Below are 57,671 nucleotides of genomic sequence, written 5' to 3'. Positions count from 1 at the left end.
AAACCTGGAAGTGTTGGTTATGGGTTCGGTGTAGAAGTCGGGATTATGGATGAAGATGGCAATTTGCTAAAACCAGGGCAATTGGGTGAGATAGTCGTTAAGGGTGCAAATGTGTTTGATGGTTATGAAAATAACCCAGAAGCTAATGCTAAAGCTTTTACTCATGGTTGGTTCCGTACTGGCGATCAAGGGGTAATTGATGCAGAGGGCTATCTTTCTTTGACTGGGAGAATTAAAGAGTTGATTAACCGAGGCGGAGAAAAAATTTTTCCTGTAGAAGTTGATAATGTTTTACTACGTCATGTTGCTGTTGCGGAAGCACTTTCGTTTGCTGTACCGCATAAAACTTTAGGTGAAGATATCCATGCGGCGGTGGTTCTGAAGGATAATACAGTAAGCGAACAAGAATTGCGCAAACATTGTTCAGAACTTCTCGCAGAATTTAAAATTCCCCGTCAGTTGCATATTCTAGAAGAGTTACCACGAGGTGCAACAGGTAAATTGCAACGGTTGAATATGGCAAAGCTGCTGAAACTGAAAGATTGATATCATCTCTAGTTATTCAACTAGAATATCCTTGAGTTATTAACCACTAGTCACATTGTGGATAATTAACCGAATTTGATATAGCGCGATGAAAATTTGTATTGTTGGTGCAGGTGCTATTGGAGGATATATTGGTGCTAAGTTGGCGCTTGCTGGCGAACAAGTCACTTTAATTGCACGCGGGGCGCATCTGCAAGCTATACAGGAAAAAGGTTTAACGCTACGCAATGCAGATGGTACAGAAGAGTTAATAAAAAATGTTGTTGCGACGCAAGATATTTCTGCTGCTGGAACTCAAGATGTCGTGATTGTGGCATTGAAAGCGCAGAGTGTACCAAGTGTTGCAACTAGTTTACCTGCTTTGTATGGTGATGAAACCATTGTTGTTACTGCTCAAAATGGTATTCCCTGGTGGTATTTTCGCAAGTTAAATAGTTCTTATGCTGACTATCAAATTCAGTCTGTCGATCCTCAAGGAATTGTGGAAGCAAACATTCCTGTCGATCGCGTGATTGGGTGTGTGGTGTATCCTGCTGCTGAACTTGCAGCCCCAGGAATCGTACAACATATTGAGGGCGATCGCTTTTCTTTGGGTGAACTTGATGGTAGTAAAAGTACTCGCATTCAACAACTGTCGCAAACTTTTCGTCAAGCTGGAATCAAAGCCCCTGTACGCAACCAAATCCGCAATGAGTTATGGATTAAATTGTGGGGGAATTTAGCTTTTAATCCCATTAGTGCATTAACTAGATGCACACTAGAAGAGATTTGTCAATACTCTTTAACGCGAGAACTGGCACGAAATATGATGCTTGAAGCCCAGGCGATCGCAGAAAAACTGGGAGTTGAGTTTGGTATTTCCCTAGAGCAACGTATCGAAGGGGCAGAAAAAGTAGGCGCACACAAAACCTCGATGTTACAAGATATTGAAGCACATCGTCCGACCGAAGTGGATGCAATCGTTGGTGCAGTTGCAGAACTCGGAAAATTAACGCAAATCCCCACTTCTCATATTGATGCAATTTATGCGAGTGTTAAATTACTTGAAAAATCCGTAATTTGAACAGAAGCAAAGAGGTGCTGTGATGAGTTTAGTTGATTATGCAGCAATGTCTTATCAAGAGTTGAGGCGTTATTTTCTGACCATCAAGATGATACTGCTGCATTTCCAACATGGTTATTACAGAGCGCTACCACAACGCACTTTTTCAAAAACTTGGCGAATTGCATCAACGACTAATTCTGGTTTATCGAGTTGGATTGCGTGTCCACTTTCGCGAGCAATAATGTGAATGCCTTGGGGTGACTCACTAGCCAGATCTGCATGTAATTCTTGCAGTTTCTGAAGCACATCTTGGGTTATATCGAAGTCTGGCTTTCCAGACGACAAGACAATTAGAGGGATGTCAGGAAATGGCTTTATCTTTCGTGCTTGTTCAACCTGGCTCATGCTTACTGATACCGCAGCTGACTCTTGAGCAAAGGTTTTGCCAAACTGTGTTTGAGAATAGAGTGCTTTAGCAAGAGGTCGCATTGAAGGTGGAAATTTTTGAAATAGACCAGCCGCCATAGGCAAAGAATCAAAAGCGACAAGCAAACGAAGCAGCCCGATACGGGCTATAATCGGCACTACATGAGTTAACAATCTTTCAAGTCGTTGGTTCAATTCAACCCATTCGACTGGTGTCTCCTCATACATTCTCTCATGAGCAACATCCACTAAAACCATCCCAGCCACTTCTTCTGGATAGCAATAGGCAAATAAGCGACTAAATAAACCACCTAAAGACATTCCTACTAAGACATATGGCGGCTCAATTTCAACCTCTCTCAAAAGTTGTCGCAACTCACTGACGACTTGCTCAGCCGTGCGTGTTTCTGAACTCATATCACTCCAGCCATAGCCTGCTCTATCGTAGGTTAAAATTCTCGTAAATTTGGCAACTTCAGGCTGCACTAATTGCCAATCTAAGTGAGTGCCTCCGGTTCCACTATCTACAACGACTGTCAAGTGACCTTCACCCATAATTTGATAGTGCCAAGTTTTACCATTGATTTCAATTAATTTTCCAGATGGCGGAAACTTTCGGCGATCGCGACTTGTGGCAAGTGCTTGATAAATTGCTCCAAACCCGACTACTCCAATCAATACCCCAAGGGGTACAATAAGCCATAGCATCCTGTTGATCCTTCAAGCTTAAGTACGTTTGCAATTGTGCCACAGCGATAACTTGACCCACATAATAAGTTATTGGACAGTTGATAATCTGGGTTATATTTTGGTCGTTGTCTGTTTTTTTGCTCTACTTCCCATTCTCTACGTCGAAAAATCTTTAACCTGCTAATGCAATACCATCTGCACGCGGTTCAGAAGCAGCTATTAAGGTTTCTCCTTGCTTTAATATGATTTGACCTTTACCGAAGTTGCGGCGTTCGGCAATCATGTGAATATCGTGTCCGCGATCGCCTAATGTTAGGGCAACAGATGATGGTACTGTGGATTCCAATAACACAGTTTTACCTGTCGTAAACTGCCAGCGCGGTGCATCTAAAGCCGCTTGGGGATTCATGCCATAATCTGCTAAGTTAACTGCAACTTGAAGATGTCCTTGTGGTTGCATGTGTCCGCCCATAACACCAAATGGTCCTAGTGGGCGATTGTTTTGAGTAAGAAAACCTGGGATAATGGTATGAAATGGACGTTTTGCGGGTGCGATTTGATTTGGGTGTCCTGGTTGCAACGTAAAACCTGCGCCGCGATTTTGTAAAGCGATACCTGTCTCAGGAACTAAAATTCCACTACCAAAACCCATGTAGTTTGATTGAATAAAAGATACCATTAAGTCGCGATCGGCAGTGGCAAGATACACAGTTCCACCTTGGGGTAAATCTGATTTGGCAAATATGGCGTGTTCTTTAATTAACTGTCGTCTTTGCGCTGCATAAGTTTTATCAAGAAGGCGATCGCTTGTCACTTTCATGTGTTCAAGATCGCCAACATGGGCGCGAACATCTGCAAAAGCGAGTTTCATTGCTTCAATTTGCAGGTGATAACTTTGTACCGAATCGCGCGGGTAACGCGATAAGTCAAAGCCTTCGAGAATATTTAACGCCATTAAAGCAGCAATTCCTTGCGTGTTTGGCGGAATCTCCCAAACTGTTAAATCGCGATAATTTGTTGAAATTGGTTGTACCCATTCAGGTTGGTGATCAGTAAAATCTTCTTTTGTTAGCGTTCCTCCAGTGTCAGCAGCAAAATCAGCAATTTTTGCGGCTAAATCTCCACGATAAAAGCTCTCCCCTCCTGTTGCAGCAATTTCTCTTAGAGTTTTGGCGTGTGCTAAACTTCCCCAAATTTCACCTGCGCGTGGGGCGCGACGCGAAGGAAAAAATACTTGTTTAAATGCTTGAAATTCAGGAGCATTCAGTGATAAAAAGTGTGATGCAGCTTGCCATGCACGTGCCGTTTCCGGAGACACGGGAAAACCTTGTTCAGCATAACGAATAGCTGGGGCAAACAATTGCTCAAATGGCAGCTTACCCCAACGTTCCCACAGCGATCGCCACGCAGAAACTGCCCCTGGTACTGTCACCGTTAACCAACCTACAAGGGGAATTTGCGTAATATTGTCAAGCTGAAGGTTTTGCGGACTTTTACCTGATGCATTCAATCCATGTAATTGTCCATCCCATACTAAGGCAAAGGCATCAGAACCAATGCCATTAGAAGTTGGTTCGACGACTGTCAGTGCGATCGCCATTGCTAACGCCGCATCGACTGCATTACCCCCAGCCCAAAACATTTCCATTCCAGCCAAAGTTGCTAAGGGTTGACTGGTACTAGCAGCGTAGTTTTTTCCCAGAATCACGCGCCGCGAGGAAGCATAAGGGTATTGAGTTAAGTCGAACGACATTAAGATTGACCTTGATTCACTGTTGCTTGAATTGAGTTTAAGTCAAGATCGAACTTATCAGCGATCGCTTCCATGATTCGGGCTGCTTCGGGCGTAATGATGCCATCTTTTTGAGCAATTCTATAACACTGTGCCAATAAGGGAATCGCAAAATCACGATTAAGTTGGTTCAAGAGTGTTTCTAGAGGTTGGGGTGATTTGATATTGTTACCGATGCTTGCGAGTGAAGATTCACTGAAATTGAGATTTTTTAATTCAGGGAGAATTTCTTCCCACGATTTCTCTGGGTGACTTGCCAGGATCATGTGTACGAGAACTTGATCCATGACAGCTTCTTGGGCGATCGCCGTTTCAGCATAGCGATCGCTTTGTTCTTTGATGTCTGCAAGCGTTTCCTCAGAATCGATTGAGGAATTGCTATCTAACTTAGCTTCATAAAAGCGACAAGCTGCATAGCCTACTGAATACATAATTGCCGCATTAGAACTTGAACCAATCATTGCCCCAGCAAAGGGAATATTACGCAGTAAACCTAAGCCTGCGGTACGCAATAAACGTCCACCACCTAATGCTAAGCCGAAGATTGCTAAGACTTCACCTTTACGCGCTGGTTCTTTTAAATCAAGTCCGTAAGCAGCCGCAATCTGGTACACCATTTCTGCTTGCAAGCGCGTCGTTGCAGCTAAATCAACCGCAAGCAATGCTAAAGCTGCGCCTGGGAGAATACTACTTGCTAAACCAATTCCACCAGCGTATGTGGCTTTTTCCACCATGATGCGGTGGGCAATTTCACTGGGTGACTCATGGGGATACTCTTGTTGTAACTTTCTGACTTCCTCTGTTGCTTTTGTGACATCAACGTTATCAGTTGCGCCGACTATCCATTGCAGATTGAGAACGCGAGAAAAGCGACGTACTAACCAGTTGTCGCCAATGAAGCTAACCGCTTCACCAGCTGTCTGCGTTGCTTGAGAAATGAGATCGTGTGTTTGTTTTGTCGCTGCTTCACCAGCTTCTTGCGCAGTTTGAGCCAGAGATAAGCCTGTTTGGGCAGCAGTCGTTGCCACTGCTACAGTAACATCACCAACTGTTTTGGCAAAGAAATCAAATAGCGATGCAGCATCAGATTTATCCTCTGTTGCTGTGTTTTTTGGAGAAGACGTGGAATTCTCAGTTTTTGGCGGGAGAATTGTTACTTCAATATCTGATGCATCAGATGCAGGTGATTGCTTGGGATCTGTCATAAGTAAACTTGATTTGAACTAACTTTACTTTTCTTGTAGCGGAAATAGTAGAGATAAAGCATCTACCTGCGATCGCATCTTACCTAATGATCAGAATGATTTTTGTCTTACCAAACACGACTAACAGGAGTACTTCTATTTGTTTTTGGTTGCAGAAGACGTCGATCTACTTTAGTTGCGACATCTTGAAGTGATGCTTGTGGAGTGGTGCGATTGAGTGACATGACTGCTGTAAATACGCCCACATTTCCCCGCCGAAAGCTACCAACATCAACTTGCGCCCTTTGATTTAATGCACCTATTGCGAGTGTCGCCCCTGCTGAAGAATTCCCAACATTTAAGCGATTTGGTTGGTGTTGGAGAAGATTAGCTGCAACACCAATTTGAGGTTGCAATTTAGCAAATAACTGTTGCCAATATTGTGGTTGCTCGACTTGCCGCAGATTAGCATCGAAGCGTAGTAGGCTTAATAGTTGACTTGGTATTGTTGTCGTAAAGCCGGAAACAACTTCTAAGGTATTAGGGTTGACATAAACAAAGTAATCGTTGATTTGCAGATTTTGTTTCGTTAAAAGTGGCACGAATTGACTCAAGTAAGCTGCAAGTTGCGGTTTAAAAGCTGAGGGAACTTCTTCAAAACCTGCTGGTAAATCTTCAAGTCTGAGGGTAGCAGTTGATGTGGCTTGTTGTCCTAATTGAGATGGTGGTGTGGCAGCAGGAAGGCTTTTGGAAGTGGGGATAGTAACTACGGTAATTGCAGAGATTAAAGCAAGCGATCGCTGAAAGGTTTTGCCAGTTTTCATTACAAAAAGCGTTCTATCTACAAAAACTACTGACTTCTACCAGTATCTGTCTAGTTCCTGCACTTCCAGTATGAAATTCAGCATGACAAAGTCTCGGAAACCTCCACACGCAATGTCTTTACTGCCCAAGTTAGCTTTTAGCAGTTTACGTAGAGTCCCTTGATCCCTAACCTCTACTATAGACACCTAATAGTTTTCTGTATTACCTTCACTGCTCTAATTCCCACATCAAAGCTTTAGTGCAAAACAGGTCTTCTATGCGTCCCCATTTCGACATAAAATTTGTACAACATCCTGAGGTTCTCTCCATTACTGGTCTGTTCCTTAACCCATATTTTTAGATTGCTATGGCTATTGGCTACGTTGCCCTTGTTCTCCACGCCCATTTACCCTTTGTTCGTCATCCCGAAAGCGATTACGTACTCGAAGAAGAGTGGCTTTACGAAGCGATTACAGAAACATACATTCCCTTGCTGCAAGTCTTTGAAGGACTTAAGCAAGACGGTATAGATTTCAAAATTACGATGAGCATGACACCACCACTGGTGTCGATGTTACAAGATCCGCTGCTGCAAGAGCGGTACAATCATCACTTAGCCATGTTAGAAGAATTGGCTGAGTTGGAAGTGGAGCATAATACGCACAATGGTCATATTCGCTATTTAGCAGAACACTACGCAAGTGAATTCAACAAAGCACGTCAGCTTTGGGAACGCTATGATGGCGATTTGGTAACAGCATTTAAGCAATTTCAAGATAGTAATAACTTAGAAATCATTACCTGTGGCGCAACTCATGGCTATTTGCCATTGATGAAAATGTATCCCCAGGCAGTATGGGCACAAATTCAGGTAGCTTGCGAACATTACGAGCAAACTTTTGGTCGTGCGCCTAGAGGGATTTGGCTTCCTGAATGCGCTTACTATGAAGGCTTAGAGCGAATGTTGGCTGATGCTGGCTTGCGCTACTTCCTCACTGATGGACACGGTATTCTCTACGCCCGTCCGCGTCCGCGTTTCGGCAGTTATGCACCTATTTTTACGGAAACTGGTGTTGCTGCCATTGGACGCGATCACGAATCTTCACAGCAAGTTTGGTCATCAGAAGTTGGTTATCCTGGTGCGGCAGAATATCGCGAGTTTTATAAAGATCTCGGCTGGGAAGCAGATTACGAATATATCAAACCCTACATCATGCCCAATGGACAGCGCAAAAATACGGGCATCAAATATCATAAAATCACTGGTCGCGGTTTAGGTTTATCGGATAAAGCACTTTACGATCCCTATTGGGCGCGAGAAAAAGCCGCAGAACACGCGGGTAATTTCATGTATAACCGCGAACGCCAAGTTGAGCATTTGCATGGGATTATGCATCGACCACCAATCATTGTGTCACCTTATGATGCTGAATTATTCGGTCACTGGTGGTATGAAGGTCCTTGGTTTATCGATTACTTGTTCCGCAAGTCTTGGTACGATCAAGGAACTTATCAAATGACGCACTTGGCAGATTATTTAGTTGCGAATTCAACACAGCAAATTTGTCAACCTTCGCAATCGAGTTGGGGTTACAAAGGTTTTCACGAATATTGGTTAAATGAAACCAATGCTTGGATTTATCCGCATTTGCACAAAGCTGCGGAACGGATGATTGAATTATCACGCCGAGAACCTGCAGATGAATTAGAATGGCGGGCATTAAACCAAGCTGCAAGAGAAGTATTACTAGCACAATCATCAGACTGGGCGTTTATTATGCGCACAGGAACAATGGTTCCTTATGCGGTAAGAAGAACGCGATCGCACTTGATGCGTTTTAACAAACTCTACGAAGACATCAACATCGGTAAAATCGATAGCGGCTGGTTAGAAAAAGTAGAATCAATGGACAATATTTTTCCTAAGGTTAATTACCGCGTGTATCGTCCGCTTTAAAATTCATTAGGGTGGGATATTCCCACCTTTTTTATTTATGGGTATTACAGGATTATTTCACATTGCCATCAAAACAAACGATTTAGACGCAACTGTTGATTTTTATACCCAATTAGGATTATGTAAAGTAGAGCGACCAGATTTTGGTTATCCTGGTGCTTGGTTGGCGTGTGTAACTCCTGGAGGTGAAGCAATTATTCATATTTATGCAGGAGGTGCAGCATTAGGAACAGAAGGAAAATCACCCTTAGGAACCGCAGCAATTGACCACATTTCACTCACAGCGACAGGTTTCCATCAGTTTCGCCAAAAGTTTCAACAAGCCAATATAGAATGGCGTGAATTTATTGTTCCAGGAACAAATTTGTGGCAATTGTTTGTTTATGACCCAAATGGCGTGCAATTAGAGTTAACATTTGATGGTGCATTTGAAGAAGAACCACAACCTGATATGTCACCAGGAAAAGCATACGTTGCAGGTAGTAACTTTTTTAAAGCTAGGAACTAATCATATTAATCACAATTAGGCGTATCGCGATACAAACGCCTCAACTTTTCTAGAAATGAATTTTGAGTTTTTGCTTGCAGTTCCGTTATGGGGTTAGAACCAGCTAACAGCGAATCGCTAGCATCACGGGAGAACTGCTGGACAAATTTGATGCGATCGCGTCGTGTTGCTGTAAAACTCTCGACTAATGCAGGTACAGAGAAGTTTCGCTGATGTGCTAAATAACGACGCACTTGCGCCACAAAAAAACAACCATCTTCAAAAGCTTGCGTTGCGCCTTGTCCTAAAGTTGGAAACATGGCATGAGAGCTATCGCCTAAACATAGTATATGACCCCGTGCATCACCAAACGCTGGAGGAATTTCTTGAATTCTTGCCCAATGAATTTGTTCGATATTTTCGCAAATCGCAGTGACTAAAAACTCACAAACTTGACTATAGCCTTGCTGTGGTTTGTAGCATTGCCATAAAAAATCAGGTGATTTTGCTATTTCTGGAATGACTAAATCAGCTGCAATAGGAAACGAACCTGCAATGTATACTTCATCTCCAGGAATACTAAAAGCAAGCAAGCGCGAACCATTGTGAAACCACTGCTGGTAATCATCAATTAATTGTGGTGTGTTGGGAACGAGTAAACGATAAATGCAAGTTCCTAAATGTGCAGGTTGGGGTGTATCAATAAATGTCTGTCGTACTTGGGAATAGCGTCCATCACAACCAAGAATAAGGTCAATTTCGTGAAATTGATGACGTTCTCCAGTAACTTGATCTTCAACAACTAAATATAAAGGTGCTGATGAGTGCGTATAACCCATCTCTACGACGGTGGTATTGTAATAGACGTTGGTCAGATGCGATCGCAGTTGTCGATACAATTGTGACCAGCGAATCCGAATTCCAGGATTATCTGCTACTTGCAACAACGGTAAATCAAAAATCACTCTACCATCGGTTAGCCCTGCTTTCCAGGAATTCCACGGCAAACTTGTTCCTGCTGTTTGCAATGCTGCTGCTAATTCAGGATCGATCTGTTGTAGGATCTTGAGTGCGTTTGGACCTACATTTAACCCTGTTCCTGCTAAAAGATTTTCTTCTGGTCCTTTTTCAATACAGAAAATTTCTACTTCTAATTGCTGCAATCCTCTCACAATCAAACAGCCAGCCACACCCGCCCCAATTACCGCAATTCGCAGTGGTTTGCTCATACTATTTGAATTAATTTACCTTTGCATAAGCTCTCATTGAAAGCAGATGCGATCGCTGTATATTGCAATACAGAAACTTAGCAGTTGCCTCAACTTTAATGCGATCGCAGTCATTATCCGGTGATGATTCAAGGTGATCAAACGTTTTTCTCGTTTTATTCTCATTACCACATCCTTAATCCTCTTTTCTGGTTGTGGTTCACCTTCAGCAAATTCTCCGACAACCAACCCCGTTAGCCCCGCAGCTAGCCCTGCTGCAAATACTAATAATAACTTGACAAATGTCAATGTTCAGCTATCTTTTCTATTTCAAAGTTTGGATGCACCCTTGGTTCTTGCTATTAATAAAGGGTATTTTGCCGAAGAAGGATTGAATGTTACCTATGAACGAGGATTTGGCAACGTAGACACAATTAGTAAGCTTGGTGCAGGTGCATTTGATATTGCTTTTAGCGATATTTATAATACGCTGGAATTTAATGACAAAAATCCCAATGATAAAATCATAGCAGTTGCCGTTCCTTTTAATAAAGCACCGTTTGCCGTTCTCACTTTGGATCAGGCGATCGCCTCACCACAAAATTTAGCAGGTAAAACCCTCGGTGCACCAGCTGGGGATGGTCCGCGCAAATTATTTCCGCTATTTGCCAAAGAAACAGGAGTCGATCCAAATTCAGTTACTTGGACAACGATGGAACCAAGACTGCGCGAAACATTTCTCCTCCAAGGGAAAGTAGACGCCATTAGTGCTTTTTCGACTTCAGCTTTACCATCTTTACTCAAAGGTGGAAAAAGCATGGAAGATATTCAAGTTTTTTACTACAATGACTTTGGCTTAGACTTTTATGGCAACGCTATTTTAGCTAAAGAAAGTTTTATTCAACAAAATCCTGAAGTAATTCGCGGTTTTGTCAAAGCATATCTCAGAGGAATGCAAGATACCCTGAGAGATCCCAATGCAGCTTTAGATGCAGTTGTTGCAGCAGACCAAAGCAAATTAATTGATCGCGAAGCAGAGAAAGTTCGTTTACAAGTCGCACTTAACGACTTAATTATTACTCCTGAAGCAGAATCACTTGGTTTAGGTGCAGTCGATCCACAGCGGTTACAAACATCAATTACACAAACAGTCGAAGGTTTTGGGTTAAACAGTCAACCAACGGTCACAGATATCTTTAGTGATGAATTTTTACCACCCAAAGAAGAACGTATTTTACCACCACAAAATGAGCGACAACCGTTGTCTTAGAAATTACAAAATCATCAGTATTAGAAGTGAAATTGCTCTTTTGTCAAGCATGATTGATGCTTTTAAAAAGTTCAAGAATTACTAATTTTAAACGCTTTTAATCATAGTATTTGATTTGCTTAATAACAATACACAGCTCATCAAAACTTCTAAACAAGAAAGAAGCCGTGAAAAATCAAAAACTCAATTTCCAACCGCGTTGCTTTTATCTATTAGTTTGGCTTCTTGTTAGTGTCGCCCTACCCTTTAGCCGCACAAACGCCACACCAATTCAAGGAAAATGCGATGCAAGAACTGATCGAAAACCGAGATATGCTTTAATTTCTGCTTTTTCTGGAGAAGCCGATCGATTTATTAGTGAAATGCGCCGCAATAACAGCGAGAACCGCTATGAAGGCTGTGTCGTTATTAATGGTCATCGCTTTAGTAAGGGAAGATTGCGCGGTAAAGACGTTGTTGTTGTGTTGACGAACATCAGCTTAGTGAATGCAACGATGGTTACGCAACTCACTCTTGATAAATTTAGAATAAGCAATATTATTTTTAGTGGTATTGCTGGTGGAGTTGGTGCAAACGATGACGATCCCAACACTCCTAATGAAACACCTATTGGATCTGTCATTATTCCCAAACGTTGGGGTTTCCATCAAGAAATGTATTTTAATAACACTGCTGAAACTGTCCCCTGTGCAGCTATACCAGGACTTCAGCTAAATCACGTATTACAAGATCCTATCCAAGAAGCAGCAACGTGCAATTTTCTCTTTGGAATTGCAACGCAACCAGGACAAGCTAACCAAGAAACACTTTTTCAACCGGATGCAAAAAACGCATTTCTCCGCGATACTAACGTTAGTTCTGATAATACTCCACAGTACTACTTAGACAGCAATAACTTGCAACAACTGCGCGAAGTTCCCTTTCCAGGGATACCTGCAAACTCAGAGAATCAAGAATTGAAGTTTTGGTTTTTAGTCGATCGACAGATGTATAAAACAGCGCGTAAACTTAATGTTGAGTTGCTAGATTGTCCGCAAGTCGATCAATCAGTGTAGATGTACGACAACTCCTCTGGTTCCACCACCACAGTTAATTGTTGGTCAAAATGGATTGTCAGGTTCCACCTTTGTTGATAATGAGCAGTATCGGCGGTTTGTTGCAAATACACTTAACTTTGACGAAAACAGCGATCGCAACGAAGATACAGATATCTTAGTCCTCGATATGGAAACTACTGCTTCGGCAATGGTGGCATATTCTAATAATGTACCGTTTATTGCAGTGCGGAGTGTTTCTGATTTAGCTGGCGGAAGTGAATCAGCAGCAGTGCAAATTAATACTTTCTTTGCTGTTGCAGCCGAAAATCAAGCACGAGTTGTTTTAGCGTTACTAGACGCGCTGTAGAATTAGTTTCGGTAATTAATTATTGGGTCAATACTTGAAGGAATCATGTCTAATACCCATTTTTTTCTTGCTTGACTTATAACAAACGTTCGATATAAAATTTGAGACAAGCAAATTCACAATGCCGATTTAATAAAAGACTGGGGTTCGCTCGTTATTCTATGCCCAAAATTGTTGACCATGACCAATATCGCAAAGAGTTACTCACAAAATGCTTTGATTTATTTGCTAACAAGGGTTACGCCTCGGTAACAATGCGCCAAATTGCCCAAGAAATAGGAGTATCGACAGGAACTCTATATCACTACTTTCCGAGTAAGCAAGCTTTATTTTGGCAGCTATATGACGAATTTAATGAACGAGACACTGCAAGTATGAATGCTGTATTGAATAATATTCATACTTTACAAGAACGAATTACAGCAATTTTTGATTATATTGCCCAGAACGAAGATTATTTCTTCAAACAATTTCTGATTACAAGTGACTTTTATCAACAACAAGATCGTACAGAGATTTTGGCAAATGAAACCCTCAAGCGCAACTATGAATTGAATCGAGATTTTGTTGCCAAAGCTTTGGAAACTGACGATCCGGCTGTAGTTAATTTTGCAATGTGTTTAGCAACAGGAATTATGGTTGTACGTTTATTTGAAGGCAATGTTGTTGAGTATGACGAGCAAGCACAATTGTTTCATAAAATGCTGACGCTTTATTTACAAGATGTATCGTTACACGAGTCTGATGAATTACCAGTGTCTTAAAAAGGAAAAAATCAATGGCGCTTGGGCTATTCTCTAAAGGAGCAAATCGCAAGTTAATCGGGTTAATTGTTTTAGCAATGCTTACCGGAGGTATTGCATATTATGGAATTTCTCAGTTTGGACAAAGAAGGATACCCCAATCTACTACAACGGTTCCCACTGTTAAAAAAGTCACTGCACTAGGAAGAATTGAACCTGAAGGTGAAGTCATTCGCTTATCTGCACCATTAGCGTTAGATGGCGATCGCATTTCCCAAATTCTCGTTCAAGAAGGAGATTCTGTGCAAGCGGGACAAGTTGTAGCAGTATTAGATTCACGCGATCGCTTGCAAGATGCGTTGCAACAAGCTCAACAACAAGTTAAAGTGACTCAAGCGCGACTTGCCCAAGTCAAAGCAGGTGCAAAACAGGGCGAAATTCAAGCACAGCAAGCAACAATTACGCGACTAGAAGCTGAACTCGCAGGTGAAATAGCAGCACAAAATGCCGCGATCGCTCGTTGGCAATCAGAAGTTCGTAACGCCAATGCTGAGTATAATCGTTTTCAACAGTTGTATCGACAAGGTGCCGTTGCAGCATCGAGTTTAGATAACAAACGTTTAACTGCTGAAACTGCCCAAGCCCAACTTGATGAGACGCAACAAACCCAAAGTAAAACGATAGAATCTCTCCAAGCGCAACTCAAAGAAGCACGCGCAAACTTAAATCAAATTGCTGAAGTACGCCCAGTTGACGTGCAAGCCGCCCAAAGTGAAGTTGAAGAAGCGATCGCATCTGTTAACCGCGCCCGCACTGATTTAGCACAAGCATATATTAAAGCACCAACCTCAGGACAAATTCTCAGAATTCACTCGCGAGTTGGAGAGAAAATCAACGATTCAGGGATTGCCGATTTAGCACAAACTAATACTATGTTAGTGGTAGCAGAAGTCTATCAAACCGACATCAATAAAGTCAAGCTAGGGCAAACTGCAACAGTTACCAGCGAAGCAATTAACGGCAAACTTCAAGGAGTTGTATCACACGTAGGTTTACAAGTCGATCGCCAAAATGTTTTCAGCAATCAACCAGGGGAAAACCTCGATCGTCGCGTTGTTGAAGTCAAAATTCGCCTTAACCCTACAGATAGTCAACAAGTTGCTGGGTTAACAAACTTACAAGTACAAACAGCAATTAAACTTTAACCTTATTTATAACGAATGTGCGATATCAGGAAAAATTATGAATGTACAAGTAGTCAAGTTAAAGCGATCGCAAATTGATGCAGCAAGCGAAGTTCTATCACAAGCATTTAACAACGATCCGATGTTTAGATACTTTGCGCTAAAAGACGAACCAGCAAGACTCGATCTGATTAACTGGGTTGCAAAAACAATCCTGCGTTACAGCTATCCCTACAACCACATCTACACAACCCAAGACGACATAAAAGGAATTGCCGTATGGCTACCACCGGGAAAATACCCACTCAACAATTTACGATTACTCCTATCTGGATTATATAGAATTCCTCCCAAACTGCGTTTCGATAGATTCAAACAACTAATCGCCCTCTACTCCAAGATTGAAGAATACCATCAACAAGATCTACCGGAAAAACACTGGTATCTAAATATGCTAGGTGTTTCACCCGCATATCAAAGCCAAGGAGTTGGTAGTTTACTACTACAGCCAATCCTCAAGCAAGCAGATCAAGAACAACTCCCCTGCTACCTAGAAACATCCACTGAAGGAGGCGTACGCTTTTACCAAAGACAAGGTTTTAAAGTACTGCGTTCTGGTACATTCCCTGAAACAAATCTGCAATACTGGACACTCAAACGAGAACCACAATAGCTAACTGGTAATTCATTTAAGAAATACCCATTACTCATTAACCGCTACCTAAATGGTATTACTATGCTTCCTAAATGGCTGCGCCGTACACCCTTAGCATGGCGACAACTCCTCAAAGAAAAAACTCGCCTACTTGTCGCATTAGCCGGAATAGGCTTTGCAGATATGCTGATATTCGTACAGCTAGGATTACTCGATTCACTATTCGATTCAGCAACCAAATCCCATCAAAACCTGCAAGCAGATCTTGTCCTAATCAATCCACAATTTCAAACGTTATTCTACGTTAAAAACTTTCCCAGAGAACGGTTGCTACAGACATTATCTTATGACGGAGTTGTGTCAGTGCGTTCTTTATATGTCGATACTGCCCAGTGGCGTAGCCCAGAAACATTACTCAATCGAGGTATTTTAGTATGGGGTATCGATCCAGCAAATCCAGCCTTTAACTTTCCCGAAGTCAATCCTTATTTAGATCAGTTAAAACAACTAGATCGGGTACTCTTTGATCGCGCTTCACGTCCTGAGTATGGACCAATTGCAGATTTATTACAACAAGGGCCCCTAACCGCACAAGTGAACGATCAAACCGTTCAAACTATTGGTTTGTTTACATTAGGCGCTTCTTTTGGTGCTGATGGCAATATTATTACTAGCGATTCAACTTTTTTAAAGCTATTTCCCCAACGCCAACCAAATCAAATTAATGTCGGGCTAATTCAGCTACAACCTGGAGTTGATCCACAAGCAGTACAAGCCCAACTGCAAGCAGGTTTACCCAATGATGTCAACGTACTCACACCCGAAGAATTTGCGCAAATTGAAATTAACTACTGGGAAAGTGGCGGTATTGGTTTTATTTTTGGGCTGGGTGTTGTTGTTGGCTTTATTGTCGGGATTGTGATTGTTTATCAAATTCTCTATTCCGACGTTTCCGATCACTTACCAGAGTATGCCACATTAAAAGCAATGGGATACAGCGATCGCTACTTACTCACTGTATTAATGCAAGAAGCTTTGCTTTTAGCTGCATTAGGTTTTATTCCTGGATTCTTGTTATCTCTGGGACTTTATCAAATAACTTACATGGCTACTCTTTTACCAATTGCAATGAAATTAGAACGCGCCGCATTTGTACTGCTACTCACAATTATTATGTGTAGTGTTTCCGGTGCGATCGCCATGCGTAAACTACAATCTGCCGATCCTGCTGATGTCTTCTAGATGGTAGCCAAATTTTCAGCTAGCCTGTAAACATCCAAACTTTCAAAATCAGGTTCTCCCATTACCAATTACCATGCAACCCCCCGTTATTTCTATCCACAAGCTCAATCATTACTTTGGTGAAGGAACGCTGCGCAAACAAGTTTTATTTAACATAAACTTAGAGATTCAAGCAGGTGAAATTGTAATAATGACAGGACCTTCAGGATCGGGTAAAACAACTTTGCTAACGCTAATGGGTGGACTAAGATCCGCACAAGAAGGCAGTTTAAAAATTCTCAATCAAGAAATGTGTGGTGCTAACAAACGGCAATTAATTGAGATTCGGCGTAACGTTGGCTACATTTTTCAAGCACATAATTTAATGACATTTCTCACCGCAAAACAAAACGTACGGATGTCTTTAGAATTACATGATGAGATGATAAATCAAGATTTAGATGCAAAAGCGATCGCCATGTTAAAAGCTGTAGGTTTAGGCGATCGCGTTGACTATTATCCAGAAAAACTGTCAGGAGGACAAAAGCAAAGAGTTGCGATCGCAAGGGCTTTAATTAGTTATCCTAAGATTGTTTTAGCCGATGAACCTACCGCCGCACTTGATAAAAAATCTGGGCGCGATGTCGTCGAAATTATGCAAAAATTAGTAAAAGAACAAGGCTCCACTATATTACTTGTTACCCACGACAACCGTATCTTGGATATTGCAGATCGCATTCTTTACATGGAAGATGGGTGTTTAGTAGATAAACAACTTGTGTAAGTTTCTAGTAAACTAAGGAAATCATTTTCTTAGTCTTTTCTTTATAGGCTTTATAGTCTTCTCCAAATGTATTTTCTAGCATCTCCTCTTCTACACGAATACGATAATCAAATGACACAAAACTAGTGAGTGTCGTAATTAAAAGTACAATCCAATTAGATACAGCTAGTCCTGCACCAATAGTCATTACAAAAACACCTAAATAACCAGGATGGCGAATAATACTATATAGACCAATATCAATAATTTGGTGTCCTTCAACAATTTGAAGTGTTCGCGTATAAAATTTACCCAGCGTTTGAGCAGCCCAGTATCGAATGACTAGTCCACTCATCATCAAAATAATTCCTATCCAACTAACATATGTATTATTCCAATACCCTAGATTAGAAAGATTCAAGATAGGTGCTAATAATACAAGTAAAATACTAAATAAACCATTAGCCCACATCGCATAGGAACTATTACGATCAGATAAACCTGGTTGAAGGCTAAGGGCTTGTCCTCCTTTTCTTAATGTCCTTTCTACAATAAAGTAGCAAGCTATTAAAAAATAAGCTAAAAAAGTTGTTATCATTTTCACTATTTTAGTATAACACTACCAAATTTCATTTAAATCAAGTACAAACTCTGGTATACATCTTCTCCAGATAATGAGGTAGGCGATTGTATTATTTCTATAGAGCATCCTTGACGATAAATTTCTACTTGTTGTTTTTGTGGATCGATAAGCCAACCTAAGCGATCGCTACTAGAGCGTAATTCAATTACAAAATCAGGCGCAAGCGGAGGAAACTTGTCTTGTTCTTTTTTTGTAAGTCTGTTCCAATGTTCTAAACTAATCCAAGCAGCGTCAGGAGAACAAAAAGCACCATTAGGTAACTTAAACTCTGTAGAAGAATCAAAAACTTTACCTAATTTCTTTTACTTATTCCAAGCTTGGAGTTGATAGGTAATTTCTGCATTGCGATTACCGCTAGTTCCTCCTGTAGGTGGCATAACGATTAAAGTACCATGCTGACCAATCTCAAGCTTTAAATCAGGATTATCCTCACAAATTTTAAGATACTGCTCTTCTTTAATAGGAGCGATCGCACTAAGATTCAACAGCATCATTTTCTCGCGCCTCCCTCAAGTAACTCTAGATATGTAGCAGTCTTAAATCATTCGTGAAAACCTCTATATGTTCTTCTCTCTGTATTCTCTGAGTTTCAGGCGTTGGTTATATATACTTTGGGTAGTTAGTAAGGTTTTATAATACTAATTACCCAATTTTGCCAACTATACAGCAGTCAGTGAGCCTAAATCTTGATTCACAAAAAACGTTGCACTTCGTGCTGCTTCTAAAATAGTTAACAACCCACTACCAGGATGCACAGCACCACCAATCCAGTATAAATTGCGGACATTCTCAGAACGAATGGGAGGACGGAATGGACCTAACTGACGCCATCCATGCCCTAAATTGAAAACTGCACCTAAGTAAACATTGTAATCATCGCGCCAAGTATCTGCTGTGTAGCAAGTTTCGGTGACAATCTGCTTTTCTACATCTGCAAAGCCTAAAATTGACATCCGTTTAATAACGAAGTTTCGATACGCCTGCTGTTTACTCTGCCAATCAACACCGTAGGATGTATTTGGAATCGGTACTAAAACATACAGTGTACTGTGTCCTGCTGGAGCATTACTAGGGTCAACAATTGACGGATTGCAGACATAAAATGGAGGATCTGTTTCATCTAATGCAGAATCATCCACCCAAGGACGTTCGCGCTTGCGGATATGTTCAGATAAATATAGTTGATGATGTGGTAATTCATAACGGCGATTAATACCCAAGTACAGCATAAACGTCGAACACGAAAACTGCATTGATTTAAGTTTGTTGTCGCTGTAACGTCCCCGCGCCGATTCGGGAAGTAAATGTCGCACACCATAACCAAAGTCTGCATTGACAATAACTGCATCTGCAACAATGCGTTCGCCACTGACTAACTCAACACCACGAGTGCGATCGCCTTCGATCCACACCTGTTTGACAGCACAATTCAAGTGAATCTTAACGCCTAAATCCTTCGCCGCATGAGCTAAAGCTTGTGCTAATCCACGAAATCCACCTTCAGGATGCCAAACTCCATCAGCAAATTCTAAAAAAGGAATCAAGCTAAATATACTTGAACAAACAGTGGGGTGCATTCCTAGATACTTCGATGGATAGCTGAGTGCATATACTAAGCGATCGTCTTGAAAAAAGCGCCAAAAATGTTGATAAAGTGTTTCCCAAGGACGAAAAGACAATCCAGCCGCAATTTCACCAGGACGCAGATATCCCAAAGGCGATCGCACAGGTGAACCTAAATAAGGCTTATATCCTGCCTCGTTTTTCCGAATGTGTTCTGTATACCACCGGTCAAACGCTGCTGGTAAATCTGGACGCATTGCCGCAAGTTGTGCTTTAAAAGCATCAAGATCTGAAGTTAAATCTAACTGGCTATCATCCCAGAATCGTATCCGTGTATTTGGATTAAGCTGCTTGAAGTGAATGTAGTCTGCTAATTTTAGCCCCGACTCGGTAAATAACTCCTCATATACGCGTGGTAGCTGTAGAATAGTCGGTCCAGTATCAAAAGCATAATCTCCATCAACAAACCCCCGCATTCTTCCACCAACGCGATCCGCAGCTTCAAAGATTTGCACTGAATACCCTTGACTTGCTAGTCGCATTGCTGTAGCTAAGCCACCTGGTCCTGCTCCTACAATAATAATTTGTTGTGACATTACCTAACCCTAGATATACAAGCCTCTCTTTTGCTAGCGTAGCGCTATCACTTGGCAATACTCTAAAGCTATAAGCCGGACGTCACAAATTATTTTAATTGGCTGTAGCGATCGCTCAATATAACTCAAGTCTATTCCAAAGTATTATTCTAGATAACGGCAGGCAAGTAAACGCACCATCTCTAAAGCACTGTAAACTACTAATCTGTTACTTGAGTCACAAAATACTTGCATGAGATTTTCTTGGTCGAGTTTCTTACTCTTAATATTGCCATTAACTGCTTGTTCGCCTAACGTATCTAAAACTGCAACAACTGCTCAAACAAATATACAACCCTTAGTCACAGGAGCAATTCCCGATCGAGATCCTGAAAAGTTACAGCGTCAATATGGTAAGCTAGCTGCTTATTTAGAAAAAGAATTAGGCATACCAGTCGAATACAAACCCGTTACAGACTACACTGCGGCAGTGACAGCTTTCAAAGTTGGAGAATTGGATTTAGTCTGGTTTGGAGGCTTAACTGGAGTCCAAGCGCGGTTGCAAGTACCAGGTGCAGAAGCGATCGCCCAACGCGACATCGATGAAAATTTTCATAGTGTCTTTATTGCTAACAAAAATAGTGGTCTAAAACTTATCCAAAACACTGCTGAACTTCAGCAACTTAAAGGACATACTTTTACTTTTGGTAGCGAATCTTCTACATCAGGGCGATTGATGCCACAATACTTCTTACAACAAGCTGGAGTTCAATTAACCGACTTCAAAGGTGAACCAGGTTTTTCCGGCGATCATGATAAAACAATTAAACTTGTGGAAGCTGGTAGTTACAATGCAGGAGCAGTAAATGAAAAAGTGTGGCAGGAAAGAGTTAAAAATCAAGAAGTCGATTTAAATCGAGTACAAGTAATTTGGCGGACTCCTACTTATTACGATTATCATTGGCTAATTCATCCCCAAGTGCAACAACGTTATGGTAAAGATTTTGTTCAAAAAGTCCAAAATGCTTTATTCAAACTCAACCCTCAAATAATCGAACAAAAAGAAATTTTAGACCTTTTGGCAGCAAGTAAATTCATTCCAACTCAAAATTCTAACTACACCCAAATTGAAGCAATTGGTCGGGAGATTGGTAAGATTAAATAATTTCATTTTGTAGTGTAAATAGATGTAAAACTACTTGTGTTTTATCATGAATACAGATAATATAGTAAGTATATTTTTTTAGCTACATAACGTTGTAGTTAAAGCACCGAGGACCATTGTCCTCGGTGTTGCTTTCAGAGGCTTACAAAGCGATCGCCCTGAATTACGATTGAGTCATAATGAATACAAAGTCACTAATCTTTGAACTCAAAAATGTTACAAAGAGCTTTAGTCCCCTGCAGGCTTTGACAGATATCAATCTACAAGTTTATGCAGGCGAACGTGTTGCTTTAGTCGGTTCGAGTGGTGCAGGAAAAAGTACTTTAATTAGTTTACTTAACGGTACACTTCTACCAAGTCAAGGAGAAGTATGGGTGTTAGGACGTAACTTAGCGCATTTGCGTTCTAAATCACTCCGACAAGTACAGTGCCAAATCGGTACAATTTATCAGCAATTTCATTTAGTAGATAACCTACGCGTAGTTCATAATGTCAATGCTGGACATTTAGGTAAATGGTCAATTTTTAAAGCAGTATTTTCACTCATTTATCCTTTAGAAGTTAAAACAGCACTTAAAGCTTTAACTCAAGTAGGTATCCCAGAAAAATTGTATGCGCGTACTGATAAACTTTCAGGCGGACAACAACAACGAGTAGCAATCGCACGAGTTTTAGTCCAAAATCCCCAAGTAATTCTTGCAGATGAACCTGTTGCCAGTTTAGATCCCGAACGCAGCCGCGAAATACTGGAGTTGTTACAGCAATTGAGTCAGGATTTAGGTAAAACTTTAGTAAGTAGTCTGCATGATTTTGATTTTGCTTGTAGATATTATCAGCGGATTATTGGTTTGCGACAGGGGCGGATCTTGTTCGATGTTGCAGCTAAAGATGTTTCAACGGCAATGGTGAAGGAGTTGTATAGGATTTGAAGACTGAACTACATTGGCGCAGCCTTGCCGTAAGGTAGACACAAAGGTTGGAGACAGTGATAATTTTAGGATTTCTGAAGCGTTCATCTTTAATCAGTTGGCGAACGTGGGGATTGCTATTTGCAATATCCTTCATTTGGTCACTACATATAGCTGGTATCTCTGAACGCGATTTAGTTAATCAAGGTGGTTGGAATCTTGTTTGGCGTTTTGTCGTAGCTGCAATTCATCCTGAGTTAAGTAGAGAGTTTTTGCTATTAACTCTCAATGCAAGTTTAAAAACGCTTGCTTATGCGGTATGTAGTACATTCTTTAGCATTTTGATTGGATTAATTGCAGGTGTATTGTCTTCAGAAGTTTGGTGGAGTATTGGTAACAATCAAACACCTTGGTTATTTGGAAGAGGAATTTTAGCATTTCCAAGAGCAATCCATGAACTGATTTGGGGTCTGTTTCTGATAAATATTTTTGGGTTAGATCCATTAGTAGCAATTTTAGCGATCGCTATTCCTTTCGGGGCAATTACTGCTAAAGTTTTTTCGGAAATTCTTGATGAAACTCCACGTCAGCCGCTACTTGCTTTATTAAATAGTGGTGCGTCTCCATTCAGTGCATTTGTCTATGGCTTGTTTCCACAAGCTTTTCCTAATTTATTATCTTACAGTTTTTATCGTTTTGAATGCTCAATTCGATCGGCAGCGGTACTCGGAATTATCGGCGCAGGTGGATTAGGATATCAACTATTACTAAGTCTTCAGTCATTGCGCTACGAGCAGATGTGGACCCTACTGGGTGCTTTAATCATCTTAAGTGGTAGCACTGATTTTGGGTGTACTTGGTTGCGCGATCGCTGGGGATTACCCAGCCGTTTAGATCTTAATGTTCTTAACTTTCAGCAGCATCGCAAACTACTACAACGAGATTCTGTATTTATTTCAATCTTAGCTGCAATAATTTTATTCATATTTTCTTTTTGGTACGTACAAGCTGATTTTAGTAAACTTTGGCAAGTACGTTCTTACGAACGCTTAGCGACAATTATTCAAATAGCCTTGCCACCCAATACAAGTCAATTAAACCAACTATTTACACTGGCTACTCGTACACTTGCTATGTCAATTTTAGCAATTGCTAGTGCAGGTTTTGGTGGAATTATCTTGGCTTTTTTAGCAGCAAGGAACTTTGTATTACCACAAGGGATTTTAAGTGATGCTACAAAATCTAGTCAATTGCACCTCACATTCTTGAGATGGGGCGTTTTACTATGTACCCGCTTTTTTCTATTGTTTATCCGTGCAGTTCCTGAACCGATTTGGGCGTTGATATTTCTATTTGTCTTGTTTCCTGGAATTCTACCAGGAGCGATCGCACTCGGTCTACATAATTTGGGGATTTTAGGACGTTTAATGGCAGAAGTTGTTGAAAATCTCGATCAACGTCCACTGCGATCGCTGCAAGCTGCTGGTGCAACAAATCCACAAGTTTTTCTCTATGGCGTTTTACCTAGCACTTTTCCTCGGTTTTTTGCTTATATCCTCTACCGCTGGGAAGTTTGCATGCGCGCTACAGTTATTGTCGGAATTGTCGGTGCAGGAGGCTTAGGGCGTTTACTAACAGAACAATTAAGTAGTTTCGATTATAATAGTTTACTCACAACTTTAATTGTGTTTGTTATTCTGACTTTTATTGTTGATTTGATCAGTGCCTCAGTCCGTAAGACACTAAGATAATAGAATTTTAGGTTAAAACTCGTATCAGTTTAGTTAATAGCCTTTGAAAGGGTTAACGTATAATTGCTCTTATGATTCGACGCCAACTTCAAATCAATGGGCGCTAATACAAGCCCACTCTGCGTACGACTGGCGATCGCTAAACTTAAACTAATGCCTAGTGCAAATTTTTTCCTTGCATACTGCTTTAATAGCTTGAACAATTGCTCTCAAGCCGCAACCAACAGCAATCTTTTTAACCCAATCAGCATGTTCCAACCCTCACAACTGATAAAAGTCATCTGAGTAGTTAGTAATGGCTACCCAGATGAGCGTAAGCAAGTAGATTTGCAAAAAAAACTCCGGTAAGTCGGTAGGAATACCGTATTTATCTACAAGTCTTAAATGTGGCATATATAGCTTGAAAAAGCAAGTATATAATTAACAATTCCATTAAAATCTGATTTGCTGTAGCGCGACGAGGTGCAGCGATCGCCGTCACGCATCATGCTGATTGTGCCAACAATCAATCTAACTTTTAAAGTGTATACGTGATTAATACTGATTGACTTTAATATAGAGATATGTATGATATGAAAAAATACTAATATTAAATATCTACTCTTAGTTGCAATAATCTACTTTGTTACTGCTGACACAGTTTAAGAAGGAGTAGCTTAATCGCGCTATCTCGATTGATTTGAAATCAAGTAAGTTTAGTTTTGCTTACTGAGAAGACATTGAAGCAAAAATTTTGTTAATTAATAGCTTTTCTATCTTCAGAGAGAGTACATAAAGAAATCGTGATGTCATAACTGTGTCGATAAAAATGTATTCGTAATCTCAAATACATTAAGTAAGGAATATTAGTCCATCAACTAGGGCAATCAAGTTTCAAAACATGACGGCTGAGTAGCTTATATGCAAAGAGGTGTCGTGGCGGACAAGGTTCTTAATTTTCTAAGAACGTTGAAAAATTAAATTTAGAGCATCACTAATGAACATATCTGTAGAAAGGGCACTAGAAATCTTAGATCAATTCAAGGTGGACTTGAGCGAAGTCCAAGAAATGGTGTTCAAACAAACTTGGGAAGGACATTCTTACCAAGAAATTGCCAAAAACTCTGGATACCAATTTTCCTATATTAGAGATATTGGTTATCGGCTATGGCAGTTACTATCAGCAGCATTTGAGCAGAAGATTACTAAAAATAATATTCAACATGTCTTAAAGCATTATGTTTTAAGTACCGAATCATCTAAACTCAATAGTAATGATTCAGTATATTTACCAGAAAAAACACCAGGAACTATCCCTATCACATACCAAACAGAAATCGCGTTGCACAGCAAAGATAGGAAAGAAGCACTTGATATTTCCGCTTTTTTTGAGCGTGAAGCTGAAGTTGCAACCTTAAAACAGTGGATATCACAACGCTGTCGTTTAATTACGATACTAGGCGTACGGGGAATCGGCAAAACGACTTTAGCTACTATTGCTACAGAACAAGTTCAACAGGAGTTTCGACATATCATTTGGCGATCGCTACACAATACTCAAACAGTCAACGATTTGCTCAGAGAGATTATTGCAGGGTTATGTCCGCATCCAGAGGTTAATTTGCCTCTATCTTTGCAGGGCTTGATTTCATGTTTGATGCAATATTTACGCGAGTACCGCTGCTTGTTAGTATTAGATAGTTATGAGTTCATACTTCAAAAAAAACAAAGATCTGGACATTATGCTGCTGATTATGAAGGATACGGTCAATTTCTGCAAAGAGTTGCGGTTGAACGTCATCAAAGCTGTGTCATAATCGTTACTCAAGAAAAGCCTATCGGGATCTCAGCGGTTGAAACAGAATACTTACCTGTGCGATCGCTACATGTTCAAGGTTTGTCGCAACAAGCTGCTGAGCAAATTCTCAAAGCCAAAAATCTAAATTTCACCAAAGACGAAGGTAGTGAACTTATCAATGTCTATGATGGAAATCCCTTGTTTCTAAGATCTGTTGCAGTATCAATTCAATCTCTATTTGGTGGAGATGTGTCTAGATTCCTATCTCAAAAGACTTTCGTTTTCGGAGATATTTGGGATGCGATCGAGCAGCAGTTCAACCGCTTGTCAATCGCAGAAAAACTTTTGATGTATTGGCTCTCTACTAATGATGATTGGTCTCTCTTATGGGAATGTCCAGATTCACTACAATTTTCACGCCGAGAAATACTTGAAGCCCTGCAATCTTTACAACACAAGGCATTGATTGAAATTGACTCTTTCTGCTTAACCCAGCCAGTGGTAATTAAAGAGTATATGGCTGAGTCTATTAAGCATCGCAAGCCTGACGTAATCGAGTTAGTCAAAGCGTCCTAAGTTACGATTAATAGATTTACTTCAGCCTCGAAGAAAGTTGCTAGGCTGCGACTGTGCATTTCAAAAAAAATTAGATGCATATAAGATTCACATGTCTTACATTCTCAGTACACCTACGATATTTTTACGATATTTTTTACGATGTTTTTACGATGTTTTAAATTGTAAAAAAAGTGACAGCGTGTAAACTGGCATCTAAAGCAGAACAAAACAGAACAAATACCTAATCTGGTTCGCGATCAACTTTGCCTTTAGTATTTGGGTCAGTTTGCGTACATAGGGCGTTTCACTTTTCTATTCGATAAGGAATAAGTGCATCAATTATGAAGATTGCTCTAGTTCACGATTACTTAACGCAAAAAGGAGGAGCGGAACGTGTCTTTGAATTACTGTGTAGGCGCTATCCTGATGCTGATGTTTTTACATCGTTATATGATGCCAAGAACACAATCGATTTAGGTGAAAGAATCGTTTATACAACTGGGTTACAAAATATTCCAGGGGCAAAAAAGTATTTCAGATTAATGGCTCCACTCTACTTCCCAGCTTTTCGCACTTTAGACTTGCAAGACTACGATCTAATTATTAGTAGTAGTAGCAGCTTTGCTAAAGCTGTTCGTAAAAGAATTGGAGCGAAGCATATTTGTTTTTGCCACAATATAACTCGGTTTTTATGGGATACCGCAACTTACCTCAGAGAATACCGCGATTATCAATATCTTTATCCGGTACTTGAAAAAATCTTTGGAGCTATGCGGCAAGTAGACTTAAAGTATTCGCAAGAGCCTGATTACTATGTAGCAAACTCCCAAATTGTTGCCCGCCGTATTCAACAAACGTATCGAAAACCAGCACTAGTTATTAATTACCCAATTGATGTTACTCAATTTCAGTTTTCTCGAGAAAAAGACGATTTTTATCTAGCGTCAGCTCGCTTAATTAGCTACAAACGTATCGATGTTATTATTGAAGCTTTTAACTGGCTGGGATGGTCTTTAGTCATATTAGGAAATGGACCAGAAAGAGAACGTTTAGAGTCACGAGCTTTAAAAAATATTCGATTTTTAGGTCATGTTAGTGATAAAGAGCGTGCTTTTTTAATGTCAAAAGCAACATCTGTGATTGTTGCAGCATTAGAAGATTATGGATTAGTTCCAATAGAAGCAAACACAAGTGGGACGCCCGTCATTGCGTATGGTGCAGGAGGTGTGCTTGATACACAAATACCTGGCAAAACAGGAGTCTTTTTTCAGCGACAAACACCTGAAGCTTTACAAACTGCGTTGTTAGATGCCAAACAAATTCCTTGGAATTATTTGAAAATTCGCGATCATGCAATCAATAATTTTTCCGAAGAAGTATTTTTTAGCAAAGTTGAACAATTAATTGAGCAAGTTTTTGATCAGCCAGAACCAATAGCGATATCAAATGTTTGATTTTACAGTTGGTGAGAATACCAATGAATAAAGACAGTTTAGCGATGGCTACGGAACAGGAGGCAGGTTACGGACAGCTTTTATCAGTTTTAATACGTAGGCGCTTTTTGTTATTGTCTGTGCTGTTTGGAGTTCTGTCGATTGCAACTATTCTCACACTAATTACAAAGCCAACCTATAAAAGTTCGATGCAGCTTTTAGTTGAGCCTAACTATCAAGGAAAAACTGACCAAGGACAAAGAAAAACGACAGAAAGCGAATTTGCTGACTCTAATGTTGAGGTAGATATTGCAACTCAAATCAACTTGATGAGTAGTTCAATACTTTTACAAAGAGCAGTTTCTTTATTACAGCCTGAGTATCCTGATATAGATATCAAGTCACTGAGAAAATCTCTAACACTATCACCTGTGCAAGGGCAAGATGGAACTGGTAAAAAAGTTAGGACAAAAATTGTTGAAGTTCTCTACACAGATAACGACCCACAGAGAACTCAAAATGTTCTCAACGCAATGCAGCAAGTTTATCAAGATTACAACTTAGAACAGCAGAAGTTACGCTTAGCAAAGGGTTTGACTTTTATCAATGAGCAGCTACCTGTCATTAAAGATAGAGTTAACCAAGCTGAAAATGCTTTAGAACTATTTCGTGAAAGCAATAATCTCATCGATCCAGAGTTACAAGCAAAAGCACTTACAGATGCTTTAAATAATGTTAAACAAGAACAACGCACAAATAGAAATCAAATTGTGCAAACTCAATCGCGTTTGCATAATTTACAGCAACAGCTTGCTAGTACGCCGCGAAATGCACTAGTTTCCTCGCGTTTAAGTCAATCGCAACGTTATCAAAACTTACTCAATGAAATTCAGAAAACAGAACTCGCCTTAGCGCAGCAACGCTTACGCTACACTGATTCTTCCCCCCAAGTTGAACTTTTGCTGTCTCAGCGCGATACCCAGCGTGAGCTTTTACAACAGGAGATGCAAACAGTTGTGGGAGAAAATGCGATCGCCAGTGAAGAAGATACAACAACTGCAGGAGAGCAAGGTCAATTAGATATCAATCTAGCAGGAGAGTTGGTTGAAGCGCAGACAAACTTAGTTAGTCTTCAAGCAAATGCGCAGAGTTTAGCAAATGCAGAGCAGCACTTAAGCGCAGAAATACAAAAATTTCCTACTCTGCTTGCACAGTACAATCGTCTCTTACCAGAAGTATCAGTTAATCGAGAAACACTCCAACAACTCATGACTGCACGTCAGGAGTTAGGTTTGCAACTCGCAAGAGGTGGTTTTGACTGGCAAGTTGTCGAGCAACCAGGCATAGGCGAGCAAATTAGTCCGAGTATTAAGCGGAATCTGTTATTAGGAGTCGTTGTCGGGCTGACTTTAGGTTGTTTTGCTACGTTTATCCGTGAAGCAGTTGATGATGCAGTTCACTCTTCAGATGAGTTGAAAAAGCAAGTAGCACTACCTCTTTTAGGTTTAATTCCAGAGTTACCACCAGCAAAACCGAATGGACTTATTAAGTTAAATAAGCAGCAAACACAAGTCCTTCCTATGCTCTGTTTGCAATCGTTTCGCGATGCGCTGGATCTGATTTACAAAAATATTAGATTGCTGACGGCATTTCCAGTAAAATCGTTAGCCGTTACTTCAGCCCTTGCTGGCGAAGGTAAGACAACTTTAGCTTTAGGTTTGGCGATCGCCGCAGCGCGTTTGCACCAAAAAGTATTGCTGATTGATACAGATCTGCGTCGTCCTAGTTTACACAAGCAATTAGAACTGTCGAATGACCAAGGACTATCAACTTTACTGACAAGCGATCGCGCTTTACCTTGTCAAAGACGCATTCAACTTTTTGGCGCACAGATTGATGTGTTGACTTCAGGTCCTACGCCAGTAGATCCTGTGCAGCTACTAAGTTCCTCAAGAATGAAGGAAATGATGCTTGCTTTCGAGGAAGAGTACGATCTGGTGCTACTTGATACTCCTCCTGTTCTCGGTAGGGTAGATGCAATCCAAACAGCATCTTTTTGCAGTGGTGCAATTTTAGTAGCGCGTATTGATCGGGTCACTCGTACAGAAATTACCCAAGTCACAGAAATGTTGAGTCGCACAAATGTATTTGGAGTTATTGCCAATGCAGTAGCTAATAGCCCTCGGTATAGCAGTACTTACGCTGAATCACCACGTAGCCGATTTTTACTGAATCACTTAGCTGCTGTTGAAAGTTAATCACTAAATCACGATTGTAGGAAATGAGGCACAAGATGAGTAGCTTTAATGCGATCGCAATAGAATCAGATTTTCCCGTTCTTCAAAATCAACAGGACAATGGCGTATCACCGTGCAATCTAATTTGGCGACAGCGAAAACTCTTAGTTAAACTGTTCCCTCAATTTAAACAACCCTATATGCCTTCGTTGGACAATCAGCAACGATTAGTAGAGTGTTTGCAACGCTCTCCAATTCAACTTATTCGTCTCGATCATAACTTGAGTGAGGTACAAATTCAGTTATGGGCGGACGCGAGTCACCAAGCAAACAAATCAGTTTATCTCAAACTCCCTGCTGCAGAATCAATCGCAAAAAAACGCAAATCATTCAATTGGTTTTTCAAGCGTTGCAGTGATTGGCTTGCGGCGATCGTCTTAATACTGTTGCTCATGCCATTGATGGGATTTTTATCACTGCTAGTTTATTTGTCTTCTCCAGGTCCAATTTTTTTCCAACAGTGGCGTGTCGGCGAACGAGGTAAGTTGTTTCGGATTTATAAATTCCGCACTATGGTTGCCGATGCGGAAAAACTTCACCATCAGTTAATGGCTAACCAAAACGGCTTGCATAAACTCGTAGACGATCCTCGGTTAACACCCGTAGGCGCATGGATGCGCAAATACAGTCTCGATGAGTTGCCACAGTTATTTAATGTCTTACGCGGTGAAATGAGTCTTGTAGGTCCGCGTCCTTGGGCTTTGTATGATGCAATGCGATTAAGTGCAGAAGGTAAAAAACGATTAAATGCACTTCCAGGAATTACAGGCGCTTGGCAAGTACAAGCAAGATCAACTTTGCTTGATATCAATGCCGTTAACAATTTGGATTTAGACTACCTGCACAACTGGTCTTTAGGTAGAGATCTGATGATTCTACTACAAACTTTTCCTAAAGTTTTGTCTGGTTTTGGTGCATTTTAGTCTACTGCGCTATTTTTAAATCCAATCATGCGTTACAAATTTCTACCTTTTATGGGTTTGCTTAAAAGTACTCACTTTTGGCAAGAAAACTACTTAATCTTACGCGAGTTACAGTATTTTCCTACATCTGTCATTTTAGCCATTGTATTTGCTTTGTTAGCAGCAGCTTTTGAAGGCTTCGGTATCGGTTTTCTACTTGCGTTTTTACAAAGTTTAGTAGAACCAAGTGGTACGCCATTTCAAACAGGAGTTTATTGGTTTGATGTTTGGGTTTTAGGAATAGATACTTCAGAACTGAGTCGGTTGTATCGAATTTCTGCACTGATTTTAACTGCAACTTGGATTAGGGCAGTATTTAACTACCTGACACAGGTTTATATAGAAGTTGTTCAAAGTAAGTTAATGGCTTGCTTAAAGAAGCAAATTTTTGAGCAATTGCGATCGGTGAGCTTAAAGTATTTTAATTCAACTAATTCAGGAGAATTAATTAACAGCATTACAGGCGAAATTAAAAGCCTCAAACAAGCTTTTTCTTTGGTAGCTTTTAACATCACTAAAAGTTTAACACTAGCAGTTTATGCGCTCATTTTGTTTCGGATATCTTGGGTACTAACAGTTATTGCCATTCTTTTATTTACATTATTAGCAGTAGGACTTTCTACTCTTAGTAAACGAGTACGCGAAGCAAGTTTTGCCGTATCGAAAGCTAATGGTGCATTTACTGCGATCGCTGTTGAATTGATTAATGGTATTCGTACTGTACAAGCCTTTGCAACCCAAGATTTTGAGCGAAAACGCTTCTACCAAGCAAGCGATCGTGTTGAGAAAGCGACGATTGCGTCGGTCATGGGATTGGCACTCGTTCGACCTCTTGCTGAAGGTGCTGCTACCACAGTTTTAGTATTAATGATTATAGTAGCGATTACTATATTTGTTGCGAATGGAACACTAGAAGTTGCCTCATTACTGACATTTTTGTTTGTTTTATTTCGTTTAGTTCCAGCAATTCATGAAATCAACTGCAATAGCGCTCGTTTGAATAGTTTTCGCGGTGCAATCGAGAATATTAATCAAGTGCTCAGAACGGACGATAAACCTTATCTTCTCAACGGTACAAAACAATTTTCCGGATTGCAAAAAGCAATTGAATTTGTCTCAGTAGACTTTGGCTACGATCGCGATCATTTAGTCTTAAATAATGTCACGTTAACCATCAAGCAAGGGCAAACAACTGCACTCGTTGGTGCTTCTGGTGCAGGTAAATCAACACTCGTAGATCTGATTCCCCGCTTCTACGATCCAACGCAAGGTAATGTTTTCATTGATGGAGTTGATCTTTGTAAGTTTGATATCAATTCGGTGCGACGGAAGATGGCGGTTGTTAGTCAGGACACTTTCATTTTCAATACTTCAGTACGCAACAACATTGCTTATGGATTAGATACAGATGAAGCGGCTATTTGGGAAGCCGCAAAACTAGCAAACGCCTTAGAATTTATTCAACAAATGCCTGAAGGCTTTGATACTCAACTAGGCGATCGCGGCGTCCGCTTATCAGGAGGTCAACGTCAGCGAATTGCGATTGCAAGGGCTTTATTACGCAATCCTGATATTCTCATTCTCGATGAAGCAACAAGTGCCTTAGATTCAGTATCCGAACACCTGATTCAAGAATCATTAGAAAAACTTGCTGTGGGGCGAACCGTCATTGCGATCGCGCATCGATTATCTACTATCATTCGAGCTGATAAAGTCGTTGTAATTGAACAAGGACGGATTGTCGAACAAGGTGGATATCAGGAGTTATTAGAACAGCGCGGCAAGCTGTGGAAATATCACCAAATGCAGCATGAATTAGCGCGAGCAAGTTAATACTCAAGTTTACCTCTTTATTTTGCAAAGAAGAGCGAAGCCAAGAAAATCTCTTTTCTATAAAAATATGGTCAGCCTAGCTAAACGCGCAGTCAAATCTCAGATTCCTGAAGTTGGAATCATCAAGTTGAAACAACTTCATAGTTCTATGAATAGGCTAGTTCTTAAATTTCGCAATTTCTGCGATGAGCTAGTTCTACAACTTTGCATTCGCTCTCCACTGCTGAGTTCGCTTTACTATGCCTTTACTTCACCTGCATTTCGCAGAGAACACCACGGAGTTATCCACGGCAAATTGAAGTATGCCGAGAATTTAAAGTTAGCGCAAGACAGTAATTATTTGCTCAGACGCAATATCCACCGTCTCGAAAAGGGTCTGATTATGCAACCTCGACGAGATACTTTTGCAACCGAATACATTGTGGAAACAGTTGAAAGCTATAAAAATGCTTTACTAGTAAGGCAGAACTGGTCTTTTACTGATGAATTGCAGTGGGCGCATGATGTTTTGCAGCAGTATTTCAGCGTTGTTGCTTCTGAACCTACCATTGACCAAGCCAGAGAAAAATTCTTTCGTCTCGAGCCACTCTGTAGCAATAACCCTTTAGTTCCCTATAAGCGAGATTTAAGCAATCCATCTTCTGTAAGCTACGACCAATTTCTAGGGTTATGCTATCGACGCCGTTCAGTGCGCTGGTATTTGCAAAAGCCAGTACTTAGGGATTTGTTCGATCAGGCGATCGCCGCAGCAAATCTTTCTCCTAGCGCTTGCAATCGTCAGCCTTTTGAATTTCGGATCTTTGATGAACCCGAACTAGTACAAAAAGTTTCCTCAGTACCTATGGGTACTAAAGGCTTCAATCACAACTTTCCAGCAATTGTGGTTGTCGTCGGTAAATTACGAGCGTACTTTAGCGAACGCGATCGCCATGTCATCTACATTGATGGTGCGCTTGCATCAATGTCGTTCATGTATGCCTTAGAAACCTTGGGGTTAAGTTCATGTCCTATCAATTGGCCAGAGATGGAACCGCAAGAAAGTCAAATGGCAACGCTACTCAATTTGGAACCTGATGAACGGGTAATTATGTTAATTTCTGTCGGTTATCCCGATCCAGATGGCATGGTTCCTTATTCCCAGAAGAAACCTTTACACCAAATTCGGAGATATAACGAGTTATGAACTTTACTATATATGGGGTCAATTCTAACAACAAAGGTGCCGAATTAATGTTGTACTCTGTCAAACAAAAAATCCAGGATTGGGATAGAAGCAACACCCTTTCTACAAATGTAAAACTCGGCAGTCTTGAACAAGGTAAGCAAGTTACGATCAACTACCTTCCCACTCGAAAATCGCAAAAATTAGCAGCCAATTTAATTCCAAAAACAGTACGGAAAAAGTATGGCATTACTTTAGAATCAGAAGTTGACGCTGTACTAGATGCTTCTGGGTTTGCCTATAGCGATCAATGGGGAGCTGGAAAAACGGAACATATGGCAGATATTTACTCGCGCTGGAAAAGTCAAGGTAAGAAGATTGTTCTTTTACCCCAAGCTTTTGGTCCATTTACGAGTAAAAGAATTCAAGACGCATTTAGTCAACTGCTTAATAATGTAGATTTAGTTTTCGCTAGAGACGAAGTATCTTACGAGTGTATAAGTCAGTTATCAGTTCCAATGGAGCAGGTAAAAATTGCACCAGATTTTACGAATTTAGTTCAAGGAATAGAGCCAAGCTATATAAAAGATTTGATTGGTAAGCCATGTATAATTCCCAATATTCGCATGACTGACAAAACTTCCCCTGAATTGAGCCGATCGTATTTTTCCTTCTTGACTTCAAGCATTGAGTACTTACTAGACAAAGGGCTTGAACCATTTATACTCCTTCACCAGCTAACTGACTTTGAATTAGGCTCACAGCTACAAGCCCAAGTTAGCCGAACAGTTCCTGTCATTAAAGAAGATAATCCACTATACATAAAAGGTATTTTAGGTAAATGTTACCTCGTTATCAGCTCGCGCTTTCACGGTTTAATTAGTGCACTTTCTCAAGGAGTACCTTGTGTAGGAACAGGTTGGAGCCACAAGTACAAAATGCTCTTTAAAACCTACAATTGCTCAGACTTACTCATCAATCTTGAAAATAATATTGATGAAAATCTTAGTAAACTTGATGCAATTATTTATGAACCTACGAGAACGCAAGTAATTGAGGCAATAGCTCAAGCAGCTAAACAACAAAAGGTCTCAAGTCAACAAATGTGGGCTGATGTAGAGAACTTGCTTGTAAATAATTGAATTTTGTTGCTGTACTTGTTCTCGTATCAGCAGTGTAAAATTCCATTACTAGAAGGCTTTACTGAGTGAATCTATTTAGCCTTCTATACCTGACTCAAGTGGATCAAATGAAATTTGAAGCAGAAGTTCCAAGTTGTTCAATCGTATTTGAGACAGAAAACCTCTCAAGTGTTGAACTAGAAAATATTTACCTTAGCTTCTCTGGAAAAACAAAATATTCCAATTACTTTAGCAAACGAGTTTCTAATTATGGTTGGTGGCTACGCATCCCAAAAGGTAACTGAACAGATTAGCACAAAATATCCCTGGATTAGTATTAAACAAATACCAGGAATTGGCTACCATGAAGCAAAAATGATAGGTACTACCCTAGCTACAGGGAGAATTGTTTTTTGCGATTCGGACTGTGTTTATGCTTCAAGTTGGTTAAAAAACATTCTTACTGCGTTCTCACAAAGTTTAGGTATTAACATTGTCGCCAAAGAAATAAGTATACTAGTTAGAAATCCTTATAAGCTTGCTATAGCTATACGCTACTTTTTTCCTCGGTTTTCCTACCAAGAGCAAGCATATATATCCCAAGGATACTATCTAAACAGCGTAGCTTTTCGCCGTCATTTTCTCTTACAACATTCCATCCCTGTAGATTTACCACTGTATCGCAGTAACTGTCAGATTTATATTCATTATTTGCATAGTCAGGGTTACAACATATTAAAACATTCTCAAGCACAGGCTAACCACGAGCCATCGACGATGTCTTTTATGAGCTGGTGCTATTTACTCAGAGATAGAGATCGAGCTTTAAGAGAGCCGCTCAAACTGAGTTTAACAAATAGTACTGATTTGAATAACATTTCTCAGCTTACAAATAGTTATCAACTCACGCGATCGCAAAAAAATTGTGCTGTTATTCGTACACTCTGGCAAGCAAAATTTTTCAAAAAAGCTCAGATGGTAGCAGTTTTACAGGAAGACCCACGTAGAATATTTTCACTACCTTTAACTGTTCCGATTGCAGTTTATTTTGAATTACTTTACACCATAGGTAGTATCATTACCTATTTTCAGCCTAATCTGTTGCTAAATTTTTATAAACAAAGAGAAGCTAGCTCTGGTGAGCTTACCATAGCTCAAACATAGCTTATTTTACTAACTAATAGTAATTCATCAAAAATACTTAGTCTTAAGTACCTTTTAAAAAGGATTAAGGGTGATTAGACGAAATAAAAATAATATAAAATCTTCCATTACATAATTAAATAAAAACAGCACGTTTTACGAATAAAAACATGGCTATGTTAACACAAAACTTACTTCAAGAATATTACAATCAAGCTGTTGATGTATCAGTTATAATTCCCACACACAATAGAATTTCCATGCTAGAGGATGCCTTAGCAAGTGTGTTTTTGCAAGACTTTGACGGTACTGTTGAGATTATTGTTATTGATGACAATTCTCAAGATAGAACATCAGAAATTATTAGCAAGAAGTATCCAAAAGTTCGCCTAATTAGCCTCCAACAGAATGTCGGTGCTTATGCAGCTAGAAATAAGGCTTTATTAGAAGCAAAAGGCAAGTACATTGCCTTTCTTGATTCTGACGATCTTTGGGAGAAAAACTATCTAAAAACTCAAGTTACTGCCTTGGAAGGCAAAACAAGATGCTTTTGTATTAGCGACCTAGTTGTATGGAACACAACAAAAAATCAAAAGCAAATTTTTGTTCAGAAACCTAACCTAGAAAAATATACTTCTCTTATACATCACTTCCTCGTTGCAAGTTTCATATATACTCCTTCTTCTGTTGTCATTCCTCGAAAAGCATTTGATGAAGTTGGATTATTTGATGAAACAATTAGAATAGGTGAAGATGCTGCTTTGTATGAGCGGTGTATAATTTCTGGATATCAACCTATCTTTACAGAGATACCACTTGCTATTAAACGCAAACATAGTAGTGAACAATTAACTAACGCTAAGAACCTTGAAAACAGGAAAAAGCATCGTTTTGATCGCGTCAATAAGCTTTATCCTTTAATTGAAAAGCAGTTTAGCATAGTTCCTCTGCAACGTATTCATGCAGAAATTCATGCAGATTTTGCCAGCCAATATATTAGTAAAAACTATATTTTACATTGGCTCGCTTCATCTATAGCTTCAGCTCATAGTGCTTCTTTAAAATATACCTTTTTCAACATGATAGACGACATGAAAGAGTTACTTCATAGACAGTTAATAAGATATAGGAAAAACACATGAAAGCAATACTTAGCTAGTAAACAAACTAACTTGAGAAACTTATTTTTCTGTATTTTTTTATTAAGATTAAAAGATTTAAATTAGCTTTAAAATAACGTTTAGATTAGCAAGAAAAGTTTATTGTAGGTTGCATAATTACGGTTTTATTACAAATAACAGATAAAAAATAAAAGCTAATGAGTAACATCTCAGATCCATTTGTTTCTGTAATCATTCCGGTTTTCAATGATAATCAACGTTTAAAAACTTGTTTAGAAGCTTTAGAGAACCAGACTTACCCTAAAAATCTGTATGAGGTTATCGTAATAGATAATGGATCTGATGAAAGCATCAAGAAAGTTGTTGAGACATTTGGGCAAACATTTGCTACCTACGAAAGTCAACCAGGTTCTTATGCTGCTCGAAACAAAGGAATTTCAATTGCAAAAGGAGAGATAATAGCTTTTACGGATTCAGATTGTATACCTACTCAGAATTGGCTTGAAACAGGAGTTAATCATCTTTTATCTATACCAAACTGTGGCTTAGTTGCTGGAAAGATAGAAATTTTCTTCAAAAATCCAAATCGTCCAACTGCTGTAGAGCTTTATGATAGTGTGACATTTCTTCAACAGAAAAGATACGTTGAACAAGAAAAATACGGAGCTACAGCTAATCTATTTACTACTGAAAAAATCCTTAAGCAAGTAGGTGTTTTTGACTCCAAGTTAAAATCTGGTGGAGATGTAGAGTGGGGAAGACGAGTATATAGTTACGGCTATTCGTTATTCTATGCTGATGATAGTAAAGTTCTGCATCCAGCTAGAAGTTCATTAGAACAACTGTATAAAAAAGTTGCTAGGCGAAGTGGCGGTATTTATCAACTAAATCAGTTAAATAAAGATAACACTTCAATACCTTTGCTAATCAAACTACTCGTTAATATGTTATCTAGTTTAAGACCTCCTCTTAGATCAGCGGTACATAAATCGTATTTCAACAAAAACTTAAAAGATAATGAGCAAAAAATTAAAGTTTTTACGATTGCAATGATTGTACACTACTTCGATTCTTTTGAAAGAATAAGAGTGCAATTAGGAGGTACTCCTAAAAGATAAGAGTAGCTTTTATATGTAATAACTAAAGATTACGAAACTTAGTCATTTAATCACCAATAATTTTATTTTTTAACTTAATCGAGTTAGTTCTATGTCTAAAGTTTCCGTTATTATCCCAGCGTATAATGCGATGACTTATCTACCAGAAACTGTAGAGAGTGTTTTAAAGCAGACTTTCACTGACTTTGAGGTGCTAATTGTTGATGACGGTAGTTCAGATAAAACTGCTGAGTGGGTTTCTCGATTAACTGATCCGCGAGTGAAATTGATTTCTCAAGAAAACAAAGGTGCAGCTGGGGCACGCAATACTGGAATTGCTAGTTCTCAGGGAGAATATATCGCTTTTTTAGATTCTGACGATTTGTGGGAAGCAACCAAATTAGCAAAGCAAGTAAAGTGCTTGGATGAAAATCCATCCGTTGGATTAGTGCATACCTGGATAGCCTTTGTTGACAAACAAGGTAAACCTACAGGTAAAGTCATGACTACCAATGGAGAAGGCGACGTGTGGAAGCAGGTTATTGAATATAATCCAGTTCGCTGTGGAAGTACAGCGATGGTTCGCCATTGTTGTTTTAATGTCGGAACATTTGATCAAAATATACGTTTTGCTGAAGATTGGGATATGTGGATTCGTATTGCTTCCCGTTATTCTTTTGCCATAGTCAAAGAACCTTTAGTTTACTATCGAGAACACCCTCATAATAAGTCTAAAAATTATGAGAAATTATTGCTAAGCCTTTGCCAGATAATCGAAAAATCGTTTCAGTCTGTTACTCCAGAACTTCTATATCTAAAAAATAAAGCATATGGTCGCGCCTATCTTCATGTAGCCTGGAAAGCTTTTTATTGTAAAAATTACACTAGAGCATCTGAACTCCGTCAGCAGGCTATTACAAACTACCCTCAACTACGTTATCTCAAAAACTGTATCCGCTTAAGCTTGCTGCTTGTAATTCATCATTGGTTCAGTTCACAAACTTATCAAACAATGCAAAAAATGCTTAGATATAAGTCATGGTAAACACAAAAATCAAAACTGCATCATCTACATCTTTACATCAGATTTCAGCAGTTATCATTGCTCAAAATGAAGAAGATTGTATTGCTAATGCAATTAAATCTTGTCTTTCTTTTGCAGATGAGATCATTGTCGTTGATGGAGGAAGTCAAGACAATACAATACAGATTGCCCAAGATCTAGGTTGTCATGTTTACTCAAATTCTTGGCCTGGTTATGCAAAACAACGCAATTTTGGAGCAGAAAACGCTGAACATAACTGGATATTTTTTATTGATGCAGATGAAGTTGTCGATCAACAATTAATTCAATTACTTTTAATCTGGAAAAATCAAACGAACTTAGAAGCTGATGCTTTTTCAATCAACAGAATAGGTGATTTTTTGGGTAAATGGCTAGACAGCAAACCGGAAACTCATATCAGATTATACAATAAAACAGTTTTTCAAATCAAAGATGTTTTAGTGCATGAACAGCCAGATGTAAAAGATGCACGAGTTATTCATTTACCAGGCATTGTTTGGCATTTTGGATTTCGTAATATCGGAGAACTAGTAGAGAGATTTAATAAATATACAGATTTAGATTCTCAAAAAGCTTATCTTGAAGGTCAAAAGTTTAGCTTAGTACGACTTTTATTAAAACCACATGGGAAGTTTTTACAAATGTATTTATGGCATGGTATGTGGAAGCAAGGATTAATTGGCTTATTTGTTGCTAGCTTATGGAGCTATTATATTGTCTTAAAAGAGATCAAGCTTTATGAAATATACTGGCAGCGAAATAATTACAAACATACAGGTTTGTAGCTTGTTGCATAAAAAATATGTAACTGTAAGCCACAATAATTATTGAGTCAACTATACATAAATGCATTCTAGTAATTCTCAAATGAAAAGCTTTGACCTAAGCGTGCAACCAGCACAAGCTTGGATCGCAATTTTAGGATTCGTGCTGTTTAGTGCACTGTGTATAGTACTTCATGCTAGCAACATTCTTAGGCTACTTTTTCCTGCAAGTTCTTTTGCTGTAGGTCTTTTTCTTTATTTGCGCCACCCTGGAATTTATATTGGTTTTACATTTTGGATATGGTTTCTAACACCTTGGGTACGCCGTTTAGTAGATTATCAAAATGGTTGGCAAGATCCTAGTACAGTATTGCTTGCTCCTTATTTAGTGACGTTCATAACTGTCATAACATTTCTACGATATTTTCCTTTAGTTTATCGCCAGACTGGCTTGCCTTTTGTGCTTGCCGTTATGGGTATATTGTATGGTTTTTTGGTAGGACTGATTAATTTACCAATTGCTACTGTTATTGTCTCACTTCTTAATTGGCTTACTCCTGTTCTTTTTGGCTTTCACTTATTTGTAAACTGGCAAGATTATCCAGACTATCGACAGATTATTGAGCGCACTTTTCTTTGGGGAGCGTTAGTTATAGGAGCTTATGGAGTTTGGCAATACTTAGTTGCTCCTGATTGGGATCGGTTTTGGCTTGTCAATATGGCTAATCAAGGATTAATTACCTTTGGACAACCTGAACCTTTAGCTATTCGGGTATTTAGCACAATGAATGCTAATGGACCATTCGCAATTGTAATGATGGCAGCTTTATTATTACTATTTAATACGCCAGGAATTTTGCGTTTTCCAGCTTCTGCAGTTGGTTACTTATCATTCTTATTATCATTAACTCGCGCTGCTTGGTTAGGTTGGTTTACTGGAGTTCTTATTTTTGTCACTTCGGTTAAGCCACGCATACAAATACGCTTGATTATGACCATTTTAATTATGGTGTTATGTGTTTTACCGTTGACAACTATGGAGCCTTTTCATCAAGCAATAAATTCTCGTTTTCAAACTTTTTCTAATACAAGTAATGACATTAGTTATAACGAAAGATCCGAACGTTACGAGCAAAGTATGAATATTGCGTTTTCTGAGGTTGTTGGTAAAGGGCTAGGAGGTGCTGGAAACCATCTTGATAGTGCAATTCTCAATACACTCTTTTCGTTGGGGTGGATTGGTACTAGTTTGTATTGGGGTGGGTTGCTTTTACTGATATTAGGAACATTGCATGCTGTAAGCTTTGATCCTTTTGTCAGTGCTGCTCGGGCAATTAGTATTGGAGTGTTTATCCAGTTAGTTTTTGGTAGCGTCATGCTAGAAGTTTCCGGCGTGATTCTCTGGGGGTTTCTCGGTATAGCTATGGCGGCTCGTCAGTATTATCAACATCGAGCAAAGTCTTATTTTTAAAAGTAGAGTGACAGGTTTTCGTTCATCAATTATTAATGTCTGTTGATGTCAGACTACGCAAACACCTTGGTTAACTCAGATGATGAACTTACTTCATTGGAGACGTTACACAAATTTAGTAATGCTAATGCTTAGCACAGTGTTAATTATTAGTTGTACTGCTTTATTGACACCATCTGCTCAAAAACAAGTAGAACAAGCTCGCAGTGCAGATACTTTCGTTGATTCGATTGGTGTTAATGTACATTTGACATATACTGATACAGCTTATGGAAAATATAAATCAATTATTCGACCTCGGTTACAAGAATTAGGGATACGTCATATCCGTGATGGTTTTGTGGATAAAAGACCAAAATACTATCAGAAGTTACAAGATTTAGCAGATATTGGAATTCACTCAACTTTGATTGCAGGTATTGGGTGGGTAAGTCCGCAACAAGTAATAGCGATCGCACGCCAACTCGATAATTCCATAGAAGCTGTAGAAGGACCTAACGAATACGACATTGGTAAAAAGCGTCAACAGTGGATACCCGAACTGCGTCAGTATATGGAACAACTGCACAATCAAGTCAAAAATGATCCAGCTACTAATCATTTACCTATTGTTGGTCCTTCATTTGTCGATAGAGACGCCAGTACAGCAATTGGCAAGCTGACTCAATGGGTTGACTATGGCAATATGCACCCGTATAACTACCCTCACAAAACAGGAAATGACAATATTGACAAAGAAATTAGTAACCGTTCGCGACCTTTTGACGGGCAGCCACTAGTTGCTACAGAAGCGGGTTATCACACTGGTAACAAACACTCCGATCGCCCACTTACAGAAACAGCACATGCTAAGTATTTACCTAGACTTTTCCTCGAATACTTCAATCGTGGAATTGTGCGTACATTTGCTTATGAATTTATAGATCAAAGAACCAAACCGAAGGATCGCGAAGCAAACTTTGGTATCCTCCGCAACGATGGTTCGCCAAAACCTGCTTTTATCACCCTAAAAAACCTGATCGCCTTACTAAAAGATCCAGGCGAAAGCTTCCCACTTAAATCTTTAGACTATAACCTTACTGGAAATACTAAAAATATCCATCACACACTTTTACAAAAACGCGATGGCAGACTATACCTAATTTTATGGCAAGAAGTTACAAGTTTTAATTCCAAAAAACACAGCGATCGCGCCGTACCAGAACAGCCAATTACTATAAATATAAACACACCAGTTAACCAAGTTAATCTTTATCAAGTTAGTGACTCAATTACTCCAATAAAACAAAATAACCCCAAAAAACTTAATTTAAATATTCCAGATTATCCAGTAGTTCTAGAACTATTACCACCTACAAATAGTCAAATCTCATTTAAATCCTTGATAGCCTAATCAAACCTAATTTTTTACTGCTTTGTGTCTTTTGTGCCAATGTGATTTGTTCAAATTAATAATTTTATGAATCTAACAGTCAAACCTCTTTACAAAACCACTACAAACCCGATCAAAAAAAACACTCATATTAGTATTTTTCTACCAAACCTTGATGGTGGTGGCGCAGAATTAGTCATGCTACGTCTAGCCCAAGGATTAGCGAATTTAGGACTAAAAGTAGATTTAGTTTTAGCAAAAACTGAGGGAGCGTATCTGAAAAAAGTTCCTGCAAACGTGCGAATCATCGATCTTAAATCCAAATCCCCAGTTATTTTATTCAAAACATTTGCACTGCGACGTTACTTGCAACAACAGAAACCAGATATCTTACTATCTGCACTTGATATAGTGAGTGCAGGAACTCTGGCAAAGTTACTTGCAGGCGTCTCTACTCGCATTATCATGTGCGTACATACCAATCTTTCACAACAGTTTCGCGACAAGCCTGATGTTTTTGGAGGAAAAGTTAGAGCGACTCTAGTACGCTGGTTTTATCCTTGGGCAGATGCGATTATATCAGTTTCCCAAGGCGTAGCGCAGGATCTAGCACGTGTTGCAGAACTACCATTAGACAACATTCAAGTGATATACAACCCTGTAGTGACACCTGAAGTTCTCAAACAAGCAAAAGAAGCGATCGCTCATCCTTGGTTTGCTGCAGGAGAACCACCAGTTATTTTGGGAGTAGGACGACTTGTTCGCCAAAAAGATTTTGCAACACTTGTGCAGGCTTTTGCATTAGTGCGACAACGCTGTCAAGCTAGATTAATGATTTTAGGTGATGTAGACAAACGCGAGCCTACAATTAAACCACAACTAGAAAACTTAGTACAGCAGCTTGGCTTAGAGGGAGAAGTTGCTTTTCCTGGATTTGTCGAGAACCCATATGCATACATGGCGCAAGCAGGGGTATTTGTTCTTTCCTCAATTTACGAAGGATTTGGTAATGTAGTTGCAGAAGCGATCGCAACTGGTACTTCTGTTGTTGCGACTAACTGTGAAAGTGGACCTGCAGAAATTTTAGAAAATGGCAAGTATGGTAAGTTAGTTCCCGTAGGTGACGCCACAGCACTTGCTGATGCAATTGTAACAACACTCCGCAATCCTACTAACTCAGAAGAGTTACGGCAGCGATCGCAAGCTTTTTCAATGGATAGCGTCGTCGCGCAATATCTTAAAGTTATCAACTGTCTTATAGAACAAAAAGTGAGTGAGTAGTCACTCAACAATAGTCTAGTTAAATAGCTAGAATCGCTACACCGGAATCTTCACAGTACAATACGATGCAGCATAACAATTCTATCTCACCCAATTACCAACGATCTACTATCACGAGTCATGAAAATCCTTTTTTTAGATCAAAGTGGTAAACTAGGCGGCGCAGAATTGTGCTTGCTCGATATCGCTAAACCTTATAAAGACTCTTGCTTAGTTGGACTATTTGCCGATGGTTCGTTTAAAGAGTTGCTACAACAACACAACATTCCAGTACAAGTTCTGACAACTCAATCGATCCAAGTTCGCAAGGAAAGTACTTTTCTACAAAGCTTAGGTAGTATTAGTTCAGTTGCACCCTTAATTGCCCAAGTTGCTCGGCTGGCTCGTGACTACGATGTGATTTATGCTAATACGCAAAAAGCTCTCATTGTAGGTGCATTAGCAAGTTTTCTCACACGTCGTCCTTTGGTTTATCACTTGCATGACATTCTATCAACAGATCACTTCAGCTCCACAAATCGCTATCTCGCAGTCACTTTAGCTAATCACTTCGCATCATTAGTGATTGCAAATTCACAAGCAACGCAAGCTGCATTTATTGCCGCAGGTGGACGTATAGATATGACTCATGTCATCTACAACGGTTTTGATACTCAAAGTTATCAGCAACATCAATTGCACCCCGAACAATGCGACCAACTAGGACTTGCTGGACAATTCTTAGTAGGTCATTTTAGCCGTCTCTCTCCTTGGAAAGGACAACATATTTTACTCGCAGCACTTGCGCAGTGTCCTCAAGATGTAGCAGCTATCTTCGTCGGTGATGCACTTTTTGGCGAGGAAGACTACGCCCAACGAATACGTCAACAAGTCGCTGAACTACAGCTAGAAAAGCGCGTCAAGTTTTTAGGTTTTCGTTCAGATGTGATTCCACTGATGAGGGCTTGCGATCTAGTCACACACACATCAATAGCGCCAGAACCCTTCGGACGAGTCATTGTCGAAGCAATGCTGTGTGGTCGTCCTATCGTTGCTGCACAAGCTGGAGGTGCAATGGAATTAGTAGAAACAGGTAAGACAGGCTGGTTAGTTCCACCAGGAGAACCGACACAATTAGCATCAGTCATTATGTCGTGTCTCAATCAACCAGAAAAGACGGCAGCGATCGCGCATCAAGGACAACTTATAGCGAGCCAACGCTTTGACTTAAAAGTGATTGAACAGCAACTTAATCAATTACTCTGTCAAGTAAACATTAAATAGATTAAGACTTGTATAAGACGAGTAATAATAAAACATCCAACATCTAGCTGAACTGAAAATTAACAGCTACCAATGTTTAATTTTAGTTCTTTTCACTCTCTTGATTTGCACATTCCCTTCAATTTTGGTGCATTCACTTAAGTAATTTTCCACTATTTTAAATATTCTCAGTAAAACTGCTATTTTCCTAGATTCAGTGATATTCCGCTTGGGCATCAACAAAAGGTTTAGTTAATTTTAACCTACCAGTTGTTTCATAACTTTTTAAATGAGCTGTATTTACATAATGAATTTAATCTGTTGTTTTGCAGTAGGAGTTTCTAGCAATACGAGTTCTTATTACTAAACAGTTTATTCCTCCTTAGTGGACTGCAAAATTCATTTATTTACATACTTTTAGCTTATTTATTAAATAAGTTTCATTTTGTATGCTGCTTTTATTCATAAGAGCTACAACTAGTTCTGCTGCATTATTTTATTACTTAGAGGGATATCATGACACTTTTAAATATTATAAATCAATTTGGAAAAAGAATACCAAAATTTGTAGTTGCGCTTACAACTTTCACTTATATAAATAGTTTAATTCCAGTTCAAGCAGCTTCTGTAACAGCTCAAAGTGCTGATTCTTTTGTCAATAGTATTTGTGTCAATACGCATTTGGGCTACACCGATACTCCTTATGTACAGCAATACAACACTGTTAAGCAAAAATTAATAGAAATGGGTGTTCGTCATATTCGTGACGGTGGTAGTAGAGAAGATATCATCGCCAAAATGAAAGATTTAGCTGCGGTAGGAATTAAAACTACGTACATCATGAATCCTCAAGCCGGAGTTGCCCCTAATTCTACTTATTGGGCAAGCGCACCTAACTATACAATTAATGATTTTGTTAAAAATAAAGTTGGGACAGATGTCATTGATGCTGTAGAAATTCTTAATGAAATTGATCTGTTTTATAATCTGCATGGTGGTTACTACTGGCGTTCCACCGATACGCAACAAGTCAACAATAATCCAAGTTCTCCATTGTATTGGGCAAAATATGCCACTGTTATGACAAAAGATACTTGGACAGCTTTAAAAAGCGATCCAGATACAGCAAGCGTTAAAGTTATTGGACCGTCATTAGGATACACTTACAATTACACAAATAAACCTCCTTTGGGAGATTTAAGTGAATACGTAGATTGGGGGAATTTTCATCCTTATCCTTATGGAGGTAACTCATTTAGCTATCCATCTAGATACAATACAATTGATAAATATCACTGGCACGGTAATTTCCCCTCTGTGAATATTGATGAATGGCCTTATGCTTTTGACATGACAAAGCACATTTTTGGTTCTAAGCCAATGGCTGCTACAGAAACAGGCTACTTCACAACTCAGACTAAACATGGAGTTTCTGAAAAGATGCATGGCAAATATATGCCACGGCTATTCTTAGAGTACTTCCGTAAAGGCATTGCCCGTACTTGCTCTTACGAATTCCTTGATGAGTGGGACGCACCCAGAAACCGAGAAGCTAACTTTGGGTTACTCCGCAACGATCTCAGCCCAAAACCAGCATATACTGCCTTAAAAAATGTAATTGCGCTATTAAAAGATCCAGGAACAAATTTCAAATTGAGTTCTTTAGATTACACGCTGAATGTTACTTCACCGGAGGGATACAATCGCAGAAGATATGTTAAGACTTTACTTCTACAAAAACGCGATGGTGATTTTTATTTAGTACTATGGCATGATATTTCTAACGGTGATACAACGAGCGTTCCAGTGCGAGAAATTGAACCTCCACAAATGCCAACTCAGATTCAATTGAATACACCAATTAGCAATGCTACAGTCTACTCTCTAGACGATCTAGGCAATATGTCAATGTACAACACTACTATGAACGGCAAGACAATTAACCTTGACGTAACAGATAAGGCAATGATTGTTAAACTCACGCCTTACAAGTAAATTTATAATTTGAGGCGATCGCTGTTTTCAAACTTAGACAAAATACACCTATAGAATATGTGAGCTTTTAGCATTCAGCGAAAGCTCACTTGGCGTATTTAAACAAGGAAGTAAAAGTAACAATTAACCTAACTGAGTTATTGCGATCGCGCTATGGTCAAAACCTGCCTCTTGATACCCAATGAAACGACTGCTTAAAGACATTGCTATCACACCGTTCAATTCGCACCTATCGCCCCGATCCTATACCGCCAGGAACTTTAGAATTAATAATCGCAGCTAGCTGCCCAATCTGCGGCTACCTGATCAAATCTGCAAACTTGGAGTGTCGTTGCAGTAGAAGATACGCAGCGTAAAGCAAAGTTATCTACGTTAGCAGGCAACCAAAAACACATCCAGCAGTGTCCGCTATTTTTAGTTTGGTTAGTTGATTTAGCACGTTTAGCGCGTATTGCGGAATGTCGCGGAATGTGAGGGTTTAGATTATTTAGAAATGTTTATTATGGCAACAGTAGACGCCGCACTTGCTGCACAGAATGCCACAATTGCAGCTGAATCACTCGGTTTAGGAACTGTGTATATTGGTGCAATGCGCAACCATCCAGAGGAAGTCCCTGCAACAATTAAATTACCGCCATAGGTATTTGCAGTATTTGGGTTGTGTGTAGGATATCCCGATTCTCCTCAATCTGGCATTAAACCACGACTGCCACAACCAGCAGTACTACATCGTGAAACTTATGACTTAAAAACTCAAGATGCAGCGATCGCACAATACAACGCAACCATACAAACTTTCTACCGCGAACAAAAAATGAACGTCACTGGTGATTGGGCAGAACATTCTGTTAAGCGAATTGCAATACCGAAGGGGGTTCGCCTGCGCGAAGCATTACAAATTCTTGGTTTTGATCTGCGTTCATTCGATAACAAATCCAGTTCATTATTTGTGATGTAAGTAGCTAGTGATAGTGTCTAGCGACTACTAACTGCAACTTGGTTTAGTTATTGACCGGAGATTTTATTACAGTTCGTTATGGATTTGAAATTAACTGATAAAGTTGCCTTGGTAACAGCAGCCAGCAAAGGTTTGAGTAAAGCAACTGCAAAATAATTTGCCCGTGAAGGTGCTAAAGTTGCAATCTACGCCCGTAGTGATTTAAATGAAACGAATCAAGATATCCTAGCAATACGTGTACGGGAGTACCTGAAGAATTTGCCAATGTTGCTGTGTTTTTATGTTTACTCTTTGCTGCGTATGTCAGTGGCGTTATGCTACAAGTTGATGGTAGACTCTGTCAAGGAACTCTTTAAGTTATCAGTTATTAGATTTGAACTACGCGAAACACCGAAAAATACTATTATTACAGTGTTTCAATAATTTCTCTTTTCACAATTGCTACTTCAGCATAATTGAATAGTAGCTACTGTACATTATTTTCTCATATAGCGCACTCTCTACTCATCTAATGTATAGCAATCTCAGAGCAAAATAAATAGTTAATTTGAGTGAACATAACATAGATCTATTTACTTGCAAGTAAATATAATTATCAACTTCATTTAGATTTATTTAGATAAGTATACCAGCCTACATCTTTAAATATAAATATGTCCATTTCAATAGTTATCTAGTTATAACTATGTATTGATAGAGTAAATTAGTCTATAAAAAATAATAAGTAAAAGTTCTATAAAATCAGTTTTTAATGCTCATAAACTGTCTCAGAAATAACATTTTCGTAGTTTTAAAACAGAAAGAAAAAAAATATTCTTTTAGCAAAAAACTGTTACAAATATTTGGTAACAATGATTGATATTTATAGAAAAACTGTTAAATAAAAGACACTTTTTCACCAGTACTACATATATTGTCTTGTCATATCAAGTCGAGTGCAGCAATCTGCTGCAAAAAGATTCCTAGCGGAAAATGCCTAATTTAGGTATCCGCTTGCAAGAAAATAGTGAGGGGCAGTTTATGAAGAGAAGAGACTTCATAACGGCAGTTGCTGCGTCAGCAGGCTCAGCATATGCTGCAATGAAAGCTTTGGATTTACTAGAACAACCAGCTACTGCACAGGTACCATCCCAAACAGGACCCTTTCGGTTGCAGCGCCGAGGTAGTCGCAAGCGCGTGATTATTCTTGGTGCAGGCTTGGCGGGAATGGCTGCGGCTTATGAGTTAGGTAAAGTAGGTTATGAATGCGTCATTTTAGAAGCGCGATCGCGTGCTGGGGGTAGATGCTGGACTTTGCGTGGTGGTGACACATTAACCGAAATCAATGGCACAACGCAAACAGTGCAATTTGATCGCGGTTTGTATTTCAATCCTGGACCTGCGCGAATTCCTTACCACCATGTCACGATAGACTACTGCAAAGAACTTGGTGTTGAGCTAGAAGTTATTGTTAACCTGAGTCGCCAACAATATTTTTATCAAGAAAACGCTGGTCCTTTGTCAGGACAAAAAGTTCATGTCCGCGAAGCCGTTACTGATATGCGCGGGTATATCTCTGAACTCCTTGCTAAAAGCATCAATCAAAACGCGCTCAATGCATCGCTAACAACGGAAGATAAAGAAAGACTGATTGAATTTTTACGCACATATGGCGGTCTCGATCCTGACTTGTTTTACCAAGGATCAAGCCGTCGTGGCTATGCCACACCACAAGGTGCAGGCTTACAACCAGGAGAAGTTGCCGATCCCTATGATTTGAGTGCGTTGCTTCAACTAGGTTTTGCTGGTAATGAAGCGTTTGAATGGGGCTTCGATCAGCAGATGACTATGTTCCAACCTGTTGGAGGAATGGATCAAATCGCTAAAGCTTTTGAACGCCGTGTGGGTAACTCGATTAATTACGAGGCAGTTGTTAAAGAAATTCGTAAATTACCTGATGGGGTAGGTATTGTCTATACCGATCGCTCTGGACAACGTCGTATTCGCGGCGATTATTGCATCTGTACAATTCCCTTATCAGTGTTGAGAGATATTCCCTCAGATTTTTCCCCAGACATGAAAGAAGCGATCGCCAGTGTAGCTTATGCTGTGACTGGTAAGAGTGGCTTGCAGTTCAATCGCCGCTTCTGGGAAGAAGACGAAAATATTTTTGGTGGCATTAGCTGGACTAACCAAGATATTAATCAAATCTGGTATCCCTCAAATGATTATCTTTCTCGTAAAGGCGTCATGTTGGGATATTACAACTTTGGTTCTACTGCAGCTAATGTAGGGGCATTGTCACCCCAAGAGCGAGTCTCTTTAGCCATAGAACAAGGCAGTAAAATTCATCCTCAATATAAAAATCACTTTGAAAACGGTCTTGCCCTTTTCTGGTCAAACATTCCTTATAGCTTAGGGGGATGGGCAAGTTACACCACTGACGTCAGAACGCAATACTATCCCAGGCTAAACGAACCCGACGGCAATATCTACTTAGCCGGAGAACATCTCAGCTATCTTACCGGATGGATGGCGGGTGCTTTTGAATCAGCGCGTTTAGTTACCGCCAAAATCAATGCCTTGGCATAGCACATGTCAAGGAAAGTTGATGAAAACACTTCTTAACTTAATTCGCAAGCATTAGTAATCACAAGGAAACAAGAGCGATGAAACGATATTTTAGCCGAGTTTTCAAACTAGGTCGTTGGTTAATTCTGAGTCTTTGTGTCAGCATACTTTTAATAGGTCTTCTTGGTGTTGATGTGCAAGCAGCAGTAAAAACGGCACCTTGGATGGTGACATTTTTTGGTTCACCCGAATCGCCAATTTCTTCGGCTGTTGCGGTTCCTCCCATTAAGGCTTACTTTTGGACGAGTGGTACAGTGCCACCAGTGATAGATCCAAACGCACCAGCTGGTAGCCGCGAGCGTTATGGAGATACCAAAACTCAAGCAGTTGGTACTTTAGAGCGCATTCAGTCGCTTTTACAGGAATCTGGTTTGAGTTTATCGGATGTAATCTATCTTCGTGTTTACCTTGTAGCTGACCCATTCCAAAACAACATCGTTGATTACCAAGGTTGGTTTGATGCTTACGCGCAATTCTTTAACAACCCGACAAATCCTGTAAAAGTAGCACGTTCAACGCTTGCGGTTGCAGGACTTGTTAATCCAGACTGGTTAATTGAAATTGAAGCGGTTGCTGTCTATCCTAAACTTGGTAAGTCGTTCCCCATTCATTTATTATTCCATTAACAGCAATGGATATACGTCATTGGAATATTCTAGGTGCATCTCTACTCTGCTGGAGTATACTAGCTGCTCCAGCAGCAGCAGAAGTAATGAGAATAAATCACACGCTAAAATCTGAGCCTAATCAAACTTTTGCAACATTGATGCAACAAGCAGAATCTTTAGCGACAAACCTAGTTGATCAAGGATTTGCTGAAGATAACGTCACTGAAGTTTCTGTTCATATTTTAGGTGAGCGCAATGGACAGCAAGTTCCGCTTCTATCTTCTAGAATTTCCCGTGCTGACTGGCAAAAGCAAATAGGAATCCAGCAGTGGACGCGATATTTTCGTACTTCAGCAGTATTGCTAGGCTTCTACAAGCCCGCAGAACCAAACCAAAGCCCTCTTTCGGCTTTTCCTAGCCCTAATATTGAGCAATCAGTTTCAAATCCGACATCTGTTGATAGTTCGGTTCCGCAACCTTCTCCATCAGGGACTAACTCCATCCAACAACCAATTTCAAATCCTACATCTACAGGTACTACTACTACTGAGCAAAGTACTCCAACACCAGATTTGCCAAATGATTCTTTACTCAGAGGCGCTAGCCCAGAAGAAAGTGACCCAGGATATCGCTAAATTTTAAAGTAACATTTTATAGAAGTTGCGATCGCTTTGTGCGATTGCTTATTCCTAATAAAATCTTCAAGACAAAAAGTTTGTTCTTTTCTTCAGGTTTCTTGCTGGTGTCACTGCAATGACCCTTGGCTAAGTTGCTAGCAAAAAAAAATATCCGAAATTTTTGACAGGAGAAGCTTTTTATGTAACTCCCTTCAAACTAATATCAGCTATACCCAAATATCAGAAGTACAGTCTCCGCCAGGATAGCGCATTTCGTGGGCACGCAATGAACCTACAGGTTCTTGACCAAAGTCTACTCCCGTACCTGTGTAGAGGGCAATTGTATACAGCAGCTTATCGCGTTCGGCTTGCATTGCTTCTGCTGGCGATGCATAACATGATCCACAGCAAGCGTGATTTTGATTGCTTTGATCAGAGAGACCCCACTGTACAACGACGGGGCTTCCTCTGACTTCGTGGAGTTCAGCCATTTTCTCTACACATCTTTAAATTGCGTAGTGCCAGAACGGTGGTTGATCTTGTAAAACAATAAATTACCGACCTTGGCGCCGAATCATGCCTTGCTTTTCAAAGTTACTGAGTAACCTTGTGAATGTGACGCGAGTTAATCCAAGCAGTTCGGCAATGTCTTAATGCGTTAAGCGTAAATCAATAAGTTGTCCTTGCTCAACTTCTTGATCAACCGTTTAGCTAACCAAGCCAGTAAGTACAAAAGTGCTGTTTTCGCTTGTCGGCTGGTAACAAGGTTGCTTCTACACAAGTCAAACATTCAATATACAAAGGGTCAGCTAGTGATAAGTTTTTGCCAGCAACATCTCCTAGTCCCCATAATCCCAATGTAACGTATGTTCCTTCCTCAAAGAATAGTTAAAATGCGAACTGCTCCCGTTTTGACGAACCAAAGTTGGTCGCGCTTCAATGGAAGAAAACTGCGACGTGCAAATTTCGGAGAAGACTGAGGCGCAACAACAGTAGTCATAGCTAGTTGTCAGTAGTAGTACGATAAATGCGATCGCCTTGGTGGCATATGAATCTTACGTGTCAAAGTTAAGTTTATAGATGGATACCACATTCTGTTTTCCCCATACCTCGCCAACGTCCTGCACGTTCATCTTCACCAGTGCCTACTGGTGTTGTTGTTGGTTCGTCGCCAATACTCGGATAACCTCGATCGTGTAGTGGATTGTAAAGAACGCTATGTCTCATGACATACTTCCACACATCCTGGCGTGTCCAACTTGCTAACGGGTTAATCTTCAGGCGTCCGTGTTTGTCTCGTTCAAAAATTGGAGTTTGCGATCGCGTTGACGATTGATCGCGGCGTCTTCCGGTAATCCAAGCCGTTGCACCTAACTCGCGCAAGCCCCGCTGGAGTGGCTCAACTTTTGTTAAGTAGTGGTACTTTTCAAAATCTTTTTCCCACAGCGATTCTCCGTAGCGCACCGCAAAACTTTCCCGCGAGTCGGCATCAGGAACTCGATAAATGTGTAAATCTAATTCATAAAGCTTTTGAGCGTCGCGCACAAGCACCAATGTTTCTGGAAAGTGGTGTAGCGTATCCAGAAATAAAACTGGCACTGGAGGATTGGGAGCAATTTGGTACAGCATATGCATAATTGCCATACCATTAACATTAAAAGCACTACTTTGAATTAAACCTGGGCGCAAGTTTTCTAAGCACCATGCCAGGATATTAATTGGATGAACACTGGCAAAGCGCTGATTCAGGTTGTCTAAATCAAAGCTGTCTGTTGTTTTTGGTGCGACATCTTGAAGGAGCATAGTTAGCTTTTTTTGATCGTTTCTCTTGCGGCAAAATTACACCCAACATCTGCTTGCGCTGCTGTCACATCGTTACAAGTCCAAGCTTCTCAAGCTTTGTGGTGGCAATAGCGATCGCTTAGTGCCACTCCTTGTTCACTTTGACAAAGTTTTTTGCTGATTCTGGGTATCCTATCCTATTCTAATCTACGGTATTTTGGTAGGAATATCGTATTTTATTTTCTTGAGCAATTCAAAGTATGACATAGAAGGAAATCCAAAGCAAGCATTAAAACACTAAAAACCTATCGGAGAACCGGAGTATAATAGAACTACCTGTTAAGCTGGGGCTGATAGAGCCTATAAGACGATGCGAATTGCTCAAGATATTACTCAATTAGTTGGTCGAACACCCTTAGTGCAACTCAATCGAATTCCGCACTCAGAAGAGTGTGTCGCACGAATTGTGGTCAAATTAGAAGGAATGAACCCCGCTGCTTCTGTGAAAGATCGCATTGGTGTCAGTATGATTGCAGCAGCTGAGGAAGCTGGTTTAATTGAACCTGGAAAAACCGTACTAGTAGAGCCAACTTCGGGTAATACGGGTATTGCTTTAGCAATGGTGGCAGCCGCTAAAGGTTATCGGTTGATTGTAACGATGCCTGATACAATGAGCATAGAACGGCAAACAATGCTCAAAGCTTATGGTGTAGAATTGATTCTGACATCAGGCACGCAAGGAATGCGAGGTGCGATCGCCCGTGCGGAAGAAATTGCGGCGAAAACTCCTAATTCATTCATGCCACAGCAATTTCGCAATCCGGCAAATCCTCAAATTCATCGCGAGACAACTGCCGAAGAGATTTGGAATGATACTGATGGTGAAGTTGATATTCTGGTTTCCGGTGTAGGAACAGGCGGTACGCTGACTGGAGTAGCTGAAGTTATCAAAGCACGTAAACCAAGTTTTCAGGCGATCGCTGTAGAACCGATTGCTAGCCCAGTGCTTTCTGGTGGCAATCCTGGAGGACACAAAATTCAAGGAATCGGTGCGGGATTTATCCCAGAAATCTTACGTACAGACTTGATTGATGAAATTATCACAGTCAAAGACGATGATGCCATAAATTACGGTCGCCGTTTAGCGCGCGAAGAAGGATTGTTATCAGGCATTTCCTCTGGTGCAGCTTTAGCTGTAGCAGTTCGAGTTGCAAAACGCCCAGAAAATGCCGGAAAGTTGATTGTGATGATTCAACCGAGTTTTGGCGAACGCTACTTAAGTACACCCATGTTTAGAGAAGTCGAACAACCAGAACCTGCTTTAGTTGGAGTCAGCGCTGATAATTGAAGTTAATTTGGTCATGGGTAATAGGGAGTTATGAGTGTTGAGTTATGAGTTAAGAAAATTCAAAACTCAAAACTTTTAACGCGCCTTGAAGTCAGATTTATTTTCACCCACTTATTTAAAATCTATCTTGGTGGTAATGCTTGAGCTTATAATCTTGTTTACAATAGTTCACAATAAAGAGTGAACGTAAATTAAGATACCATTCCAGTGAACGGAGACGAGTTTATTAAGCAGATTCAGCATGTCAATACACGCATGAGTGAACTGCAACAGAACGCCAGCTTATTACCCTCACAACAGCAAAGTCAAATTACGACAGCACTAGAGGAATTAAGTACGGCTTTACGAGACATACAAGTCAATGAAGAAACAATCCGGCTGCTAGTATCTGCAGTACAGCAGTCGCGCGATTCTATTATCATTACTACAGAAAAACTCGATCCTCCAGGGCCGGAAATTGTCTTTGTGAATCCAGCCTTTAGCCAAATGACAGGTTATGCGCTTGCAGAAGTGATAGGCAAAACTCCTCGTTTACTGCAAGGAACCAACACTGATCGCCGCGTACTCGATGATTTACGTCAGCATCTTTTAGACGGGATACCATTCCACGGCGAAGCAATCAACTATCACAAAGATGGTACAGAATTTTTTGTGGAATGGAATATCACCCCAATCCGTAATGTCAACCAATCAATTACTCATTTTATTGCGATTCAGCGCGAAATCACTACACGCAAACGCATGGAACAAGAACGCGATCGCCTTCTACAACGCGAACAAGTAATGCGAAGCGAAGCCGAAGCCGCAAACCGAGTTAAAGATGAATTTTTAGCGACACTCTCTCACGAACTCAGAACGCCACTTACTCCTATTCTCGGTTGGTCAAAACTTTTACAATCAAACGATTTACCTGCAGCAAAGCTGCAAGAAGCCTTCATAAGTATTGAGCAACACGCCAAACGTCAGGCGCAACTTGTTGACGATCTACTTGACATATCACGTATTATTCAAGGTAAGCTAACACTCAATTTAACTGCTGTGAGCTTAGTGACTCCCATTTCAGATGCGCTAGAAACCGTTCACCTTGCAGCAGAAGCCAAGTCAATTCAGATTAAAACAATACTAAATGCGACAGTAGGGAAGGTTTTAGGTGATGCAGGTAGGCTACAACAAGTCATCTGGAATTTGCTTTCCAATGCAATTAAGTTTACTCCTGAAAAAGGTTGTATACAGGTGGAACTTGAACGTATAGAGCATTATGCTCAAATTACTGTTTGTGATACCGGACAAGGCATTCATCCTGATTTCCTACCTTATGTATTTGACCGTTTTCGTCAAGAAGATAGTTCAATTACACGCAGTTTTGGAGGTTTGGGGTTAGGACTTGCAATCTCTCGCCAAATCGTCGAAGCCCACGGAGGAACAATTACAGTACAAAGTCCTGGTGTAGGGCAAGGCTCAGCATTTACTGTCAGAATACCGCTAATCACATCTTCTCAAAAGTTACTAGTCAATACCGAACAGCCTCAACCAAACTTCAACTTAAGTCATACCAAAGTTTTAGTTGTAGAAGATGACGCGGGCACACAAGAGTTTGTGAGTTTTGTACTTGAACAGTATCAAGCTGATGTGACTACAGTAAGCACTGCAATTGATGCGCTGCAAACAATACCTCGTTTCCAGCCAGATTTACTTGTCATTGATATTGGGCTACCTCAAGTTGATGGCTACGCACTAATACGCCAAATTAGGGCTATGTCTCTAGAAGGCGGACAAATTCCGGCGATCGCACTTACCGCGTATGCTAGCACTCAAGATCGACAACGGGCACTAGCAGCTGGATTTCAAAAGCATCTACCCAAACCTATAGAACCATACGATTTGGTTGCAGTTGTTGCTCAAATCGTCACTTCGATGCGATCGCGACAAGCAAAGGAATAGGTATAGCACTACGCATACACGTTAGGACATTCTTTGAAGGCAGCATCAACACAATCCCGAAAGTTATCAAATTCATCCCAGCGTTGCCGCATCCAATTCTTCAGGGTAAACCACCAATGCTCAATCTC

At 40.0% G+C, this 57,671-nt stretch carries 49 protein-coding genes and 2 pseudogenes (1 of these 51 running past the window's edge); 39 read left to right on the top strand and 12 right to left on the bottom strand.

The genetic code is table 11. From position 1 onward, the window contains the following. Positions 1-546, top strand: partial view of an acyl--CoA ligase gene (locus IQ230_RS10210; RefSeq protein ID WP_193931891.1) — the end only. The gene continues 972 nt to the left of window position 1, outside the view; 546 of the gene's 1,518 nt are visible here — the last part of the coding sequence; the start codon falls outside the window, past its left edge; the stop codon is at positions 544-546. 88 nt (positions 547-634) lie between these two features. Continuing rightward, positions 635-1,609 (top strand): 2-dehydropantoate 2-reductase, encoded by a 975-nt coding sequence (locus IQ230_RS10205; protein WP_193931890.1) that lies wholly within the window; start codon positions 635-637, stop codon positions 1,607-1,609. Between the two features lie 117 nt (positions 1,610-1,726). On the opposite strand, the gene IQ230_RS10200 is transcribed toward IQ230_RS10205, so the two are convergent. The 4 genes from IQ230_RS10200 to IQ230_RS10185 all read right to left on the bottom strand — a co-directional run bounded on the left by IQ230_RS10200 (position 1,727) and on the right by IQ230_RS10185 (position 6,507). Beyond that, positions 1,727-2,725, bottom strand: a complete 999-nt coding sequence (locus IQ230_RS10200) for an alpha/beta fold hydrolase (protein WP_193931889.1) — start codon at positions 2,723-2,725, stop codon at positions 1,727-1,729. 154 nt (positions 2,726-2,879) lie between these two features. Beyond that, a complete protein-coding gene (locus tag IQ230_RS10195; RefSeq protein WP_193931888.1) occupies positions 2,880-4,460 on the bottom strand; it encodes a gamma-glutamyltransferase family protein in 1,581 nt (526 codons plus the stop codon). Further along, a complete protein-coding gene (locus IQ230_RS10190) occupies positions 4,460-5,704 on the bottom strand; it encodes an EcsC family protein (protein WP_228054736.1) in 1,245 nt (414 codons plus the stop codon). The genes IQ230_RS10195 and IQ230_RS10190 overlap by 1 nt, the downstream gene beginning before the upstream one ends. 107 nt (positions 5,705-5,811) lie before the next feature. Beyond that, positions 5,812-6,507: a hypothetical protein gene (locus tag IQ230_RS10185; protein WP_193931887.1), complete on the bottom strand. Its 696-nt coding sequence runs from the start codon at positions 6,505-6,507 to the stop codon at positions 5,812-5,814. 347 nt (positions 6,508-6,854) lie between these two features. On the opposite strand from IQ230_RS10185, the gene IQ230_RS10180 reads away from it, so the two are divergent. Beyond that, positions 6,855-8,444, top strand: a complete 1,590-nt coding sequence (locus IQ230_RS10180) for a glycoside hydrolase family 57 protein (RefSeq protein WP_193931886.1) — start codon at positions 6,855-6,857, stop codon at positions 8,442-8,444. A 37-nt stretch (positions 8,445-8,481) separates the two neighbouring features. Further along, the gene (locus IQ230_RS10175; RefSeq protein WP_193931885.1) at positions 8,482-8,952 is read left to right on the top strand and encodes a VOC family protein; all 471 of its coding nucleotides are present in this window, start codon (positions 8,482-8,484) and stop codon (positions 8,950-8,952) included. A gap of 5 nt (positions 8,953-8,957) precedes the next feature. Here IQ230_RS10175 and IQ230_RS10170 read toward each other — a convergent pair whose 3' ends face one another. Then, the gene (locus IQ230_RS10170) at positions 8,958-10,160 is read right to left on the bottom strand and encodes an FAD-dependent oxidoreductase (protein ID WP_193931884.1); all 1,203 of its coding nucleotides are present in this window, start codon (positions 10,158-10,160) and stop codon (positions 8,958-8,960) included. 133 nt (positions 10,161-10,293) lie between these two features. On the opposite strand from IQ230_RS10170, the gene IQ230_RS10165 reads away from it, so the two are divergent. The 8 genes from IQ230_RS10165 (at position 10,294) to IQ230_RS10135 (ending at position 17,400) form a co-directional block, all read left to right on the top strand. Continuing rightward, positions 10,294-11,409, top strand: coding sequence for an ABC transporter substrate-binding protein (locus IQ230_RS10165; protein ID WP_193931883.1), 1,116 nt, complete (start codon positions 10,294-10,296; stop codon positions 11,407-11,409). 167 nt (positions 11,410-11,576) lie between these two features. Continuing rightward, the gene (locus IQ230_RS10160) at positions 11,577-12,464 is read left to right on the top strand and encodes a phosphorylase family protein (protein ID WP_322742366.1); all 888 of its coding nucleotides are present in this window, start codon (positions 11,577-11,579) and stop codon (positions 12,462-12,464) included. Positions 12,465-12,519: 55 nt separating this feature from the next. Continuing rightward, positions 12,520-12,813, top strand: coding sequence for a 5'-methylthioadenosine/S-adenosylhomocysteine nucleosidase family protein (locus tag IQ230_RS26565; RefSeq protein WP_265576202.1), 294 nt, complete (start codon positions 12,520-12,522; stop codon positions 12,811-12,813). A gap of 161 nt (positions 12,814-12,974) precedes the next feature. Continuing rightward, on the top strand, positions 12,975-13,577 hold the full coding sequence (locus IQ230_RS10155) for a TetR/AcrR family transcriptional regulator (protein WP_193931882.1): 603 nt from the start codon (positions 12,975-12,977) through the stop codon (positions 13,575-13,577). Between the two features lie 14 nt (positions 13,578-13,591). Further along, on the top strand, positions 13,592-14,761 hold the full coding sequence (locus tag IQ230_RS10150) for an ABC exporter membrane fusion protein (protein ID WP_193931881.1): 1,170 nt from the start codon (positions 13,592-13,594) through the stop codon (positions 14,759-14,761). Between the two features lie 37 nt (positions 14,762-14,798). Then, positions 14,799-15,413 (top strand): GNAT family N-acetyltransferase, encoded by a 615-nt coding sequence (locus IQ230_RS10145; RefSeq protein WP_193931880.1) that lies wholly within the window; start codon positions 14,799-14,801, stop codon positions 15,411-15,413. A gap of 63 nt (positions 15,414-15,476) precedes the next feature. Beyond that, positions 15,477-16,637: an ABC transporter permease DevC gene (gene devC, locus IQ230_RS10140; protein ID WP_193931879.1), complete on the top strand. Its 1,161-nt coding sequence runs from the start codon at positions 15,477-15,479 to the stop codon at positions 16,635-16,637. Positions 16,638-16,710: 73 nt separating this feature from the next. Beyond that, on the top strand, positions 16,711-17,400 hold the full coding sequence (locus IQ230_RS10135) for a DevA family ABC transporter ATP-binding protein (protein ID WP_193931878.1): 690 nt from the start codon (positions 16,711-16,713) through the stop codon (positions 17,398-17,400). A gap of 4 nt (positions 17,401-17,404) precedes the next feature. Here the strand turns inward: IQ230_RS10135 and IQ230_RS10130 are convergent, their stop codons facing one another. The 3 genes and pseudogenes from IQ230_RS10130 to IQ230_RS10120 form a co-directional block, all read right to left on the bottom strand. Continuing rightward, complete coding sequence (locus tag IQ230_RS10130) at positions 17,405-17,977, bottom strand: methyltransferase family protein (RefSeq protein ID WP_193931877.1); 573 nt, start codon at positions 17,975-17,977, stop codon at positions 17,405-17,407. Positions 17,978-17,998: 21 nt separating this feature from the next. Beyond that, positions 17,999-18,513: pseudogene (locus IQ230_RS10125) on the bottom strand (Uma2 family endonuclease). Positions 18,514-18,681: 168 nt separating this feature from the next. Next, the gene (locus tag IQ230_RS10120; protein WP_193931876.1) at positions 18,682-20,181 is read right to left on the bottom strand and encodes a phytoene desaturase family protein; all 1,500 of its coding nucleotides are present in this window, start codon (positions 20,179-20,181) and stop codon (positions 18,682-18,684) included. Between the two features lie 232 nt (positions 20,182-20,413). Between IQ230_RS10120 and IQ230_RS10115 the strand changes: the two genes are divergently transcribed. The 25 genes from IQ230_RS10115 to IQ230_RS10000 all read left to right on the top strand — a co-directional run bounded on the left by IQ230_RS10115 (position 20,414) and on the right by IQ230_RS10000 (position 52,490). After that, positions 20,414-21,325, top strand: coding sequence for a putative selenate ABC transporter substrate-binding protein (locus IQ230_RS10115; RefSeq protein WP_193931875.1), 912 nt, complete (start codon positions 20,414-20,416; stop codon positions 21,323-21,325). A 179-nt stretch (positions 21,326-21,504) separates the two neighbouring features. After that, positions 21,505-22,254 (top strand): phosphonate ABC transporter ATP-binding protein, encoded by a 750-nt coding sequence (locus tag IQ230_RS10110; protein ID WP_193931874.1) that lies wholly within the window; start codon positions 21,505-21,507, stop codon positions 22,252-22,254. Between the two features lie 56 nt (positions 22,255-22,310). After that, entirely contained in the window at positions 22,311-23,984 is a 1,674-nt protein-coding gene (locus IQ230_RS10105) for a PhnE/PtxC family ABC transporter permease (protein WP_322742369.1), read from the top strand. Between the two features lie 976 nt (positions 23,985-24,960). Then, positions 24,961-26,337, top strand: coding sequence for an NB-ARC domain-containing protein (locus IQ230_RS10100; protein ID WP_193931873.1), 1,377 nt, complete (start codon positions 24,961-24,963; stop codon positions 26,335-26,337). Between the two features lie 323 nt (positions 26,338-26,660). Continuing rightward, positions 26,661-27,773: a glycosyltransferase gene (locus tag IQ230_RS10095; RefSeq protein WP_193931872.1), complete on the top strand. Its 1,113-nt coding sequence runs from the start codon at positions 26,661-26,663 to the stop codon at positions 27,771-27,773. 23 nt (positions 27,774-27,796) lie between these two features. Next, complete coding sequence (locus IQ230_RS10090; protein ID WP_228054733.1) at positions 27,797-30,010, top strand: GumC family protein; 2,214 nt, start codon at positions 27,797-27,799, stop codon at positions 30,008-30,010. Between the two features lie 35 nt (positions 30,011-30,045). Then, the gene (hepC, locus tag IQ230_RS10085) at positions 30,046-30,972 is read left to right on the top strand and encodes a heterocyst development glycosyltransferase HepC (RefSeq protein WP_193931871.1); all 927 of its coding nucleotides are present in this window, start codon (positions 30,046-30,048) and stop codon (positions 30,970-30,972) included. 27 nt (positions 30,973-30,999) lie between these two features. Continuing rightward, complete coding sequence (gene hepA, locus IQ230_RS10080) at positions 31,000-32,844, top strand: heterocyst formation ABC transporter subunit HepA (RefSeq protein ID WP_193931870.1); 1,845 nt, start codon at positions 31,000-31,002, stop codon at positions 32,842-32,844. A 148-nt stretch (positions 32,845-32,992) separates the two neighbouring features. Continuing rightward, positions 32,993-34,027 (top strand): nitroreductase family protein, encoded by a 1,035-nt coding sequence (locus IQ230_RS10075; RefSeq protein ID WP_228054732.1) that lies wholly within the window; start codon positions 32,993-32,995, stop codon positions 34,025-34,027. Further along, positions 34,024-35,148: a polysaccharide pyruvyl transferase family protein gene (locus IQ230_RS10070; protein WP_193931868.1), complete on the top strand. Its 1,125-nt coding sequence runs from the start codon at positions 34,024-34,026 to the stop codon at positions 35,146-35,148. Before IQ230_RS10075 ends, IQ230_RS10070 begins: the two co-directional genes overlap by 4 nt. 249 nt (positions 35,149-35,397) lie before the next feature. Continuing rightward, on the top strand, positions 35,398-36,291 hold the full coding sequence (locus IQ230_RS10065; RefSeq protein WP_339384071.1) for a glycosyltransferase family A protein: 894 nt from the start codon (positions 35,398-35,400) through the stop codon (positions 36,289-36,291). A gap of 149 nt (positions 36,292-36,440) precedes the next feature. After that, the gene (locus IQ230_RS10060; RefSeq protein WP_193931867.1) at positions 36,441-37,412 is read left to right on the top strand and encodes a glycosyltransferase family 2 protein; all 972 of its coding nucleotides are present in this window, start codon (positions 36,441-36,443) and stop codon (positions 37,410-37,412) included. 176 nt (positions 37,413-37,588) lie between these two features. Beyond that, the gene (locus tag IQ230_RS10055) at positions 37,589-38,509 is read left to right on the top strand and encodes a glycosyltransferase (RefSeq protein WP_193931866.1); all 921 of its coding nucleotides are present in this window, start codon (positions 37,589-37,591) and stop codon (positions 38,507-38,509) included. Between the two features lie 91 nt (positions 38,510-38,600). Then, positions 38,601-39,533 carry a glycosyltransferase family 2 protein gene (locus IQ230_RS10050; protein ID WP_193931865.1) on the top strand — a complete coding sequence of 311 codons (933 nt, stop codon included), beginning with the start codon at positions 38,601-38,603 and terminating at the stop codon, positions 39,531-39,533. Further along, positions 39,527-40,339, top strand: coding sequence for a glycosyltransferase family 2 protein (locus tag IQ230_RS10045; RefSeq protein ID WP_193931864.1), 813 nt, complete (start codon positions 39,527-39,529; stop codon positions 40,337-40,339). The genes IQ230_RS10050 and IQ230_RS10045 overlap by 7 nt, the downstream gene beginning before the upstream one ends. An 82-nt stretch (positions 40,340-40,421) precedes the next feature. Further along, positions 40,422-41,789 carry a hypothetical protein gene (locus IQ230_RS10040; RefSeq protein ID WP_228054731.1) on the top strand — a complete coding sequence of 456 codons (1,368 nt, stop codon included), beginning with the start codon at positions 40,422-40,424 and terminating at the stop codon, positions 41,787-41,789. A 121-nt stretch (positions 41,790-41,910) separates the two neighbouring features. Beyond that, complete coding sequence (locus tag IQ230_RS10035; RefSeq protein ID WP_228054730.1) at positions 41,911-43,182, top strand: hypothetical protein; 1,272 nt, start codon at positions 41,911-41,913, stop codon at positions 43,180-43,182. A 66-nt stretch (positions 43,183-43,248) separates the two neighbouring features. Next, positions 43,249-44,442 (top strand): glycosyltransferase, encoded by a 1,194-nt coding sequence (locus IQ230_RS10030; protein ID WP_193931861.1) that lies wholly within the window; start codon positions 43,249-43,251, stop codon positions 44,440-44,442. 120 nt (positions 44,443-44,562) lie between these two features. Beyond that, on the top strand, positions 44,563-45,705 hold the full coding sequence (locus IQ230_RS10025; RefSeq protein WP_193931860.1) for a glycosyltransferase: 1,143 nt from the start codon (positions 44,563-44,565) through the stop codon (positions 45,703-45,705). A 495-nt stretch (positions 45,706-46,200) separates the two neighbouring features. Beyond that, positions 46,201-47,679, top strand: coding sequence for a hypothetical protein (locus IQ230_RS10020; protein ID WP_193931859.1), 1,479 nt, complete (start codon positions 46,201-46,203; stop codon positions 47,677-47,679). 502 nt (positions 47,680-48,181) lie between these two features. After that, entirely contained in the window at positions 48,182-48,319 is a 138-nt protein-coding gene (locus IQ230_RS26560) for a nitroreductase family protein (RefSeq protein ID WP_228054729.1), read from the top strand. 18 nt (positions 48,320-48,337) lie between these two features. Further along, positions 48,338-48,637, top strand: a complete 300-nt coding sequence (locus IQ230_RS26555; RefSeq protein ID WP_228054728.1) for a nitroreductase family protein — start codon at positions 48,338-48,340, stop codon at positions 48,635-48,637. A gap of 972 nt (positions 48,638-49,609) precedes the next feature. Continuing rightward, positions 49,610-51,208 (top strand): flavin monoamine oxidase family protein, encoded by a 1,599-nt coding sequence (locus IQ230_RS10010; RefSeq protein ID WP_228054727.1) that lies wholly within the window; start codon positions 49,610-49,612, stop codon positions 51,206-51,208. Positions 51,209-51,285: 77 nt separating this feature from the next. Next, entirely contained in the window at positions 51,286-51,873 is a 588-nt protein-coding gene (locus IQ230_RS10005) for a RidA family protein (protein WP_193931858.1), read from the top strand. 5 nt (positions 51,874-51,878) lie between these two features. Beyond that, on the top strand, positions 51,879-52,490 hold the full coding sequence (locus IQ230_RS10000) for a hypothetical protein (RefSeq protein WP_193931857.1): 612 nt from the start codon (positions 51,879-51,881) through the stop codon (positions 52,488-52,490). Between the two features lie 209 nt (positions 52,491-52,699). Here IQ230_RS10000 and IQ230_RS26550 read toward each other — a convergent pair whose 3' ends face one another. The 3 genes from IQ230_RS26550 to cysH all read right to left on the bottom strand — a co-directional run bounded on the left by IQ230_RS26550 (position 52,700) and on the right by cysH (position 54,275). Next, the gene (locus IQ230_RS26550) at positions 52,700-52,963 is read right to left on the bottom strand and encodes a selenium-binding family protein (RefSeq protein ID WP_228054726.1); all 264 of its coding nucleotides are present in this window, start codon (positions 52,961-52,963) and stop codon (positions 52,700-52,702) included. 63 nt (positions 52,964-53,026) lie between these two features. Continuing rightward, entirely contained in the window at positions 53,027-53,110 is an 84-nt protein-coding gene (locus IQ230_RS26545; RefSeq protein ID WP_228054738.1) for a helix-turn-helix domain-containing protein, read from the bottom strand. 436 nt (positions 53,111-53,546) lie between these two features. Continuing rightward, positions 53,547-54,275: a phosphoadenosine phosphosulfate reductase gene (gene cysH, locus IQ230_RS09985; protein ID WP_193931856.1), complete on the bottom strand. Its 729-nt coding sequence runs from the start codon at positions 54,273-54,275 to the stop codon at positions 53,547-53,549. A gap of 349 nt (positions 54,276-54,624) precedes the next feature. Between cysH and cysK the strand changes: the two genes are divergently transcribed. Further along, on the top strand, positions 54,625-55,602 hold the full coding sequence (cysK, locus tag IQ230_RS09980; protein WP_193931855.1) for a cysteine synthase A: 978 nt from the start codon (positions 54,625-54,627) through the stop codon (positions 55,600-55,602). Between the two features lie 255 nt (positions 55,603-55,857). Next, positions 55,858-57,543 carry an ATP-binding protein gene (locus IQ230_RS09975; RefSeq protein WP_193931854.1) on the top strand — a complete coding sequence of 562 codons (1,686 nt, stop codon included), beginning with the start codon at positions 55,858-55,860 and terminating at the stop codon, positions 57,541-57,543. Positions 57,544-57,551: 8 nt separating this feature from the next. Here the strand turns inward: IQ230_RS09975 and IQ230_RS09970 are convergent. Continuing rightward, positions 57,552-57,671: pseudogene (locus tag IQ230_RS09970) on the bottom strand (IS630 family transposase); the annotation flags it as partial.

Source organism: Gloeocapsopsis crepidinum LEGE 06123, assembly GCF_015207655.1.
GTDB lineage: Bacteria > Cyanobacteriota > Cyanobacteriia > Cyanobacteriales > Chroococcidiopsidaceae > Gloeocapsopsis > Gloeocapsopsis crepidinum.
This window is presented reverse-complemented; position numbering and strand designations above follow the sequence as displayed.

Coding starts and splice junctions, on each gene's coding strand:
- IQ230_RS10205 (WP_193931890.1), top strand. CDS start 635: ATGAAAATTTGTATTGTTGGTGCAGGTGCTATTGGAGGATATATTGGT.
- IQ230_RS10200 (WP_193931889.1), bottom strand. CDS start 2,725: ATGCTATGGCTTATTGTACCCCTTGGGGTATTGATTGGAGTAGTCGGG.
- IQ230_RS10195 (WP_193931888.1), bottom strand. CDS start 4,460: ATGTCGTTCGACTTAACTCAATACCCTTATGCTTCCTCGCGGCGCGTG.
- IQ230_RS10190 (WP_228054736.1), bottom strand. CDS start 5,704: ATGACAGATCCCAAGCAATCACCTGCATCTGATGCATCAGATATTGAA.
- IQ230_RS10185 (WP_193931887.1), bottom strand. CDS start 6,507: ATGAAAACTGGCAAAACCTTTCAGCGATCGCTTGCTTTAATCTCTGCA.
- IQ230_RS10180 (WP_193931886.1), top strand. CDS start 6,855: ATGGCTATTGGCTACGTTGCCCTTGTTCTCCACGCCCATTTACCCTTT.
- IQ230_RS10175 (WP_193931885.1), top strand. CDS start 8,482: ATGGGTATTACAGGATTATTTCACATTGCCATCAAAACAAACGATTTA.
- IQ230_RS10170 (WP_193931884.1), bottom strand. CDS start 10,160: ATGAGCAAACCACTGCGAATTGCGGTAATTGGGGCGGGTGTGGCTGGC.
- IQ230_RS10155 (WP_193931882.1), top strand. CDS start 12,975: ATGCCCAAAATTGTTGACCATGACCAATATCGCAAAGAGTTACTCACA.
- IQ230_RS10150 (WP_193931881.1), top strand. CDS start 13,592: ATGGCGCTTGGGCTATTCTCTAAAGGAGCAAATCGCAAGTTAATCGGG.
- IQ230_RS10145 (WP_193931880.1), top strand. CDS start 14,799: ATGAATGTACAAGTAGTCAAGTTAAAGCGATCGCAAATTGATGCAGCA.
- devC (WP_193931879.1), top strand. CDS start 15,477: ATGCTTCCTAAATGGCTGCGCCGTACACCCTTAGCATGGCGACAACTC.
- IQ230_RS10135 (WP_193931878.1), top strand. CDS start 16,711: ATGCAACCCCCCGTTATTTCTATCCACAAGCTCAATCATTACTTTGGT.
- IQ230_RS10130 (WP_193931877.1), bottom strand. CDS start 17,977: ATGATAACAACTTTTTTAGCTTATTTTTTAATAGCTTGCTACTTTATT.
- IQ230_RS10120 (WP_193931876.1), bottom strand. CDS start 20,181: ATGTCACAACAAATTATTATTGTAGGAGCAGGACCAGGTGGCTTAGCT.
- IQ230_RS10115 (WP_193931875.1), top strand. CDS start 20,414: ATGAGATTTTCTTGGTCGAGTTTCTTACTCTTAATATTGCCATTAACT.
- IQ230_RS10110 (WP_193931874.1), top strand. CDS start 21,505: ATGAATACAAAGTCACTAATCTTTGAACTCAAAAATGTTACAAAGAGC.
- IQ230_RS10100 (WP_193931873.1), top strand. CDS start 24,961: ATGAACATATCTGTAGAAAGGGCACTAGAAATCTTAGATCAATTCAAG.
- IQ230_RS10095 (WP_193931872.1), top strand. CDS start 26,661: ATGAAGATTGCTCTAGTTCACGATTACTTAACGCAAAAAGGAGGAGCG.
- IQ230_RS10090 (WP_228054733.1), top strand. CDS start 27,797: ATGAATAAAGACAGTTTAGCGATGGCTACGGAACAGGAGGCAGGTTAC.
- hepC (WP_193931871.1), top strand. CDS start 30,046: ATGAGTAGCTTTAATGCGATCGCAATAGAATCAGATTTTCCCGTTCTT.
- hepA (WP_193931870.1), top strand. CDS start 31,000: ATGCGTTACAAATTTCTACCTTTTATGGGTTTGCTTAAAAGTACTCAC.
- IQ230_RS10075 (WP_228054732.1), top strand. CDS start 32,993: ATGAATAGGCTAGTTCTTAAATTTCGCAATTTCTGCGATGAGCTAGTT.
- IQ230_RS10070 (WP_193931868.1), top strand. CDS start 34,024: ATGAACTTTACTATATATGGGGTCAATTCTAACAACAAAGGTGCCGAA.
- IQ230_RS10065 (WP_339384071.1), top strand. CDS start 35,398: ATGGTTGGTGGCTACGCATCCCAAAAGGTAACTGAACAGATTAGCACA.
- IQ230_RS10060 (WP_193931867.1), top strand. CDS start 36,441: ATGGCTATGTTAACACAAAACTTACTTCAAGAATATTACAATCAAGCT.
- IQ230_RS10055 (WP_193931866.1), top strand. CDS start 37,589: ATGAGTAACATCTCAGATCCATTTGTTTCTGTAATCATTCCGGTTTTC.
- IQ230_RS10050 (WP_193931865.1), top strand. CDS start 38,601: ATGTCTAAAGTTTCCGTTATTATCCCAGCGTATAATGCGATGACTTAT.
- IQ230_RS10045 (WP_193931864.1), top strand. CDS start 39,527: ATGGTAAACACAAAAATCAAAACTGCATCATCTACATCTTTACATCAG.
- IQ230_RS10040 (WP_228054731.1), top strand. CDS start 40,422: ATGAAAAGCTTTGACCTAAGCGTGCAACCAGCACAAGCTTGGATCGCA.
- IQ230_RS10035 (WP_228054730.1), top strand. CDS start 41,911: ATGCTAATGCTTAGCACAGTGTTAATTATTAGTTGTACTGCTTTATTG.
- IQ230_RS10030 (WP_193931861.1), top strand. CDS start 43,249: ATGAATCTAACAGTCAAACCTCTTTACAAAACCACTACAAACCCGATC.
- IQ230_RS10025 (WP_193931860.1), top strand. CDS start 44,563: ATGAAAATCCTTTTTTTAGATCAAAGTGGTAAACTAGGCGGCGCAGAA.
- IQ230_RS10020 (WP_193931859.1), top strand. CDS start 46,201: ATGACACTTTTAAATATTATAAATCAATTTGGAAAAAGAATACCAAAA.
- IQ230_RS26560 (WP_228054729.1), top strand. CDS start 48,182: ATGGCAACAGTAGACGCCGCACTTGCTGCACAGAATGCCACAATTGCA.
- IQ230_RS10010 (WP_228054727.1), top strand. CDS start 49,610: ATGCCTAATTTAGGTATCCGCTTGCAAGAAAATAGTGAGGGGCAGTTT.
- IQ230_RS10005 (WP_193931858.1), top strand. CDS start 51,286: ATGAAACGATATTTTAGCCGAGTTTTCAAACTAGGTCGTTGGTTAATT.
- IQ230_RS10000 (WP_193931857.1), top strand. CDS start 51,879: ATGGATATACGTCATTGGAATATTCTAGGTGCATCTCTACTCTGCTGG.
- IQ230_RS26550 (WP_228054726.1), bottom strand. CDS start 52,963: ATGGCTGAACTCCACGAAGTCAGAGGAAGCCCCGTCGTTGTACAGTGG.
- cysH (WP_193931856.1), bottom strand. CDS start 54,275: ATGCTCCTTCAAGATGTCGCACCAAAAACAACAGACAGCTTTGATTTA.
- cysK (WP_193931855.1), top strand. CDS start 54,625: ATGCGAATTGCTCAAGATATTACTCAATTAGTTGGTCGAACACCCTTA.
- IQ230_RS09975 (WP_193931854.1), top strand. CDS start 55,858: ATGAGTGAACTGCAACAGAACGCCAGCTTATTACCCTCACAACAGCAA.